This window comes from Paenibacillus agricola, from assembly GCF_011440305.1.
GTDB classification, from domain to species: Bacteria; Bacillota; Bacilli; order Paenibacillales; family NBRC-103111; genus Paenibacillus_S; species Paenibacillus_S agricola.
In genome coordinates this window covers 1-50,102 of record NZ_JAAOIW010000029.1, presented here as the reverse complement: position 1 = coordinate 50,102, position 50,102 = coordinate 1, and the positions used below count along the sequence as shown (strand labels likewise).

Here is a 50,102-nt window from a genome sequence, read left to right as displayed (position 1 = left end):
TTATTATAATCATCACAGATATCAGTGGGGACTAAAAAAGATGACTCCTGTTCAGTACAGGAATCATCTCTTATGTGTGGCCTAGCACTCTTTTTTTTAAGTGTCCTTGACTAAGGGTCTAGTTTAGTGGGAAATAACCCTGCCGCACTACTTTTTTTGTTTGTTCTTGGCAACAACAAAGTTTGGGCTAAAAGATAGACATTTGCACAAAAAAATATGTCAGAAGTCAACATCATTGTTACATTAAAAGTCGCCTAAAATGCGGCTTATTTAAGTTATGTAAGAAGGTTCTTGTCATATCTCCCATAAAGACGGTATCCTGATCGTAAAGATTAAAATAGGTCCAAACCGTACTTTTGACGAAGGGGGACTTTGGCAATGCTTCGCATTCAAGCGCAAAATCTGTGAGTTCTCCAACAATTGATCGCCGTGCCTTCACATCAAACGCTGCTTCAGGTGCGTGAACAATAATCTTTGGCATTGTATTTCCCCCTTTCCTAGGCATATTAAAAAGGCCGCCGCATTTCCACGCAGCGGCCACTGACAACTAGAAGGAAGGTCCTTGGCGGCCATTACTAGTGATCAGATGTTCTGACCACCCGATACCTCGATTCTCTGAGCATTAACCCAGCGATTGTCGGGACCGAGTAGGCTTGCGACTGCGGGACCAATGTCGTCGGGTACGCCGACACGACCAAGGGCAACCATCGCGGCAAATGCTTCATTGTAAGCAGGAGTGTCACGTACAGCACCACCTAGAAAATCGGTTTCGATTGCACCGGGCGCAATGGTATTAGCGGTAATACCGCGGTGACCCAGTTCTTTCGCCATATAGATGGTTAGAATCTCGATCGCACCCTTTGCCGCAGAGTAGGCGGAGAAGCCGGGATAAGAGACACGAGTGAGACCCGATGAAAAGTTCACAATACGACCTCCATCTGCAAGAAGCGGCAGAAGAGCCTGAGTCAAGAAAAATACGCCCTTGACGTGCACATTGAACAGGCTGTCGAACTGAGCTTCTGTAGTTTCGGTAAAATCTATCATTTCTCCGTGGCCGGCATTGTTTACCAGATGATTGAAAGTGGCGCTACCCCATGTAGATTGCAGAGTCGAACGGAGTCTCTCAGCAAAGGCTGCAAAATTGGCAATGTTTCCAACATCGAGTTGTAGAGCGACCGCTTTACGCCCCAGAGCTTCGATCTCAGCAACGACAGAATTTGCTTCTTGCACTTTACTACGATAGGTCAGGATGACATCGCCGCCATGACGTGCAATACTGATGGCAGTATTGCGACCAAGTCCGCGGCTGCCGCCAGTGACGAGTGAGATATTGTTCATTGTAGTAGCTCCATGTTCTAATGTTTCCATTTTCAACGGGAGTTCATCCTCTCTAAAATCATTTTTTGAATACATTTGTTAGTATAGATGATAAAGTTTACTTTAAGTCAAGGCTTTTGTTTTTTTGAAAAAAGTGTACAATTAAATGAAGGGAATCCTTGTAATGATCATGTTTTTAACCATTCAAGTTTAAAATTTGGATAAGATAATTAGCAAAGACGAAGATTTTGATTAAAGTAAACTTTAACAGAAAGATGGAGGTTTATTTATGTTGACCATAAAAGAAGTTACTGAAATAACAGGAATAGCAGCTTCCACACTTCGATATTACGAAAAGGAAGGGCTGCTTCCACATGTTGAGAGAAATGAAAATGGGAAGCGGTTATATGACAAAGAAGATTTAAGCTGGATACACTTTGTTACTGCGCTCCGAGCAACAGGAATGCCTATTGCTCAAATTCAGAATTATGTATACTTGTACAAAGAAGGAGACTCGACGATTTCGGAACGAAAATTGATGATGCTCAATCATAAAAAAGAAATTGAGAAAAGCATAAAGGAACTATATTTTAACTTGGATAAAATAAACTATAAACTTGCTCTATATGATGTATTAGAATCTCAGATTGAACGAACTAGCATTAAGATTTGACTTAATACCGTCATTTCAGTTCAATGTATTACATAATTAGAATATCATCTAACAAGAGAGGAGCATTATTTATGAATGCCCCCCTTAAAATGATTCTTCATTTATTTATTAATGGCTAATTCACTTAGCAGTTGTCTATAAATAAGTGAATTAGCCATTGAATCAAATAATTCATGAGAGGATTTACCGAACAATATGCCTCACATAGAGGATTTTGAGTGCTGGAAGATGCCTTTTAACGAAGCGGAACACCGCATTCACGCATCGGGGCATACGCCCCTCGGGTCAAAGCCCCAGTCGTAAAGGATAAGACTGGAAAGCAGTTCACCACATCCTTAATACCACCTAACCGCATCGCGGCCAGTCACTACGTTCCTTTAAGGTGGTAAGGCGTCATGAATGCCAGAACGTTATATGACATACCCGAAAACCCAATTTCACATTTTCCTATACTGTGACTTTTCTTTGTTATCATGAACTGTGACAAGGCGTTATTTGTTTGAAAAGAGGAATTTGAAGTTCTTGAATAGAATAATTTATGCGGTAATAAATTTGTACACATAAGGAGATAAAACTATGGCAAAAAACAAATTACTAAGAATGGACAATGTCGGCATCGTTGTAAAATCTCTTGATGATGCAATCTCTTTCTTCGAGGAGATTGGCTTGAAGCTCGAAGGGCGAGCCACTGTAGAAGGTGAATGGGCTGGTCGCGTAACCGGACTGGGTTCTCAGTGTGTAGAGATTGCTATGATGGTTACCCCAGATGGCCACAGCCGACTTGAACTTTCGAGATTTCTCACCCCACCTACTATATCAGATCACCGGACTGCTCCTGTAAACGCCCTCGGTTATCTACGCGTCATGTTCACCGTTGAAGACATTGACGAAATGGTATCCAGACTCACTAAGTATGGTGCTCAGCTCGTTGGCGAAGTGGTTCAGTACGAGGACTCGTATCGGCTCTGCTACATTCGTGGAACCGAAGGACTTTTAATCGGTTTGGCGGAACAACTCGGTAACAAATAAGTAACTGACGTTTTATAATTATAAAAAATCCGGTCAACCTCAGAATCAGTGCTTGACTATTTAGCACAAAAATCGTTTGCGGTTGCATTCGACTAAAATCCCTGGATCAGCGAATACTTTCCATCGGCCATCCGTATTGCTGACCACTTTCATGTCCATGGATATATCTCCATGACCACCACTTTGGGTTTTAAACTCAGGAAGTGTGGATGCTGCTGGGCATAAGCCCGTAATTCTTCTAGAAATGCTAACTGAACGAGGAACTATAGCTTCATGTAACTTAAAACGCGGCTGCCGGCACAATTCGACAGCCGCGTTGTGCTAACGAACAGTTATATGAATTATAAGAAGGGATTTACTGGGAAATATAGAATATTACCCATATATTATTCCAAAATGAACAGAGGAAAAGGTTAATGAATATTGAAAATTAGAATATTAGCAATCAAACTTCAATTTTTGTGGCCTTAGCGTAACGAAAATAAACAGAAATAATTCTATAACGCCTCAAGAAAAACGGAGGAAATTATAGGCTAATGAACATATCAGGTATCCGATACGAACACTTTAGTGAAAAAGATTATAATGCCGTGAGTGAATTATTAGGCTACGACGTCGACACGAGTGAAAACATCCTTCGGGTGCTTGCTGAAGAACCGGAACTGTTTGTTACCGCGTTTATTGAGGATAAGCTTGTCGCACTGGCCCAAGTGAACGAGCCTGCATCACAAACCTATTTAACTATATTCGTCGCTCCACAGTTTCGCAGGCAAGGAATCGGTTCTGCAATGGTAAAGTATGCTGAAAACGAATTGCGAGCTGGCGGAGCCCAAAAAGTCAGGAGTTCTTTTCGTGCCGGTCATCAATCATCTCTTGCGTTTGCGCATAAGCTCGGTTATAACAAATATTTTTCATCGGCTTATATGCAGCGAACCGACAATACCTTTCCATTGGAGAAACTTCCGGTGAGGCTGTATAAGGACGAAGACTATCTTGCCAGTCAGTCGCTGTATGCCGTAGCCTTTCATGAAATGCGCGTCGGTGTCGGGTGCTTTCCTGATTCTGCGATTGCCCAGCCCAGTGAAAAAGAACGAAGAGCATGGAAAAAGGATGCGGAAAACCGTTTTGTCTACGAGATAAATGGGGAAATCGTCGCTTATAGCCACCTTTGTGGTAATGAACTCAGCAGTATTTCCGTCCGTATAGACTTTCAGGGTCTTGGGATCGGAAGGAAGTTTGTTATGTATTTATGCAACGAGATCCATCGGCGTGGCAGCGCAACCGTCGATCTTTGGTGTGTCGTCGGGAATTATGCCAGAAGTCTGTATGATAGCCTTGGCTTTAAGGAAAAGTATATTATGGAGTTTATGCGGAAAACGCTGTAGTTTCTGCCGTATTCCTTGCCGGGAACGCGTTGCATGCAGCGTTACAACCAGAAAAAAAGCTCTGATCGGTATATCCGATTTATCGGGCGGTAGCATCCGTAGAGATAGGCTCGAATAAGGCTTAGAATTACGCTAACAAGGAACGATAGTTGAATGAGGCAGACCGCCGCTACGGTCTGTTTTCCGTTGAAGTAACGGGTAGGATAGCATGATGATACCACGTTAAATAACAATCCTTTTTATAGCTTATTCGGATCGTATATTGTAAAACGCCTCAGTGAGCGGGGTAAAGAAAGTATTGCGGGGAGCTGTTAAATGTGGAATCATTAATTTCACAAGCTCGTATATTTTTAGATAATCGTGGGTTTGATTGGTCTATATGTGGTGGAGGGGCAATCGATTTATTTCTTGGTATGAAAATTCATGTCGGGTGACAAGAAAATAGTCCGATTAGTTACCGCGTAAATAGCGGTTTTTTTATTTTATCGGATCATATTCTTGTCATTTCTCAGTGTCAAGAATATGATCCGATTGCCGAACTATGTCAAGAAAATAGTCCGATTGCTGATAAGGTCATATAATAAATTTAATGAAGGGGACTAAGCTAAACCAGCTAATAGTTGTCAAGGTTTTTCTCCAAAAAAATCCTAATTCACATACTATACTATAAATGAACATGCCAAATAAACGTTCCCATTTTTTTAATTTGAAAATTTATTGTTTATTTAGTTGGATGTAGTTTTTGATCCGTATCTTGAAAATCTGTTTGACTTTTAGTAGCGCATAAATCCAATGTAAAAGTTTGTTAACACAAGCGATGACCGCTACTCTAAAGGGTTTGCCTTGCCTTCATTGCCTCCATACCCGCTGAATCATCGATTCTTTACTACCATTTTCAGTGGAAGAAGCTTATGGAGCGAATTTCGTTGGATAATGACCAGAGCCTTTTTCCGGATCCGCCACTTAGAAGAATAACTTTTCTTCCCCCTCCTAGAGAAATGGGAGCAACACTCCTTATTTCTTCATCTTGATTGTCTTTTCTATAGCATGCTTTAATGCAATGCCCGCACGGTTCCAAGACAGTTTAAGCGCGTCACGTCTACCACGCTGCCCTTTCATCTTACACAGGAGAGGATTTTGATAGGCTTTTCTCATCTGCCCTCTCAAGCTATTCATGTCCACTTCTGCCCATAATTGACCCTTTTCCGCGAACAAATCGCGAAATGGACGTGAAATAGAGGATTTGCGATTCATGCCGATGATAGGGGGTTGCAATTTATATTGAACCAGGAACGAATTTTTTTTTGTTAAGAAGTCCATATGACCGCCCCAGCCGGTTGCAATGACGGGGGTGCCGCTGGCCAGTGACTCCAGATACGGTAAGCCGACTCCTTCCCCTCGCGTAGGAAGAACAAAGGCATGCCCCTTTGCATAAAGTTTTCTTAGAGATTTAGATTTTAGATATCGGGTAATGATTCGGAGGGATGCAGTACTCTTACGAAGGTTTAGTCTAGCCTTGTAAGCTTTAATTCGCTTTTTGATCCAGTGTTTATTCTCATAAGGCGCATTTCCATTTGTTTTGATAATCAGTCGAACATTATCCCTAGCTGAAAACTCTTTCCAGTAGCCCTTTAGTAAGGCTTCAGGATTCTTGCGGTGTTGAAATCCGAATATGGATATAAAGGTGAATTTCTTTTTCTTATTGTTATAAGACCATTTCTTCTTTGGAGTAAACATCTGAGAATGCACACCATGAGGAACGATAAATATCGGGATTTTGATTCCACTATTACGCAGGGCCTGCTTATTCTGAAGTGATGGGACGCACACAGCGTCGGCTTGATTAATTGGTTTGATCCATCGCCTAGGTATACGGGTCGTCTCCCAGACTGTGTTGATGATAATCGTTTTGTAATACTTTCTTTCCTTCTTAATATTAAGAGTATTGGGTGAGTGATGATAAACTAACACCCTATGCTTCTTTGAAATTTTGTTTTTTCGGCTCCTCTTTGCCCCAATTGCAATCTTTACCCCTTGCCGTTTCAAAGCCTTTACGTACTCACGGCTGGCTATTCCAAGACCAGTGGCTGTTTTGACTGGCCCTTTCCATACAACCTGATAGGATGATGTCATCGGCTTCTCACTCCTGGTTTTCTTACATAGACCTTTCGATTATGGAATGAGATCGACCGGTATTTTCTCGAGAGTGCCGATCCCTCCCATTTCTTAGTACGGTAGTGAATGTTTTTTTTCGTGATAGGAAGAACGGTATTTTCATCGACAAACTCACACTTTTTTTTTCTACAAAGCGCTAGTATTCTTCTTCGTTTCGGAGCAACGACCAAAATCTTTCCAATTGGGTGTTTTACGTGTTTTCTAACGTCATCAATGACGTAGGGAAGCGTATTTAAATCTTTCTCGATAACCGGTATCAGAATATCTATTTTTGTTCTGTTTAATCGCTCCTTGATCATTACAGTCATATCTTCAACTCCATTTCATGAACTATTGGATTAAGATATTCCGGTATTGAGCAAAAGGAACGGATTTCTGCATAGTTTCCCTTGAAAAATCAAGCTTTGAAATAAAGAAAACACCAAATGGATAATGCTACCCAAAATCCGCTTGCAAAGTAAGCACCCACCACGTCGCTTGGGTAATGCACCCCCAAATAAATTCTGCTGATGCCAATAAAAAGGATAGTAATGCTGCCCCCGATCACCAACCAAGTACGTCCGCTGCGGGTCGGAACATGTCTCCATAAAAGGAAGGCTAGTGTGGCGTACAGCGAAAATGCCGACATCGAATGCCCGCTTGGAAAGCTGTAGCCCGTTTCTTGAATAAGAAGATGCAGTGAAGGGCGCTCACGCTGAAATAACATTTTTAATAGTATGTTTAAGAGGGAAGAACCGATGATAACTCCAGTAAACAGCAACAGTTCCATTCGGTGATGCAGCCTTTTATATAGAAAATAAATGGCGCCTAGAGCAATTATGGTCATAACACGGAAAGATCCCATCGTTGTAAATGCCTTCATGATGCTAGTAAGGAAAGGGTGCTCCAAGCCCTGAATAAATGCAATCATCGCCATATCGAAAGCAATAAGCATACTATTACTCATGAGAAAAGCTACAATACAAAAAAAGAGGGAAAAAACTACGCTTACGCTTAGTGCAAGTACCCTTATACCTTCATTAGGTTCATTGTTCATTTAGACTAACCTCTGTTCATATTTGAAATCATCTTCATTATTTGTTAAATACATGAACTTATTCCAACCAATATCGAATTACTTTTTCAATACCATCTTCTTTGCATGGCAGGGCAAAACCTTTGTATACGGCGGCACCTTTTAAAGGTTGGTACATGGGCACGGAAATCGTAGCAAGAAATTTTGCGGCGCGCAACGCTATAATAACACCGAACTTTATTTATCAGGACAAACCCAATCATGAAAAAATCGATTAATCCAAATGGGAGATGCCGGTTACTTGGAAATCGTTCCGAAGTCAAACGATATGCTATAATAATCATAATCGAACCCAAAGGAGACGTAATCATGCAGATCGTTAAGGGCATTTATCAATTGGCAGGGCAGCCCTACGGCGTATCCTCAAATACATATGCCGTGCTCGGCCAGGATTCCATCGTGCTTGTCGATTGCGGTACCGGCAACGAGGAGTTGCAGCTTATTGAAAAAAATATGATCGAATGGGGATTGGAAGAGTTTCCCATCAGCCACCTGCTGCTTACCCATTCCCATTTTGACCACAGCGGAAACGCCCACGTTTTCAGAAAAAAGGGCACCAAAGTCATTGCGGGCGTGGGCGATGCGGAAGGGATAGAGCTCGGGGACGAAAGGGTGCTGTACTATTCTTACAAACAAAACTTTGTTCCTTGCCGGGTCGACCAAAAGGTGCAGGATGGAGACCGTCTGCAAATTGCCGGATTGGAATTCGAAGTGATTCACGTTCCCGGACATTCTCGCGGTTCCGTAGTATACAGCCTGATGTATAAAGGCAAAAAGATCATGTTTACCGGGGATACCGTGATGGCGGGGCCGAACGGCCAGCCCAAATTGGGAGTTACGGTTGCGGAAGATTTCAATGTGGACGTCTATTTGCAGTCTTTGAAAAAATTATCCAAATTGGAAGCCGATGCGGTATTGGGGGGCCACTTTCAGCCATGCTTGCAAAATGCGACGTTTTTGTTGAGAAGAGGATATCGGACTGGACTTATTGAGCTTCGTTCCCCGTCCATACCAACGCTGCAATCATAGGCGCCGATAGGAGTCATACCGATGAAACAGTTCGAACAGCTCGAAACAGGTTTTTGTCATCTGACAAGAAAGGCCTAATATCAGCCGCGATGATATTATTTGTAGGCGGAGTTGGTATTGGAATCGGAGCAGGTTTCTATGGGTTAATTATTTTTACAGTTTTTATTTCCATGATAATGGCTAGATTGGGTAATCATATCGAAACTAACAGACTGATTAAATTAAAAAATGACCAAGTAACAGGCGAAATCTCTTCGGGGTGCTTACCTCATTGCTAACTAAATAACCAACTACCAAATAATCAATTACTAATGCTTGAAAGGAGCCACTTGGCTCCTTTTTCTTTTACAAACCCACATAAATAGAAGTACAGCATAGCAGGCCTGTTGATTATCTAGAATATGTAACTTCATTTAATGTGCTCAATTCGCAGTACCATTCAACAGGTAATCGACAAAGAACAGGAAAGAGCTCAAGCGACTGGTTGGAGTAATTCCTGGTGTTTAAAGTGGAGACCTTGGATCTTACGAGCCCTGAGTCCATTGATGCTTTCGCGCAGCGATTCCCATTTGTGTCGTTTATGTAAGAACATTTGTGTAATATATTTATAAACAGAGTACGACAAATCTACTTATGGGTGATCTACGGCGCGTGATGGCACGCATGGTTGCCGCAGCTGACAAAGGAGAACGAAACAATGAAAAAGTACATACTCTTCGATCATGATGGTGTTCTGGTTGATACTGAATTCTGGTATTACAAAGCGGGAGAACGCGCTCTGGCTGACATTGGATTTACCTTGGATAAAGACCAATACCTCCGCGACATGACCCAGTCATTGGGCACTTGGTCCCAAGCTAGGGCGGCTGGTATTGATGAACAGACCATCAGCAAGCAGATTGAGGTCCGCAACGTCTATTATCAGGAATATCTAAGAACAGAAGCCATAGAGATTGAAGGCGTAGTTGAAACTCTAGCCGAACTGTCAAAGTACGTCCGCATGGCCATCGTGACGACTGCAAAACGTGCGGATTTTCAACTTATTCATGAAAAGCGCCAGATTAGACAATTCATGGAATTCGTCCTTGTTCGCGAAGACTACGAGCGCACCAAGCCGCACCCGGAACCCTACTTGACCGGCCTAAAGCGCTTCGGAGCTACCAAAGAAGAGACCCTAGTTGTAGAGGATTCAAACAGAGGGTTGAACTCAGCCGTGGCGGCTGGTATCGACTGTGCTATTGTCCATAACGACTTCACAAAAACACATGACTTCTCACAGGCCAGCTATCGAATCAAGACTCTAATTGAACTAAAGGACATTATCCTGAATGTAACCTGAGAGAGCATTCGCCAGCGTGTAGTCAGGTCAGTCAGGAGGTGTCAGAAGTCAACATCATTGTTACATTAAAAGTCGCCTAAAATGCGGCTTTTTTAAGTTTTGTAATAAGGTTCTTGTCATCAGTCGATGTCAAGAACCTTATTACATTCCCGACAGAGTGACCTAATATATTATGCAAACTTATGTTGTCGGTACTTGCTCAGCTAACGAGCAGATTACTTCAATAATCTTCGATGATAATTTGAATATGATTACATCACGGAATCACGGATGGCTTGTCTTGCTCCAACGATTTACATGGCCTTATCTTCGCGATGAAGGAGACCACGCTGTATTCGGCTTTCACACGACTGGCTACTGATATGAACAAGGATTGGCTCGCCATCCCAGAAGCTCATGCTCAAGCAGCTTCAATGTCTGCTTTCGGAAGAGTTGGCACCACTAAAGACATTGCTGATGTAGTTGCGTTTGTAGCATCTGAGGAAGCGAGATGGATCACGGGGCAATTTATTGATGCCACCGGAGGAACTAGGCTTTAAGAAAATATTACACTGTCCTCCCTGTTAGTAGAACGACGGTAGCCGATCATCTAGGTCGGCTATCGTCGTTTTTGCGAGTAAATTTAAATCGGGCTCAACTTCAAAATCAGTGCTTGACTGTTAGCTCAACATCCGATGGCGGTTGCATTCGATAAGAATGCCTGCTTTATGGAAAACATTCGCCGATCCAGGTATGGTAAGTCTGAGCTAAATCCATGACAACAGCTTTGGGGTTAAGCGGCCGTAAGTCCTGATGAGCTTTGGCGTATGTCCGCAGAACCTCTGGGGGAATTTGATCTACAAACGTTACAGCAAAAAGTACCATAATTGATTTCGCCTTAGAGATGATAGGGAGAACTGTATCATAAATAACGGCAAGATTTTTGTTTCGGGTGGGCATAATGGATTCATTGCGTACGAATGGAAGGAACTGCATGACACGGAATGGATCATCCATTTATAATTTTGCCCTAAGGAACAATCGCCCGGAGGTATAGAGCATTGTGAGTTTGTGAACTATCCAAGCAGCGGAATCGTGTCATCTGGGGTGAGGGAAAGTCCGCGAGCCTCGATTATGATGATTCTAGATTCGTTTTTATTCCAGTATTTAAAAATTAAAAACCAACGATGCTATGAAAACTCAAGAAAACAAGAGGAAACGAGAGCATTTTCTTTCATCATAGAGGGAGGATAACGTAATACAAGTGCAAGGAATTTGTGGTAAAATATTACCAAAAAAAGTATCAATCAGACCAGTGTTTTTAGTATTGATGTTTCTCATTTTTGGTTTTGAGGTGAGTAAAGATGCAGAGTAGTTTTGATAAGGTAAACCAGAAATTAAGAGGGGTAGGTATCACTAGTGAAAGTGGTATTCAATCTGATAATTTAGGGAAACCGACAGATACGAAGGTAAAAGGTGATGACACGATCTAAATTTATAAAGCTTCAGATGCTTTTTAGCTTAAATTTATTATTCCCAAATCAACCGGAAAAGTAGACCATATTTCTGTTTTGACGAAAAGGATTCTGTCAATAATATGATTAAATGAGTAAAGCAATCAAAGGGATTCTAGTCCCTTTGATTGCTTTTTTTAATTTTAAGAAAGAGAGAGGCGCTAAATGCGTTCTCTCTCTTCAATTTATGTTATTTATTATTCGGCAACGCTTTGATAGCTTCAACGGCATTTTTTGCAATTTCAGTTGCATCAACACGGGTAATTTCAGTTTTTGGATTGAACGTACCATCTGGATTTAATTTAACAATATGAAGAGCGATCGCTGTTTGGATGGAACCTGAATGTAAAATATCGATCTGGTCATTGTCTTTAATATCAACAGGAGCTACCTTAATCATGGGTAGTTTCCCGCTTGTTTGAAGCGTCTGAACGAGCAGATTTGTGAAAGATTCACGAGTCATTTTGGAGTTCGGGTCAATCTTAATGTTAATGTCTGTGCCAACAAGTCCAAGTGTTTCAGTAATCAGTTTAACGCCTTCCGTTGCGGTAAGGGCTTCGGCTGGAGCTGAAGGTACTTGGTGAGATTTCAAATATTCAACAACGTTAGTAGCAATTTCAGTTGCATCCGCACTGGTAATCTCAGCTTTAGGATCGAACGTACCATCTGGATTTAATTGAACTGCACCAATGGCAATCGCTGTTTGAATAGCACCTGAATTTAAGATGTCGATCTGGTCATTATCTTTAATATCAACAGGGTTTATCTTGATCATAGGCAGCTTCTCACTTGTTTGAAGCGTATGAATGAGCAAATAAGTGAATGACTCACGAGTCATTTTGGAGTTCGGGTCAATTTTAATTTTAATGTCTGTATTAACGAGCCCAAGTGTCTCAGTAATCAGCTTCATACCTTCCGTTGCGGTAAGGGCTTCAGCCGGAGCCGACGGTGCTTGGTGAGCTTTTAAGTATTCAATGGCGTTGTAAATTTCTTCTGCAGCATCAGCACGAGTGATTTCAGCTTTTGGATTCATTTTCCCATCTGCACTTAGTTTGATGACCCCGTAGTTAATTGCACGCTGGATAGAGCCTGAGTATTCAACATTCATCTGGTCCATGTCGCTAATATCAACAACAACTGGATTAATCAGAGGCAGTTTACCAAATGCTTCAATAGCACGAATAAGTTGATGCGTAAACTGTTCGCGAGTTAAGGATGCATTTGGGTCTAGATCTTTTGGAAGCTCAACATTGTTGACTGCAGCAGTGATTAGCGCATTAGCATACCAAGAATCATTATTTGCCTTAACGAAATAATCGGTTGCTTTTGGCTCTTTTACGAATCTCACCAAATCTAGATTGAGCTTGAATGCATTTACGATCAGTTGAACTCCTTGAGCTTCGGACATCGCTGCTTGAGGAGCAAACAACTCTGGAGTGATGCCAGATACAATACCACTTTGTTGAAGGGCAATGATTTTGTCCTTTGCTGCAACTTTATCCAAATCCGTAAAGCTTGACGTAGCTGCGAAGCTTTGTCCTACAAGAGTTAAAGAAAATACAGCAGTTGCTGCTGATAGAGTCATCATTTTGAATATTTTTTCCATAAAGTTCACCTCATATAGTTTGTTTATTGCTTTCACATGATCATAAACGGTTATCGAAAAGAAAAGGTTGCATCCTTTTTTAAAAATATTTTTAATATACCTCTAAGTAGAACCCAATTATACCTATCGCTAGGACCCATATAATGGACTAAGAAAACTAGACAGCAAAAAAGGAGATTCTTAGTTGTATGACAGATCCAAGAAGGAAGTTCACACCGGAAGACAAGGCACGGATTGTACTGGAAATTCTGAAGGAAGAAAAGTCGATTTCCCAGCTCTCATCCGAACAATGGGATCCATTCGAATGTCCTCCAACGGTGGAAAACGGAAGCTATTCAAAACTTGCATCAGCTATTTGTTGATGATCGCAAAGCCACAACAAAATGAATATGAGCAGCAGATTAATGAACTCTACGCCGAAGTCAGAAAATTGTCCACTCAACTGGCGTGGATTAAAAAAAATCTGGTTACGGATCAAACTCGTGAACAGTGTCTATCCTAGCTCGATTGGCAAAACGTAGAGGTTCCTCTGATCGCTCAGGCAGATATCCTCAGTCTCAACCGATCCAGTCTGTACTACAAGCCGGTACCTCCGTCCCCGGAGGAAATCCACCTCAAACACCGGATTGACGAGCTTTACACGAAGCATCCGTTTCTGGGCTCTCGGCGGATAGCGGCGATTCTGAGTCGAGAGGAAGTGAAGGTTCACCGCAACACCGTTCAAAAATACATGCAGGAGATGGGAATCGCAGCGATCTATCCCGGCCCTAACCTGAGCAAACGTAACTTGCAACATCGCATCTATCCCAATCTGCTACGCGGTTTGGCGATTACGAAGCCCGACCAGGTCTGGAGTGTTGACATCACCTACATCCGCATGAAGCAAGGCTGGATGTATCTCTACGCCGTCATGGACTGGTGCTCTCGTTACATCGTGGACTGGCAGCTCGATCAGAGCTTGGAGATCGGATTTGTTTTGGAGACGATGAAACGAGCGCTATCGAGTCGAAATCCCGAGATTATCAACATCAATAGCGATCAAGGTAGCCACTTCACCAGTCCACAGTACACGGATTTATTGAAGGAGCATGAGGTGCGAATAAGCATGGATGGCAAAGGACGGGCAATCGACAACATTGTTATTGAGCGGTTCTGGCGAAGCCTGAAGTACAACGAAGTCTACAAGTAATTCTGCTTAATTTACAATGCATATCAGGGTGCGGGTGCTGTTATATAATCATTATGAGTTGGTTGAGTTAAACTACGAGGCAGCAATCCCTGACAATAACAACCAAATTTTCTTGCTATTTGATGTAAATCTAAGAGAATTATATTAAAATGAATATAGCTCTTATCCAGAGTTCGGTGGAGGGACTGGCCCTATGAAACCGCGGCAACCGACTTTTTAAGCACGGTGCAAATTCCAGCAAGGATCTAATCCTTGCAAAGATGAGAAGGAGAAACAGTAATTATATCTGGCTGTAAACCCCCTTTATCGGGGGTTTTTGTTTTTTATAAAAAGAGAGGAACTAAACGACCGTTCCCCGGCAGAATATCGGGAAACGGTGGCAGCTCATGGTGTCTTTTTTTGTGTCTACTTGACGGGGTTATGACCAATTAAGCGGCTTTTTTTGTTTTATCGGTACAAGTTCTTGTCCTCCCGAGTCGAGGGTAGCTCAAGCTGATCGTGTAGGAAAGACTTTCAATTCGATCAACCGAATTCACAAAAAGTTCGACATTGCTCTCCTCTAACCTCTAACAACGTGGTCAAGATGGCGGAGCTTTATAAGACGCTAAGACCTTGTGTTTGTCCTTTCCGCCAGCTTAGTTATCAACTCAATATCTTGGTCCGTTAATTGTTCAAAAAAATGTTTGCGTATTGCCTTGGAGAGGGACGGACGGGCATCATCCAACATTGATTTTCCAGTGGAAGTGATACTGACTTGAACTCCGCGATCTTTGTCTAATGGTTTCCTCATCACTAGTCCACGTTTTTCCATACGCTTCAGATGATGAGATAAACGACTTTTATCCCAGTCCATAGAGTCGGCTAATTCCTGTTGGCGAAGGCTACCGTTCCCAAAAAGGACTAATCGATCCAATACTCCAAAATCACCCTCTGATAGTCCAGTGTGATCGGACATGTCTTTGACTACACGACCAAAGATGGTCTGAAAGGAACCTTTCCACATATGCCAAATTCGCATTTCTTCTTCGTTTAGTTCGTTATTATCCATAGGAGCATAATAACATGGTTGACGTGTCAACATCAATGTGCTAAATTTGACTCAGGTTGACACATCAACTTAAATTTTCAATTACCCACCAATCGCGAAAAAAGAGGAGATTATAACTATGCAAGATAAACCCGTCGCTCTGGTCACCGGGGCTAACAAAGGTATCGGCCTTCAAATTGCGAAGGATCTCGCGGAACACGGATTCACCGTACTCGTCGGATCACGCAGCCTCGAGAATGGAGAAACTGCCTCCAAAAGCATCGGTTCGAATGCTCACGCTCTCCAGCTCGACGTTACAGATCAGGACTCCGCCGTTGCTGCAGCAGACCGTATTCGGAACGAATTCGGTCGTCTCGATGTGCTTGTGAACAATGCGGGCATCTCACACGCAGGTAGAGCGGGTAATCCGTTTCCGAGCAGTGGTGCGGCGAGCGGTCTTCTAACCGTAGCTTCGCTCGAAGATATTCGTGCGGTTTATGAAACTAATGTTTTTGGTGTCATCGCTGTCACCCAGGCGATGTTGCCACTTTTGCGTGAGGCTCCAGCAGCACGCATCGTCAACATGGGCAGCACCGGCGGCTCCCTTAGCTGGAACTCTATTCCGGAAAACTCACATCGTGCAATGTTTGGTGCCTATTCGGCGTCAAAATCGGCTGTTCATGCGGTGACACTTGCCTTTGCCTTTGCGCTTGAATCGGCAAACATCAAGGTCAATGCGGCATGTCCTGGCTTTACTTCAACTGCGCTCAATAATTTTGCCGGTACTCGAAGTGTTGAACAAGGGGCGCGTGAAGCGGTCCGGCTTGCGATGATTGGAGCAGAAGGTCCAACAGGAACGTTCTCAGATGAGGATGGACCCATCGCGTGGTAATTATAGTTTATACAACAATGGTTAGCAGCTTAAGGGGGATTTCATAATGCGTATTTTCGTTACAGGAGCAACAGGTTACATCGGTTCCGCTGTCATTCGCGAACTCATTGATGCGGGTCATCAGGTCGTCGGTCTTGTGCGCTCAGACAATAGCGCTACGAAATTAAAAGAGGCTGGGGCCGAAGTGCATCGCGGCGACATCGACGATCTCGACAGCCTTCGTAGTGGTGCGGGTGCTGCGGATGGCGTCATTCATCTGGCATTTAATCACGACTTCTCGAACTTCGCCGGGGCACTCACATCTGATATGCACGCCGTCGAAGCGATGGGGGCAACGCTGGAAGGTTCCGGTAAGCCGTTTGTGATCACCACGCACGCTAATGGAGTGGCAGCGGAGAACATAGTGTTATCGCTGGCTGAGCGCGGGGTGCGGACATCGATTGTAGAGCTTTGTCCTTCGGTACACGGTGCGGGTGACACAGGATTTGTGCCGAGACTGATCAACATTGCCAAAACAAAGGGCTTCTCAGCTTATATAGAAGAGGGGACCAATCGGTGGCCAGCTGTGCACCGCCTTGACGCTGCACATTTATACCGACTTGCATTAGAAAAGGCACCCGCCGGTTCACGGCTAGATGGGGTCGCAGATGAAGGAGTGCCGTTTCGCGACATTGCGAGTGTTATTGGTAGGCATCTGAACGTACCTGTAGTCAGCATTTCACGTGAAGAGGCAGACGCCCACTTCGGCTTCCTGAGCACACTTGCAGCACTTGATATCCCGAGATCAAGCGTTGCAACTCAGGAACTTCTGGGATGGCAGCCTGTGCAACCTGCACTGATTGCCGACCTCGAACAAACGCACTACTTCAACAACTAATTGAAATGCTCCCGTACATTCTGAAAGGTACGGGAGCATTTTTCTTAAAAAAACAATAACCCCCATTATTGTACAGGAGGGAAAATGATCTCTGTAAAACTGGAAGAAGGTAATAAGATTCTTGTCATCGGTCGATGTCAAGAACCTTATTACATTTCCGATAAATACAAGAACCTTATTACATTCCCGACGGATTTACATAATAATTATTATATAAACTTTTGTTATGGTACTCGCTAAGCTAACGGGCTTTCGGAAGTTTTTGGGAAATACTTTAATGCGCGCGCCCCATTTGCCGAGACTGGCAACGGATAAGATCATTCCTTTGGTTACAGAATGGCAGTGCAGAGCGTTAGACCGGGTCTATCCGATCGTTCTTGGATGCGATCCACTTTAAAGTTCGTCAGGAAAACCGTATTATTAACAAGGCTGCTTACAGCGTATTAGGGATCAGCATGTCTGGTCAGAAAGAAATCTTGGGCATCTGGATTGGGGAACATGAGAGTGCCAGCTTCTGGTTAGGCGTATGCACAGACCTCAAAAGCCGTTGAGTAGAGGACATCCTCATCGCTTGCAAGGATGGGCTTTCCGGCTTTTCTGATGCCATTAACGCTGCTTTTCCACGGACACAGATCCAGTTGTGCGTGATTCATCAGATCCTTAACTCCATGAAATATGTGACCTACAAGGAAGAAAAAGCGGTCTGAGCTGATTTGAAAAAGGTGTACCAAGCCTTGACCTTAGAAGAGGCGGAGGCTGCTTTTACTTCCTTTAAAGAGAAGTGGGGCAAGAAACACCCCATCATTATTCGTTCTTGGGAAACGAACTGGATCGAGCTTACCACCTACTTCGGTTATCCAGCTGAGATTCGTAAAATGATCTATACCACGAATATTATCGAAGGCTACCACCGCCAGCTTCGAAAAGTTACCCAAACAAAAACGGCATACCCATCGGATGATGCCTTGCGGAAGATTATTTATCTCGCCACCATAGATGCATCCAGAAAGTGGACGATGCCGTTACGGAGTTGGTAAGAATGTATATCACAGCTTGCCATCCATTTTGGAGACCGGTTGCAAGCGGAACTATCTGCATGATGAGTTACTTGAGAGCCGGCTTGACATGGAGCCTCTATGGGCATGATTCCTTGCGATGGGGCGATACCTCGTAAACTCGTATCGCTAAGGCAGTCTAGCCTATCATGCCCACCCCTCCATGTAAAGCCTCTGGATGTAACGGTTTGTCGGTAAAAAACCCATTTACACAAAATAATTTACGCTCCCGAAAATTTTAATAATTAGATTTCCAGCTTGCTTTTGAAACTTCTTATTATCATCAAATTCCTTCCGATCCATTATTCGACACGATGTAGCAAGCTTATTGCGGAAGGATTGAGTTTTAAGGAAACCTACTGCCCTCATTTCTTGATTATAGCGCACCGTTCCCCGTTGGCGACTAACGTGACTGGGATGATCCAGTATCCAGTCTGCTCTATAATCTATTTTGAATTCAAAACGTTTTTAAATAGAATCCTGAATATGGTGGTATCGTTAGTATTCCGTTGAAAGCAGTACAACATCTGGCTATCTTTCGTCCATAACAGTTTGTCTACGAAATGATTTAGATCTTTATAAACCACTTCGTTGCTTGTTACCTGATTATGATCTAGGTAGGCTGCATGTACTTCAATTCCATACCAGCCCGTATCCATGTTCATGACACTATAAGCTATTTTCTTACCATCCTGCGATATACTGATATCCAACAATTTCTGGTTTGTTAAATCAATAAGCAGTTCTAGCGAATTGTTTGTTATATCATAAAGATAAATGCCATACCGGTTATTGAACTGTCCTACTACTGCAAGAGCTTTATTGTCTATGGGAAAAGCATAATGAAGTTGTCCATTTAAAGTCTGTTTCATTGGATTTTTAGTATTTATATCGACCTTTAGTACATGGGTAGTGCCAATGCTGTTGTAAAATATACCTGCCGTCTGGCCATCCTTTAATAGTTTCAAGTCAAAAAACAAGTTGGGAAGTTTCCCGGCATAGTCTGAAATTTTTAATATATTTTCTCTCATTCCGGTTTTTATATCCTGAATAAACAAGTAGTCGTCCATACCTACAAATCGAATGTTGTCAGGAAGCCATTCAGCCGCAAATACACCGTTAAAGATGCTCAGTTTTTTGTTTGTCGCAGCATCATACACATAAGTTTTACTTAGTCCACCTTCCTTACTTTCGTAAGTAGCCAATATCAATTTACCATCGTTAGAGATGCTGATTTTACTTTCCGTTATTTGGTTTTGTTTATCGAACTCATAGCTCAACAAGTTTGTAGACAAGTCGTATATGCCGGTTTGCACCAAATTTTTAGCTTCTGGATTAGAGCTTGTAAAAGCTAATGTATTCATATCCAGTAAATCGGAATCCACGATATGGAAGGGTGCGATGAATCTGACTATTTTACTTACTGCAAAAGGAGTTTCCCCCCGATTTGTCGCTTCTGCCTTAAAAAGTCCCTTATCTAATGTTGTTAGGTAGGTAGCCTCGCCTCTAAAGGGCAAGATGCTTAACAGATGAAATCCCGTTATAAATACACTCAGGATCAGAACGCATATCATAAAACTCCTAACTTTTTTTATAGAAATGGCAGGTTTCATATGACATCACTTCCAAACCGTAAAATGACCTCGGTTCCTTGATTCAAACGGCTAATAATCTCGATATTACCGTTGTGCCTTTCAACGATTTCTTTAACGATTGCCAATCCAAGACCGGCGCTGCCTGATTCTCTTGAAGATTGTTTAGAGATTCTGAAAAAGGGATCAAAAACTTTTTTAATAAACTCCTCAGGGATTCCTACTCCTTGATCCTTTACCGTTATAAAGACATCATTTTGCTGTTGATCGGCATAAATATGAATGACCGAATTTACATTTCCATATTTAATTGAATTGTCAATGAGGTTAATCATTACTTCCTTTAGCCGATCCTTGTCTCCAGTTAAATAGAGATTATCGGGTGTGTGGCACTTGATAGCGATGTTATACTTTCTCCCTTTGATCAGCATCTCTTCACAGGTTTCTTTGATCAACTCGCTCATATTGATATCGGCAAAATCATAGCTGAACTTTTTAGACGAAGCCTTGGATAGCTCTATCAGCTCGATAACCATGTTATTTAATCGATTGCTCTCGTTAATAATGCATGCAAGTCCTTTTCGGGTGAACTCATCATCTTTTATACCCAAATCCTCAATAGCTTGAGCATATCCAGTGATGGTGGTAAGCGGAGTTTTCAACTCGTGAGTCACATTATCAAAAAAAAATTTATTCTGCATCTGTACTTCCTTGAGCATATCTCTATCCTGTTTAATGATGTCGATTTGTTCACTGATTTTATAAACCATCATTTTAAATCTGGAGCTTAAATGCCCAATTTCATCCTGCAAAGAAATATCGATATCCACATTGAAATTCCCCTTCGAAACCTCTTCGGATGCTTCTGCAAGTTTGATAATTGGCTTTGTGATTTTTCCGGAAAAAATGTACGAGGTAACGAAGATAAAAACAAAAATTACACTGGCAAAAAGACTGGTCATGCGTTTGAATTTTTGATTATAGTTATACAACTCCGTATAGTCTTTATAGTATCGAACAATACCGACGATGGATTCCTTTATAGGATAGGAGAGACTCACAATCACGTTATCCCCTGTAAAATTGGTTGTAAACGAAATCCCGCCGTTCATAGCTTTTACCAGATCCTCTGAGTTGTTAATGGCCATATTTGGCGCTGAACCGTATGAAAGTCTTTGTCCTTTTTTATCATAGATATCCACCGTACTTCCTACTTGTGTGCTTAACTGCTTGGATATGTTTTCCGCTTCGGAAATAATGGAGGCTTCGTTGATGTCCATATTGTTAAATAACAAATATTGATTCAAACCAATATCAAGATTCCGCTTGATTTCGATCATATCCGCTTGTATGACACTCTTCGTATTTTGTTCCGTCGTATGATAGGCGGCGAAAGTAAGCACGGAAAAACCTAAAAATATAATAATGGAGAAATAAATTAAAATTTTTAACTGGATCGAATACCTCATGATGGTACCTTTTCAAAGACAAGCTTGTATCCTACACCAAATATGGTCTCGATGATGGATGTATGTTTATCTTCATTCAGCTTTTTTCTGACCCTTCGAACATGGATATCAACCGTTCTGCCATCGCCAATAAACTCATATCCCCAGACTTGATCCAAAAGCTCTTCCCGCGTTATGGCCCTGCCTTTGTGCTCAGCCAAATAGACCAATAGCTCATATTCCTTATTGGTGAATTCGATTTGTTTCCCATTTTTATAGATTTCATGTCTTTCTTTATAGATCTCGATCTCTTTGCCGATTTTTATAGCTTTATGCTCTTGATCGACCGCGGCTTCGGAAATTAAATCGATTCTTCTGAATATGCTTTTGATTCTTACACTGACTTCCCTTATATTAAAAGGCTTCGTAATATAGTCGTCCGCGCCAAGCTCCATCCCCAGTATTTTATCAATATCGTCTGATTTCGCGGTAATCATAATAATGGGAATGATATAATTGGCGGTAATCCTCTTACATACTTCAAATCCGTCTATATCCGGCATCATCAAGTCAAGTAATACAAGATCAGGAAGAAATTCTTGTACAAGCTGCAGTCCTTGATTTCCGCAATTCGCCACTTTGGTTTGAAAGCCTTCGTTCCTCAGGTAATGAGAGAGAATATCCGATATGTTCACTTCATCCTCGATAATAAGTATTTTTCTGTTTCCCAATTGGATTCCTCCTGTTCCCAGTGCATGTTTCATTCAATTATTATATCACTTACTAAGGTTTGACAGGATGGTATAGAGCGTGGAAAAAAGAGGGGGCGCCGCCCCTCTTTATATGTTTGGATCGAATGATGATTTGACTGCGAAGCTCATTTGCTTTCCTATTTGATTTCCTGTAAAGGGATACCTTTTGCATCGAACAAGCTTCCGTCGTTGCTGACATTTTTGAACTCATATACGTAAGTATACAATAAGTTTGCTGTGCCGTTCACTACCTCATAAATTTCACCCTGCACCGGCAATCCGCTGTCATCCAGGAAGACAGATTCCGTGTATGTGGTGCTGAATGCTGCCGACTTGTCAGTTCTAGACAGCTTTCTCAGAGATTGTCCATCTACAGTCTGGACAATTCCCTCGTCAGTCCAGCCAACTCTACGCGTTCCTTCTTTATATTCATTTATATAATCTTGTTTTTCGGCTACTAACGAATTTGACCAATTCTGATCGGGATTTTTCGCCGTCAATTCATACCCCACAAGATTTCCCTGAGCATCTGTAGCAACTTTGATATATGTGTTGCCATTGTCTAAAACGTAGGCACCACCGAGTCTTTGCATAGAATCCGTTCCTTTTACGGGCTCTTCATAATTTGATTTCTGATTACGGGTTGCCGCATCTGCCCATGTTTCGTTTACTGCTACTACACTGCCATCAGGGTTAAACAGTGTTTTCTTCGCGTACTCGATCGTTCCTGCATGGTCATTATTTACAGCAGCGGATACAGCTGCTACACTTGCAGGTTGAGTGATATTACTGGTTGTATCCACCGCCGCGAGGGCAGTAGCTGAAGCGATTACCAGAGAAGCGATAAATACAGTTGGAAGCAATACTTTTTTCATATTCCAAACACTCCTTTTCCATGAACGTAATTTTTTATGATGGTACCATCATGCTTTTATTATAAAAAATAGTTTTTTCCATCGTTAGAGAAGTTATTTCCAACTTGTAAACTCTTTGTTTCTATAATAATTGAATCTGAATCACATAGCCCGTCCGATAAATCCTACGTTTATACTTATACGGTGAATCCTACTAGAAGTAGTGATATTTAGGGTAGAGGGGTTACGAGAGGAATCACCGATTCAGCAATACGCAAGTTATCCTATCACAAGTCTGATCTGTTATAGGAATACGGCGTTGAACTGCAGTTGGACTCCGTAGAATACTAAGAACCATGCTTTCAAGGCTTTACATCAGTATTTACAACACGGTCAAATAATCCTTTGAAGAAAATGCAGTCCCTGATCGCAATATGTAGGGATATTCCCCATATGACAGGATTAACCGAAAGCGGATTAGTCAGTAAAGACGTTATAATACGGACAAAAGATCCTGTCGGGCGGCATAACTGACATCCACCTCATGGAAAGGTTAGACAAAGGAATTTAAGAGCGAAGACTCTGTGAGATTTGGGAGGGTTGACCTCCATGAGATATGTGGACATCCACCAGTGCGACCATAATTGCACCATATATCCATTTTTTGGATACGAGTGGTTAAGTGCATAAGGATCTTTTTTTCTCCGTCGCTCCAAAACTAGCCTCTAATGAAGACTTATTCCAGTATTTAAAAATTAAATACCAACGATGCTATGAAAACTTAAGAAAACAAGAGGAAACGTGAGCATTTGCTTTCTTCATAGAGGGAGATAATATGGTGGGTGGAGCTATTCGGCAAGGAACAAGAACAAATAATCCCGCCTACTGGCGGGATTATTTGTATTGCATATAAGATTGTAGCTGCAGACAACGCAGCTTTAAGGCTAACGACGGTCAAGTTAGCTGCCGCTCGGGATCCGACCTTCACCAACTAGGGAATAATTCCCATCAAAAATGTCCCATAGTTGTTGTGCCATAATTTGAGGAGAAAGGGGCATGTTATTTTTAATCCACCATTCCACGACTCCGACGAAAGCAGATGCCATATATTGAACGACAACCTCTTTATTATGCCCATGGTTAATTTCCCCGGTCTTCAATCGCTCGGTAATTCCATTTATGACCACTAAGTTCATTTGTTCCCGAAAACAAGTTATACCTTTATTACTTAGCATGGAGGAATAAAATAAAAAATGTTCTTCAAAATATTGAAACATCGGCAGTGGGGAATTACTAACATTTAATCTTTCCTCGCCAGGCTTCGATAACATGCAAAACTTTAACATATTACTTAAATGATCTTTTATACATTTGTCGAGCAAATCATATTTGTCCGAATAATGAAGATAAAGTGTCCCCCTGTTAAGATTGGCTCTTTCCGAGATATCGTTGATCGTAATGTTTTCGAAGTTTTTCTCAGACATTAACTCAATTAGAGCTTTATTGATTGCTTCCCTGGTTTTATTTATTCTTCTATCTACTTTACTTCTATCTACTTTAGACATGGTGTACGATCACCGTCCTTTGATGATTATAAACAAACTTAAATCATGTGTTGATTAGTCAACAAAAGTCAGTTTTTTAGCGATTGAGATTTTGCAGCGACTCTTTATAATATAAATCAATACATGTTAATTAATCAACCGTTGTTGATCGAGTAAATCGGTATATTCACACATGTGGAGTAACTTAGTTATACAAATCACAGGAAGGAAAGAGGCGGAGGAATTATGAAAATAGAAATCTGGTCAGATGTTATGTGCCCGTTGTGCTATATTGGCAAAACAAATTTGGAAACAGCCCTTGAACAATTTGACCATAAGGCTAAAGTAGAAATAGTCTACAGACCATTCCAACTATTCCCAAATGCTCCGAGCAATACCGGCAAAGATTATTATACTTGGTCAGCCGAAATTCATGGCGGAGGAATGTCCTCTGATTATGTGAGAGAAGGAAATAAACCGGTGATCAAGATGGGCAAAGAGGTTGGCCTCACCTATAATCTTGACACTTTGATTCCATCAAATACGTCAGATGCTCTTCGCGTGGCTGTTTATGCGCAAGAACAGGGCAAAACAGGAGAGTGGATGGCTCAAGCCCATAAAGCCTATTTTACCGATTCATTGGATATTGGCGATCACGAAACACTCGCTAAGCTTGCAGGCGAGATTGGTCTTCATGCAAAAGAAGTTCTTGATATTCTATCCAGTGATAAATACAAGGATACGGTAAAGAAAGAGCGGCAATATGGGTCCCAATTAGGGATTACAGGCGTACCGTACTATATTTTCAATGATAAGTACGCTGTATCCGGAATACGGTCTAGCAGCGCGTTCTTGGATCTACTTGAACAAGTGTGGAGAGAAGAACATCCTATCCGGATGATCGACACTGTTTCACATGACGATTTCGAAGGTGGTCTCTGTGGGGACGGAGTTTGTAAGATTTAATCCAACACCCACTCAAAATTAATTTTAACTACAAGGAGACAACAATAAATGAATCCTAACTATAAACCAATCGTTGAACCATTTACTCTCCCTTCAGGAGTACAACTAAAGAATCGAGTGTTAATGGCGCCGATGACAAACTCCTCCTCCCTTGAGGATGGAGGAGTGTCAGAGCAAGAACTAGCTTATTATCGTGAGCGTTCAGGCGGAGCCGGTGGAGTTATTACAGCGTGTAGCCATGTTTCGCCAGAAGGGAAAGCTTTTATTAACGAAATTGGTGTGGATGATGACTCATTAATTCCTGGACTGAAAAAACTATCAGGTACGATTCAAGAACAAGGGGCAAAAGCAATTTTACAAATTTACCATGCGGGGAGAATGGCTTCGCCTGAGCTAATGGATGGCAAGCAACCGGTAAGTGCTAGTGCTGTAGCCTCAGAGCGTCCGGGTTCAGTTGTTCCAAGAGAAATGACGGAAGAAAAAATCAATGATACGATTAAAGCCTTTGGCGAAGCAACTCGCAGAGCAATCGAAGCAGGTTTTGACGGCGTTGAGATTCACGGCGCAAATACGTATTTAATTCAGCAATTTTTTTCCCCACATTCCAATCGCCGATCCGATCAGTGGGGAGGCACGATTGAAAAAAGAATGGCATTTCCTCTTGCCATAATCGAAAGCGTAAAAAAAGCAGTTGCTGAACATGCAAAAGTCCCGTTCATTGTTGGATATAGAGTGTCACCTGAAGAAAGTGAAAATCCGGGTATAACGATAGAAGACACTCTTCAATTGGTTGACGTTTTGGCTGAACAGAAGCTAGACTACATTCATGTCTCCGTAAGAGGTTTTTGGGATGGATCAATGCGAGATGAGACTGATACGAAATCACGTGTTCTGCTCATACAAGAACGTGTCGGCAATCATGTACCCATAATCGGGGTTGGAGGACTTTCTTCACCGGAAGATGTTAATAAGGCGCTTGACGTCGGAGTACCTTTATTAGCTTTAGCACATGCCATCATTATGGAACCAAAATGGGTTGAAAAGGTCATAAACGATCAAGAAAACGAGATCAGAACGACTCTACCAAGAACGGCTCAAAAAGATCTGGTCATACCGGACGCATTATGGAACATGCTTATTAACGTACCAGGATGGTTCCCAGTTGTCTAAGGGTCCTGACTGGGCCGCCATGTAGGAGATCTTTGCAAACGACACGGTGGCCATAAATTCGAGCGGACTTATTTTTCAAGCATGATCTACAAAGACAAGGCCATCCTGCAAAGGATGGCCTTAATACTTGCCGTTACAGACAATGGTGATTCGCACCAAATTTATTGAACTACCATGGAAGAATGAATCTCATTCTGGTGGTGCGGCGCTGGTCTTGTGCTGCATGAATGACTAACGGAGAACAAGAGTTCAACATCTAACACTACAAGGCTGCCGCTGGAACGATTGGCAGCCGATTAAGCTATTGGGTACGCTAGCGCAAATGAAGGACTCTATACAGGAAATTGGGGAGAATCAGTTGGTTTTCGAAACATTAGCAGGTCAGCTAACCGTTGTGCTGATGATGAAGATGAGAAAGCTCATGTAGAGGTTATGACAGGTAAATGCTTGGTTATAATAAAAAACTGCACCTCCAATTGTTAGTGTGTCTAACAATTGGGTGCAGTTCACTCCCCGGATAATAGCTGGTTCGTTCATTTAAGTTGCGGTTGAATAGTGAAACACCTTTGCCTGAGTAGTATGTAAGGATCCGGACACCGTAGCTGTATAAAAAAAATATTATAGGAGATACCTATTAATGGAGGTGTTTCAAATATGACGACCATCTGGGACGCAATCAAAAGTATATATGGATCGTTAACAGATGAAGAACCCGTGCCACCTTTGCATGTTGGAGAAGTAATGTCATTATGGATGCTGCTTACCATTTACGAAGAAGGACAAATCATTTATAAAGTCGCTTTAAATACGACTACCGATCCTGAGTTAAAACATGCAGTTGAGAATGCCGTTAAAGAATCGATGGAAGACATAAAAATGATCAAAGATTTCATGATTAAGGAAGGTGTTCCTCTTCCATCTGTTTTGCAAGCAAAACCCGACTCGAAATCTGACGACATTCCTCAGGGAGCGAAATTTACAGACGAGGAACTGGCCAACCTCATAGTCGGCAAAGTTACAACCTGTATAGCCTTATGTGGACAAGCTGTTTCCCAAAGCCTTAGAACCGATGTTTCCCTAATTCTTTTGAAATCGATGGGGAGGTTGATACAATACAGCGCCCCTTATCGATCCATGATGAGGAAACGCGGATGGATAAAAACACCCCCATATTATTATCCTCCTGGTGGTCGAAGTACATAAGTTCAGTCTAGGATATTCTGCTCTTTAATAAGATTCGTGATTGGTACTATGGAAGAAAAGTGAAGCCCTCATCCTTCGGGATGGGGCTTTTTTGGGTAAGTAGACCAGAAAACTTCCCTTTCCCCGCCAGCATAGCCAGCGAGGATCGTCTCGGTGAAGCGTTAGAAGCCATCACTCAAATTTCACTTACTCCTGCTTGTCATCTTACCGCGGCAGAAATATGCCTCTTCGTGAATGAAATAAACCAAATAAAGCAGAAAATATCTGGATTTAGATAATTGTCGGGTGACAAGAACATAGTCCGATTAGCATCCTAACGGGCACTTACGAAAACCCCGAAGGGTTTTTCCTTCCTTGCACGTATAGGTATCGTTTGTTTTGTCATAGGTAAAGCCTGATTTTTTCAAATGATTTTCGTCAGAATCTATGGGTGCTATGTATCCCTCGATCTCAAGTTTTTCGAGCCCATGATGGACAGGGGAACGATCATAGCCTTTGTCGGCTCCAACCTCGACTCCACTAATCGTTGTATACCATCTCGCTTTAGTTCGACATTTCAGGATGCCTAAATCAATGAATATAGCGCTTAAATCGTAGATTTGATACATTTGAAAACGCTATCATTCATGATAACATTTAGCTTGCACACCAAGAAACAATAAAATTTATAAAGGGAGGATTGAAGAAGAAGAATGAGAAAAACCTTTTTAAGTATGATGGGCGTTATTTTGATAATTTCTGTAGCGTTACTTGGTTGCTCCCAACGTCCGAGCGGTGCCACTGAAACGGCTGCGGACAGCAAAACCGCCAAACCGGATGCCGCTGGAAATACGGCAAGTAGCGGAGGCGGGGAGAAGATCAAGCTATCTGTTTACAGCACGATTACCGCAACTGCAAGTCAAGATGTCATGAAGGGAATCGCTAACGACTTTATGAAAGAAAATCCCAATACACAGGTCGAATTCCAATTTCCGGGCACTGAATATGAGAATATTCTGAAGGTCAAAATGGCTGCAAATGATTTGCCAGACGTATTTGATACGCACGGTTGGGCGATTATCCGTTACGGCAAATATTTGGCTGATCTGAAGGACCAAGCCTGGGCTTCGCAGCAGACCGATACCATAAAGCCGGTTGTGACCGATAAGGATGGTAAAGTCCACGCACTTGTCATGAGTGAAGCTAAGGACGGGATCTCATACAATGTCGACCTCCTTCAAAAATATAACATTGAGCTTCCGAAAACATTTGAAGAGTTAATGGCTGCAGCTGAAAAAATCAAAACGCAAAGTAAAGGTGATGTAACGCCTTTATTCATGTCGGGTATCGATAATGGCATGATCGGTGGATTCCTTGATCTATATGCCACAGCACTCCTTATCAGCCCCAAAGTCAACGATATGCAAGCGCTGCTCGAAGGCAAGTTTGATTGGAACAAATGGACGCCGTTGGCGCAGAAGCTGCTTGACATGAAAACGAAAGGATACATCAATGTTGATGTGCTCACTGCCAAAAGAAGCGATGTCCCGCAGCGTTTTGCAGAAGGAAAAATTGCCTTTTTAACGGGTGCCCCTTCTTTCGCTGACGACGTGCATAAGATTAATCCCAATGTGAAAATTGGTTTAATGCCGTTAACTTCTATGGTGCCTGGCGATGAGCCAACCTTTACAGGCGGCGAACGTTATACAATGGGGGCATGGAAGGACGGTAAGCACCTGGCGGAATCTAAGAAACTAATCGCCTTCTATGCAAAAGCGGACAATATGGGGAAGATTGCCAATGTAAACAAGCTGCCTCCTGGACTGAAAGGTGTTAAATCCCAGCACGAGTTTTCCGAGTATTACGATAAATATGTGAATACCCGTGTATTCCCCTATTTTGACCGCGTTTACCTGCCAAACGGGATGTGGGACGTTATGTGTAAGACTGGTACCGCATTACTCGCCGAAAGTGTAACGCCGGCACAATTCTCCGAAAAAATGAAGCAAGAATTCGAGCGTCTTCGCAATAAATAATAACTGAACCGGAAGGGTCTCGATCCTTCCGGTTCCTTTACTCAAACAACAGGAGGGTGGAACTGTGGCGAAGATTAGCAGGATGTCCGTAACGGACACACAAGCGCGGCCAACTCGAAGCAGGTTTATCAAGCGATTCGTCCGCAGCGGCGCTATGCTCAATCTGCTTTATTTGCCGGCATTGATTTTGTTTGCCATGTTCATTGTCTATCCTTTTTTTAAAGGTATTCAAATTTCATTTACGAATTGGAATGGCTACGATCAGGAATATAAGTGGATTGGTTTGCAAAATTATAGTCGCATGTGGGATGACCCCGATATTTCCAGAATAATTAAAAATACGGTGATTTATGGTGTAGGAAGCTCCGTATTTCAGAATATCATCGGATTGCTTTATGCCCTTTATTTGAATATGAATATCCAATCAAGAGGGCTTGTAAGAACGGTTATTTACTTACCGGTAATTATAAGCTCGCTCATCATGGGTTACATCTGGTACTTTTTCTTTCAATATCAAGGCGGCGCTATCAATGATATCTTACTGTTATTTCAAGACAAACCGGCAAATTTATTGGGTGATCCGCAAATTAATGTATGGATTATTACCTTTGTGAATACTTATCAATACCTTGGCATTGCGATGGTGCTGTTTTTGGCAGGCTTGCAGACGATTCCCAAAGATTATTACGAAGCGGCGACCATTGACGGCGCTGGAGCATTATCGAGATTTTTCCATGTAACCTGGCCATTGCTCGCACCAGCCTTTACTGTCAGTATGGTTCTGAATTTAATTGGCGGATTAAAGTTGTTTGATGTCATTGCGGCTTTGACCAACAGCGGCCCTGGGTATGCTTCCGCATCCATGTCCACACTGATGTACTTACTCTACTTTGGCCGCGAGGATGCCGGTTACGCGGCAGCTATCGGCATACTCATGTTTATCATGATCTCTATTGTCAGTCTGACCTCACTCATTCTCTTAAGAAGAAGGGAGGTCAACGCATGAACAGTAAGCGGTTGTGGCTTAACTTTTTTTCGATGTTAATCTGCTTGCTTCATATCTTGCCTTTCTATATCTTGATTACGACTTCGTTCAAGGCGCTGGATGACTTTAGTTCCAAATGGATATTACCCGGTTATTTGTATTTGGACAATTTCATCAGTGCCTGGTCTAATGCAAAATTAGCGGTCGCCTTTCAAAATAATCTTATTGTTACTGTGTTCTCTATCACATTTATTGTCATTCTTGGCTCGATAGCTGCCTATCCTTTGGCCCGGCGGCAGACCAAATGGAATAAGTTCATCTATATGTTGTTTATATCTGCCTTGATCGTACCTCCCCTTACAAGTTTGGTCCCGCTATATAAATTTATGGTTGATCTAGGCGGGATGAACCAATACTGGGGGATCATCCTGCTCCATGTAACCTTCCATTTACCCATGACGATTTTCTTATATACAGGCTTCATAGGCACGATTCCGCGGGAATTGGATGAAGCCGCTATGATTGATGGGGCTGGACAGTTTGAATTATTTTATCGGATCGTACTGCCGTTGTTGAAGCCGATAACGGCGACAGTGATTATTTTACATGGCGTATCGGTGTGGAATGATTTTCAGTTTTCCTTGTTTTTCCTGCAAAAGCCTGAATTAAGGACCATTACGGTCGCCCTTTCAAGCTTCTTCGGGCAGGATAGCAATAAAATCGGTTGGGTAGCTGCTGGCTCATTTATGAGCGCTCTGCCTATGGTACTGGTGTATTTATTCCTGCAGCGTTATTTCATAACGGGTCTTTCCGCGGGAGCAATAAAAGGATGAAATTATTAATTATATAGGTGAATTAAGGATGTGGTGGTGTTAGGGAGGAAGGTTTTGATGAGATGCGGCAATCAATCCGGTTCAAGCTGATCCTGCTATTTTTAACAACGATTGTTTTTCCTGCTGTCGTCATAGTCATCGCCATTCCCTCATATTACCAGAATCTTCTAACTAGCCAAGAGTCCACGCAAATAGAACATACATTAACCACGTTTACTTATAATATCGAAACCTATTTGGATGATTTAGATCGTATGACGATAACGCCGTACCTGAATGATGATGTGATGATAGCGTTAAAGTTGAAATCGTCCAATCGGAAATTTTTAACACCTTACGAACAATATGAAGCAGAACAAGCATTGTCGAACACTTTACCCAAGTTTTTGAAAAATACACGTAAAGACATACTGGGGACAATCCTTCTTCCTATGGATAACTCCATCTATATTACGTCCCCGAGCGGTTATGTGAACAAGGTCGTTGAGGGATATCCCTTCGAGAAGCAAGATTGGTACATTCAGGCTCTAAAGGCAGATGGAAAGGTCGCTTTCGTCAGTTTTCACGTGCAAAATTATTTGGAAGGAGCGGGTGCTGAGGTGTTCTCCGTTGCCCGTTTGATCAAGGATCCCGATTCGCAGCGTCCGCTCGGTGTAATTATGGCTGATGCGGATACAGCGGCATTGGAAACAATGATGCGCGGGATACGGCTTAAAGACGGATCCATTGCGGTAATTCTCGATGATAAGGGGAAGTTGATCTACGCCAGTCAACCCTTAAGCGCCAAACTTCAAAGCCAATTGGCGACTGATACATCTATCGTGATAGACACGAACGAGAGCTATTCTGTTGTGAACGAAACGGTGAGCCGTTCTAACTGGAGCGTCGCGGTGCTCTTTCCTGAATCGATCATCAGAAAGCAGCTTCAAACCATTTATTGGATAGGCTTTTTGTTTGCGGCCTGCGGACTGATCATTGCGCTGCTGTTGTATTTTACTATTTCACACTGGATACTGACGCCGTTTAAGCAAATGATTAAGGTGATGAAAAAGGTTCAGCGCGGCAATCTGGATACTTTTTATTCCGTGCGCGGCAACGATGAGGTTGCTCAGTTGGGTAACAACTTAAATACTATGATATCTCAGCTTGGTGAGCTGATAGATCGTGAATTTCGCGCTGCGCTTGGGCAGCGGAACGCTGAATATCGGGCACTGCAATCACAAATACAACCGCATTTTTTATATAACACCTTAAATGGATTCATCGGATTGAATCGTACGGGTCAAAGTGGGCTGCTGGAAAGAGCTATCTTGTCATTAAGCGGGATGATGCGCTATACGTTGAATCATAATGATTGGGTGATTTTAAAAGAAGAAATGGATTTTGTAACCAAGTACTGCGAGCTGCAGCAAATTCGATTTGCCGATAAATTGGAGGTTAGAATAGATTACGGCCCAGATACAGTCCACATACCGGTTCCTAAATTGCTGCTGCAACCCTTTGTTGAAAACGCTATCTTACACGGTGTTGAACCAAGTGAACAGGGTTGTCAGCTAACGATAGAGGCGTCAAATATGACTATACCGGACGGCAGCGGAGAATGGTTGGAAATTCGTATAGCCGACAATGGAGTCGGTTACGATCTAGAGACAGAACAGGAAGGCGTGGGAATAACGAATGTTCGAGCGCGATTGCGTGCTGCTCACGAAGGATCGAAGATCATCATAGCTGCTGCGAAAGGCCAAGGTACACTCGTTGTGATTCAATTCCCATTGAAGGATGTGAAGAGACAGTGAAGATGATCATTGCTGATGACGAAAGCCTAATACGTGCCAGCTTATCCAGCATGATCAAAGATATGGAGGCGTCCTGGCAAATTGTTAGTGAAGCGACCAACGGCGAGGAACTGTTGGAAATGCTCGCTGAGCATAAGCCCAACATTGCTATTGTAGACATCCGCATGCCCAAGCTGCAAGGCATAGATGCGATTCGAATTGGCAAAATAATCTCACCTCAGACGAAATGGGTAATATTAAGCGGCTATTCCGACTTTGCTTATGCGCAGCAGGCAATGAAACTGGGCGTTTCCGAATATTTATTAAAGCCTGTTGATCCTATCGAATTGGAAAAGACACTGCAGCTTGTATATAAAGATAATAAAGAATATATTTGCTTGCTGAATCAACAATTTGAAAACAGCTTATTTGCCTTATGCAATGGACTCACCTCACTCAAACATGAAGCGCGGGACAGTTTATACTATCAAGGCAGGTTTATTGGTTGGACGTTTTATTTAGACACCGCTCAACCTGTCAGTTGGGTGGCTGATGTCCAACGAGAGTTTTATGCAGAGCTTCATGAATGCATGGAGAAGCACCTTGTTTTTGGTATGAACTTGGCTTTGTTGGCGCTGCCGAATGGAGAATTAGCTGCTGTAGGTGCTTGGGACACGAGCAATGGTCAGTCTGGGAAACAGCCTATTTACGATTGTTTCAGCGAAATGGAACAAATTATAAATGACAGATACAGAAGTGAGGAGATGCTGATATCCGTACTGCGAACAGGTGAATGCCAAGGCTTTGAGGAGGTAAACAGACGGCTCCAGCAGCTGCAGCAATGGGGAGATCTGCGATCTGTTTGTGGTATCGGTCAAAGTATCGAATATGTGGAGTTGATTAAAGAAGCGGTAACGCCTCAAAAGGTAGAAGCATCTCGATTGTTATGCGCCATCGGACATCACCTTCAGGACGGAATGTATTTAAGCTATCAGCATGGGGTTAATGAATTGGAAGTCCTGCTGCAAAAGTCGGATTGGTTCAATGCGAAAAAAGAACAATCTTCATTACGCATATTTATGGGTTGTACTCTGGGACTTGTTTTGCAGGAAATAACAACAGATGTGGAAATGATTAGAGAGCTTAGGCAATATGGGGAAAAGAGGCTGCAGGGCACGTGTTCAAAAGAAACCTCGGTCGATCTGGTGAAACAAGTGATCCAATATATCGAAAAGCATTATATGGACGAAATCGGTATCGGGCAAATTGCCGGGCAATTGAATGTCTCGGCAAATTATTTAAGCACGTTATTCCATAAGAAAACCGGCATGATGTTTGTGAAATATTTGACTCGTATTCGCATGTTGAAGGCGAAAGAACTGCTTATGAACACTAATCTTCAGGTGAAGCAGGTTGCGGAGCAGGTCGGTTATTACAGCACAAGGCATTTCACTAAATTGTTTATACAAGCATTTGGCAGTTACCCATCAGATTGTCGTAAAAACCAGCTGCTTTCCAATTCTTAAGTTTAAATAACAGCTATTCCATGAAAACGAACGAAGGGGTGATCCTTTGAGCTTGGATATATTCAAGTTGGATGGTCAAGTAGCACTGATCACTGGAGGAGCGCAAGGGCTGGGAATGGTGATGGCCAAAGCTCTTGCGGGGGCTGGCGCCACAATAGCGGTATCGAGCCGCAATCGAAACAAGGCGCTGGAAGCTGCAGAGGCAATCGCCGAATACAGCGGACACAAGGCATTAGGCTTAACGGCGGACGTTACGGATACCGTTCAAGTCAATTCTATGGTTCAATCGGTAATCGATGAATTTGGACGTATCGACATCCTGATTAATAACGCGGGAATTAATATTAGGAAGCCGATTGAGGAATTTGCGGACGATGAGTGGGATAAGGTTCAAAACACTAATTTAAAGGCTCCGTTCCTATGCACGAGGGCTGTGGCAAAACAGATGAAACAACAGAGATACGGGCGCATCATCAACGTTTCCTCTATGCTTGGAAGTGTTGCGCTCCCAGAGCGAAGCGCCTATTGCTCCAGTAAAGGAGGGCTTCTGCAGTTGACTAAAGTGCTTGCACTGGAATTTGCTCCTTATAACATAACGGTGAATGCCCTCTGTCCCGGTCCGATGGCAACGGAGTTAAATGCTGTTGTCATGAACAATACGGAGGTTAACAAAATCTTCTTGGATAACATCGCACTGGGGCGTTGGGGCAATCCGGAAGAAATAGCAGGGGCAGTTATTTATATGGCTTCAGGCGCCTCCAGCTTTATGACCGGTGCCTCCATGGTTATAGATGGAGGATGGACGGCAAAATAAGATCCTCAGGAAGGATGATCTAGATGAAAGTGGGGCTTTCTGTATTCGGTACGACCTATATGATGGGCATCCATCCTAAATCGGGACAGCCAATAATAACAGCTAAACGACTGATGTCGTATGCTGTAGAAGCTGGCCTGGAAGGAGTGGAGATGCCGCTTGCGGTATTGGAAGGAGAAGATATTCCATCGCTTGCACAATATGCAGCGAGTCATCAGCTTTACATCACGGTTGCGTCTGGCGGTTATGATCCCGATAAGCTGAAGATGGCCATGGATATGGCCGAAAGACTGGGGGCAGCTACCGTTCGCACAGTAGTAGGAGGCGCAGGTTATGGCGGTGATCGTCGACCGATGGTTGGGCGGTGGCAATCCTTCATGCAGGACGTACTGTCAGGCTTGGCGAAAGCGACTGTCGCTGCCGAGCAAAGGAGTCTCACGCTCGCGCTGGAAAATCATCAAGATGTGGCATCGGAGGAACTGCTCTGGCTGTGCGAACAAATCGACTCCCCTCATTTCGGAATTACACTGGACACCGGAAATCCCCTTGCGACAGCTGAGGAGCCCGTTGATTTCGCGAAAAGAATACTTCCCCACCTGAAGCATGTTCATTTAAAGGATTATTGGATATATCTGTCTGAAGAGGGTTATCGTCTTGTTAGATGTCCCATAGGTCAAGGGGTGGTAGATTTCCCCGCTCTGATGGAGATGTTCTCTCAAAGCTGTCCAGATATGACCCTATCCATCGAGGTAGGTGCGCTTGAAGCACGCCATACACGGGTGTTGGCTGATGACTTCTGGCCCGAGTATCCGACACGCTCTGCATCACATCTCGCAGCAATACTGCGGTTTGTTCAAGCGAATGCTAAACCGTCAGCGGATTGGCGAACTCCGCATGAGAAGAACGAACCTGAGAGCCTGATCATTGCTTACGAAAATCATCAATTATTAGCCAGCATTGCCTATATGCAGGGACTAATTCGAAATTATAATGCTAAAGTAATATAAATCTTTTAATCATAGGGGTTGATTTCATGCACATTGATTTAAAAGGTAAGGTAGCTTTGGTCACAGGAGCCGGTCGCGGCATCGGTCGGGAAATTGCGGTCATGTTGGCTTCAGAAGGCGTAATTATGGTAATCACGGATGTTAATGAAGCTGCGATTGAAGCTATTAGAAAAGAGTTTGATGAGTTGGGATTTCAAGGGTCGCAATATGTTTGCGATGTCCGTGACTTTACACGGATACAGGAAGTCGTTGAATCGGTAGTTCAAACCTATGGACGTTTGGATATATTGGTTAATAATGCCGGTGTTGCAGGAGGCGGACCGGTTGTTGATTTGCAGGAAGAGCTGTGGGACCTAAACATGGATATTAATTTGAAAGGCACCTATCTGATGTGTAAAGCAGTAAGTCCCGTTATGAAAAAGCAAAAATCAGGACGCATTATTAACGCAGCTTCATTCGCGGCGATTATCCCAAGTTACGGCGGTGCAGCCTATGCTGCTTCGAAGGCAGGGGTACGCCAGTTCACAAGAGTGTTGGCCGGCGAACTGGGGCCATGGAATATAACCGTAAATTGCTACGCCCCAGGCATGATTCCCACAGATATGAATCATTTTGCTGAAAAATCGGATGAAGACCAGGAACGATTATTGGATCTGCTCACTCTCAGAAGGTGGGGCTCCAAGGATCAAGTCGCACATTTGATTTGCTTTCTAGCCTCTGACTATGCGGACTACATAACCGGAACCATGATTGATGTGAGCGGGGGCAAGCTGGCAATCCAAATGCCCCAAGTTGCTTATGAAAAATCGGAGGCGATATCGAATGAATGAACCATTCCCCGGATTATATAATAATACGGTTATCGTTACAGGTGGCTCCAAAGGGATAGGCGCCTCCATCGTAGCAAGATTTGTGGCGTTTGGAGCCAAGGTTGCCATCGCTGACGTGGATATTCAAGGAGAAGCGCTGGCAGAGCAATGGAGAAAAGACGGCCATGAGGTAAGGCATTATACATGCGATGTTGCACGAGCGGATGATATCAAGCGAATGATTCAGTCTGTTAAAGAAGATTTTGGCAGTGTCGATGTGCTCGTAAATAATGCGGGAATTTTTCCCAGAGGGGACCTGCAAAGTACCAATGAGGCCTTGTGGGACCTTGTGATAGGGATTAACCTAAAGGGTGTTTATCTCATGTGTCAAGCTGTCGCTCCACTTATGATCGAACGGGAAAAAGGAATTATTATTAACATCGGATCGCTGCATTCCTCCAAAGGAGAAGATAATACACTGGCGTATGCCGTCTCCAAGGGAGGTTTGATAACGTTGACTCGCAACTTGGCCCATGCCCTATCCAAGCATCGTATCCGGGTAAACTGTATTCATCCCGGGTGGGTGGCATCGGAGGGAGAAACAGCTCGTTGGGAAACGCTTGGAACAGGCATCGAGAAAATGCAGGAATCGATCCGATCGATTCCATTAGGCAGAATGCAGAATGGAACGGATATAGCCAATACCGCGGTATTTCTCGCCTCCGACCTTGCTGATCAAATCACAGGTCAGATGCTTGCGGTAGATGGAGGACTAAGCATAAGGCGGCCTTTATAAACTTATATAATCTTGATTTAGGGATACGTATCGTATAAGGAGGATGATTGTTCTTATGTCGAAAATTACTTTTATAGGCGCGGGCAGTCTTGTGTTTACCAAAAATTTGGTGAGGGACCTGCTTACATTCCCGGCCTTTGAGGATTGTACTCTCACTTTATTGGACGTTGATGAAGAACGTCTTGGCTATGCAAAGCAGGCAGTGGAAAACATTATTGCAGCAGGCAGTTACCCTGCCAAGGTAGAAGCGACAATGGACAGGGCAAAAGCGTTAACCGATGCGAACGGCGTTGTCTGTACCATTCTTGTTGCCGATTTGCCTGTGTGGAGGACAGATATGGAAATTCCCAAAAAATATGGAGTCGACATTAACATTGGCGATACTCGGGGGCCAGCGGGCATTTTCCGGTTTCTGCGCACAGTACCCGTCATGCTGGATATTTGCCGGGATATCGAACGCTATTGTCCAGATGCCGTATTTCTGAACTACAGCAATCCAATGGCTATGCTGTGCAGGGCGATGCAGGGTGAAACGAAAGTCAATGTCACTGGCTTATGTCACAGCGTACAAGGGACTGCCGCCATGCTGGCCAAATGGATCGGAGCCCCTATGGGGGAGATTACTTATAAATGCGCTGGAATCAATCATCAGGCCTTCTATTTGGAATATAAGTGGAATGGCAAAGATGCCATACCCTTAATTCGCGATGCGATTTTAAATAAACCGGAAATATATAACGAGGAACAGGTCAGAAATGAAATGTTTCTTCATTTAGACTATTATGTAACTGAATCGAGCGGGCATAATTCTGAGTATAATGCCTGGTTCCGCAAACGTCCCGATCTGATCGAGAAATACTGTACCCATGGCACAGGCTGGAACCCGGGTGAACACGCGCTTCCCATCAAGAACGTGGAGAAGAGACGGAGTGATTGGAAAAATAGGTTGATCGAATGGCGCGATAGCCCGATCGATCTTGGTCGGGGTAATGAATACGCGTCCTACATCTTTAATGCAGTTTTTGGGGATGGCACTTTATTTCAATTTAATGGTAACGTTCGAAACTTAGGATTAATTGACAACGTTCCGCCAGGCGCTTGTGTGGAGGTGCCTGTGTTAGCCTCCAGACAAGGATTCAGTCCGATTCATATGGGCCCGCTGCCGGATCAGTTGGCTTTGCTCGTAAATATCAGCGCAAGATGCGAAGAGTTGGCTGTCGAAGGAGCTCTTACCGGGGATCCACGTAAAATATTCCATGCCATTTGTTTCGACCCGCTTACGTCTGCTGTGCTTAGCTTGGCGGAGATTAAATCTATGGTTGACGAAATGTTTGCGGCTAACAGGGATTGGCTTCCGCAATTTAAGCATTTTTCTTGATGCTCGGGCATCGAAATATTAAACGATATCCAGCGGCATTTTTCGTCAATTCAATTAATCCCGACATCGCATACTCAGCAAGTGTGAATGGGAGTCGTCTTTTGCTATGGCTAATTAATAAAAGGCTTACTCCTGTGTTCCGCCACTGGGTTCAATGCTCGCCCAGCGAATATCGCTTCCTCGGGTGATTTTGGTTGCTCACCGTCTATGTCTTTTTTCAGCACATATCCTTGTGTGCGATCCAAACCTATAGCACTGATGAATTCAGGTACCGTTTGCAATTTTAGGGGACTAAGCTAAACCAGCTAATAGTTCTCAAGATTTTTCTCTTGCCGGAAGTCAACATCGTTGTTACATTAAAAGTCGCTTAAATTGCGGCTTTTTTAGTTATGTAATAAGGTTCTTGTCATCGGTAGCTGTCAAGAACCTTATTACATTCCCGAAAGAGTGACCTAATATATATTATGCAAACTTATGTTGTCGGTACTCGCTCAGCTAACGGGCAGCATAATGGATTGTCTATATGTGATAAAATAGAGAGTATGAAAGGTTTGATATAACTTGGAAATTAGGATTATTGAGAAAGAACAAACTTGGCAATTGCGTCATAAGGTAATGTGGCCGGAGAAGGATTTCGATTTTATAAAGCTTAAAAATGACGACGAGGGTACTCACTATGGACTTTTTGAAGGGGAGGAGCTTATCTCAGTGGTGTCGATCTTCATTCAAGGAGTTCAAGCACAGTTTAGAAAACTTGCTACGCTATCCAGTCATCAAAATAAAGGCTATGGAAGTAAACTCCTGAATTATGTACTCAGCGAAGCAGAGCGCCTAAGCGTTAAGCGGATTTATTGCAATGCAAGAATCGAAAAAGTAACGTTTTATGAGAAATCCGGACTTTCTAAAACTGACGCTACCTTTAGTAAAAGCGGCAAAGATTATATTGTTATGGAACGTTTCTACTAAGACGTGTAAGTCTTACTGATTAAACAAACGAAAAACGATAATTGAACGTACCAAGGGAGCAGACCGTTGCGACAGCTGTTCCCTTTCTGCATTGAAGTAACGGGCAGTTTACGAATTCTCATTATCGGTTCTTTATATGATAAAATAGGAATAAAAAAGAACACGTAAAGGACAAGGATGTCATGCAATTAATAAAAATCATGTACAGACAATTTTTAAGGGAACCTCTCTGGTTTAAAGTTTTGGTTTCTCTAACTTTACTTACTTCTATTCTTTTTAGCAGTTCATTGTTTTCGAATCATGCATATTATCAAAGCATTGCCAAGTTAGCGGCCGCAATCTTCTTTTGTTCATACGGAATCAAAATGCGGAGGAACCGTCAAATCTCTGTTATCTTCTTTGTAGTTACTGTTTTATGTATTTTTCTAGTATGGCACTATTTCCAACTCGGACGACTAAACTAAAGGATACGAGATCTGAACACCAGAAGGGTTGCCGTGTGAGTGCTCCGCTAACGGGGCAGTTATGCTGAATATGGGTAGTACCAGCGAAGCTGACACCAACCGTATAGTAGATGGTCATATATGTAATATTTCAAAGAAGATGCCGCTCAATTTCCGTCTGTAACACGGATCTCTTCTCCCTTAACAAAACTATTGGCTGCCGACCCCAAGTAAACAATCGAATTGGCGGTATCAGATGGTATAATACTGTATTTGATTACGTCCGCCGTCTTTTATTTGGTGGAGAAAAGATACGTATTTATTATAGGTTTGGCTCCGCCAAACCTATGATATCCACGACAATATCCTTACATAGGCCGATAAGCCTTTCGTTTTGGCAATGTTGATCAGTCTCGGCACAAATCCAGTGTCACCCTCACCGTGTACGGAAGGACAAAGCTCTATGATCGATGTCCGCACCCGCGCTCAGCAAGCGATAACACTACGTTTTCCGCCGCCGCAACGGCTTACCTGAACCTTCCAGTTCAGCTCCCATCGCTTCGACGGCGTGCAGATCTGCTGTGAGAGACCCGGCGAAGTTTGAGATGTCGTGATTGAATGCCAGATGAATGACGCCATCCGCAGCAACCGCACCACTACGAAGACTGTCGAGATCGTCGATGTCGCCGCGGTGCACTTCGGCCCCGGCCTCTTTTAGTTTCGCAGCGCTATTGTCTGAGCGCACAAGACCGACGACCTGATGACCCCCATCAATGAGTTCGCGAACGACAGTGGAACCGATGTAACCTGTTGCTCCTGTTACGAAAACACACATTATGAAGTCCCCCTTAAGCTGTTAAATATATGTGTATCAACTATAATTACCACGCGATGGGTCCATCCTCATCCCTGTTGGACCGTGAGCACCAATCATCGCAAGCCGGACCGCTTCACGCGCTCCTTGTTCAACACTACGAGTACCAGCAAAATTATTGAGTGCAGTCGATGTTAAGCCTGGACATGCCGCATTAACCTTGATGTTTGTCGATTCAAGCGAAAAGGCAAAGGCAAGTGTCACTGTATGAACAGCCGATTTTGACGCCGAATAGGTCCCAAACATCGCACAGTTCCACAAAAAGGAAAATAAAGCGAGAATGACGAATGTTTCTTATGGAGCAAACGTCATTCTTTTTTTATTCGGTTGTAGGAAACACCTGGCTAAAATAATGTAAAAACACGTAGGTAATGAAAGCGGGGTTTTCAATAGAAACATTTGGGGTAATGTGCTGAGCAAGACGGAGGGGATGAACAATCCGTACCGTTATACAGGTGAGCCGCAGGATGATGAGAGCGGATTGATCTACCTTAGGGCGCGGTTATGACCCTACGGTGGGGCGGTTCATTTCACAGGATACTGTTGATTGTGTTTGGGGATGCTTGTATTGCTGAAACCTATATTGCGGTCGTAGGAGCGGTTGCAGTAGTCGGAGGAATGATAGCTATCGCAAATTCCCCTATTGCCGATCCGATTGTCATTCCACAGGAGCCAACGGTAGAGCCAGGACCTAATATTACGATTACGCCTATGCAGCCGCAGTCTTTAACAGTTACACAGAGGACATTTCAGGATAATACACCAACAGTAATTGCGAATCCTATGGTGACTCCAGAAATTACGGTGTCTCAACAACCTATGGTTCAAAATGGTGAAACTGTACAAAGTTCTTGGATACCAGGAACTCCGTTAACTGAGCAAGCTATTAGAGAAGCAATGCAGGGTGCACCTTTACATGCGCAGCAATCGGGTGTATCTTTACCAGTTGTCCAACGATATGCAGAAAGATTAGCGAATGGAGAGATTACACCTCCATCTATAAAAGATGATGGTAATGTATTAGTTGATGGATATCACAGATACATTGCAAGTAGGCTAGTTGGCATACAGTTGGCATACCCATTGGCACAGTTCCTTCAAATGGTGCCAGGCCAGTAGATTTTAGAGATTGGAATGATGTAAAGATTGATCCAGTAGATCGGTGTAAATGAAAATGGTGATTATTAGAACTCATGCAAACGGGGATGTAAAGATTAACTCGGAAACTTTTCAATTCGTAAACCTTAATGGTATGGATTTGCACAGGGCTATTCTCAGCCATGAAGATCTAAGTGGATCAACTTTAGTAGGTACTAATCTACGTGGAGCAGAAATTGAATATTTCTATACTTGACAAATCTGATTTATCTAATGAGTTGTTAATGGTGTCGCATTTACAAAAATCATTTACAAAACGCATTATTGGTTGATTCTAAACTAAATGGAGCAGACTTGACGGAAGCTGATTTATCATTTTCTGATCTAACAGGAGCTGATGTCTGGAATGCTGATTTTTCAGGTGCTAAGCACTATAATACTGTTATGCTTTGTGAGAGAATAGAGGAATCTATTTTACAAGGGTCTTTATAATGAATTTACAGTTTGGCCTGATGGTTTTGATCCTATAAAACACGGTGCAATCAAAGGATAACAGAACAGTTACCATAATGTGACTATCCCTCGTATTGGGGTTTTTTTGCCCTTTGCTTGGAAGACGGTACAGCAGTGACCTATAGACCTATTTCCAACTCTCCTGACAAGTGGCCTGCGGTTGATATTAACGGCGGCAGCACTTTTAAACAGCAAAAAATACACTTTACAGAATAACGAGGAGGCTAAAAGTGCAACACATTATTAAGAATCAAATAAGTGTAGAGCAAATTGATATGCTAAAAAGTTTAAGAGGTACTCTATTAATCAATATGTTAGTCGATGATGCTGGTGAATTTGTTTTAAGTGTTCTTATTGATAGTCCTGTCAGTAAGCTAATTATTAGAAACATACCTACTAATGAATCCGATGGTGATGAATACCCTAAGCTTAAAATCGAACAAGTTTCAACAGCTGTTTCCAATTACAAGGAAGCCTATACTGGGAAAAGTATAAAGGACATTATCATTCTTAGGGATATAGCAACTTGGCAGAATAATAGCGATAAATGGATGGTTGATTGTGATATCGGGCTTAAAATAATATTTGAGGATGACGAATTGTTACTAATTGCGTATGATTCGTTGGCTGGATTACTAAAATTGTTAAACCCAAAAGAAGAGCAACCTGTAAGTGAATTGCTAAAAGAATACTGGTCAATGAAAACTGACCGACTTGCGTCCCTAAAGAGAGAAGAAATATACTTGAAAGAAATTTAGGCTCCAAGCTCTTTGTTTACGATCCATTCGGATCCTGGAATTTCAATGAATCCAGTATTACCTTTTTAACTGATTACCTAACTATAATGGGAATCTATGTCTGTGGGACTCATTATGCTGTGAAATTTATACAGAAGCAAAAAACTCATGCTGTGACGGATAAAGAACTAAGGAATACATGATGAAATGTCATATATATGCTTCGCTATCGTATTTTCTGGATGTACAAAAGGAATCGATACGATACCAATGGAAGGTGGACTGTGAGATTATAGACTTTTCTGATATTATACCGATGGTGTGAAATACACAACTGTAAATCGTATCTAGACGCGTCCGGAAACGAAAAAGCGGTACAGAACGGCGAGCCGCTTCCATATTGCACGTGCCCGTCATGGTTCAAAACGAATCAAAATTTCCGATCCTAGCAGAGAACAAATAATAGACGGAGATTATAGCGATATCAATCTTGTTAAGAAGGCTCTTGAAGGGGTGGATGCTGTATATCTTAATGATGTAAATACCACATTAGGCGTTAAAACAGTTGTGGAAGCAATGGAGGATTGCAACGTAAACATTTTAATTGTGGCGTCTAATTTAGGGATTTATGGCGAGGTACCAGGAGCATTTGGTAAATGGAATGAACGTATGGTGGGCACTGGGAGCCCAAGTTACCAGAGAAGCTGTGGCACAACTAATCGTCGATGTCATCGAAAACCCTGCTGATTATGCAAAGACTAGTATCGGTGTCAGTGAGCCCAATACGAATTGGTCGAAACCATCGTTCTATTAAACATAATATTTTAATTTCTGATTCCAGGAGATTGTTATTTGGATAAACCATGATCACTATTGATAATTACAGGTTTACAGCGGATTAATAGGTTCGTGTTCCTCAATCTTGCCTGCTCAGCCCTGAGATTCATATTGCCGTAACCGTTCTCCACAAGCGGAATAGGAACAACACTTTTAAATGAGTACGGTGTAATGCATATTTATCGATGGCGTGAGTAGTTTTGAGAGGATTAGACAATAATTTGAGAGAAATAGGCTAAGGGTTTCTTATTTTTTTGTTGCATAATAAGAATGTCGAAATAATATGATGTGCAGGTATAACAATGCCGAAAAGGGCAGACATGGAGCTGGACAAGGGAATTAGAGGTGCGAGCGATGCGTGGCTATAAGTTGTTGCCAATTCTCTAAGTTTACAAAGCAACCAGACCCATTGTGTTTTGCTGGATGTAACCGTATTTGTCTAACTCAGAAGGTCTAAGTACTTTTGAGAAATAGCAAATAATATGGCAAATTGTATTCAGTGCAAAAAAGAATGTAATGTTGAGACGCTTGAAGACTTAACAGGTCCAATGACAAAATTTTATTCGTGATTAAGTAAAAAACAAATATTAATAAAGGAGAAATCGGTATGAAATACGTAGAATTAAACAATGGTGTGAAAATGCCAATTTTGGGATATGGGGTGTTCCAAATTCCAGATCATGAACAATGTGAAAGGTGTGTACTGGATGCAATAGAGGTAGGTTACCGCTTAATCGATACTGCTCAGGGCTACGGCAATGAAGCGGCTGTAGGAAAAGCTATTAGAAAATGCGGGGTTCCAAGAGAGGAATTATTCATTACTACAAAGATCTGGATTTCCACTTATGGATATGAAAATGCAAAAAAATCTATCGAAGGATCTTTAGAAAGACTTCAGCTTGATTATGTAGATTTATTATTAATTCATCAGCCGTTTAATGATTACTATGGAACTTATCGTGCAATGGAAGAACTAAATAAAGAAGGAAAATTGAGAGCAATAGGTGTAAGTAATTTCTATCCGGACAGATTAATCGACCTGATTAAATTCAATGAAGTTGTTCCAGCAGTAAATCAGGTTGAAACACATGTATTTAATCAACAAGAAAAGGCTCGAGAAATTATGAAGAAAAATGGAGTGCAAATTCAGGCCTGGGCACCTTTTGCGCAAGGAAAAAACAACTTATTTAGTAATGAAACATTAAACGCAATTGGAGATAAATACAATAAATCCAGTTCTCAAGTTGCTTTGAGATACTTGATTCAAATTGGTGTATCAGTGATTCCTAAAACGGTGAATAAGGAAAGAATGAAACAGAATATTGATGTATTTGATTTTGAATTAACAAATGAGGATATGGATGCCATTGCAGCTTTAGATAGTGGAGAAACTTTGTTCTTTTCACATTATGATCCTGAACAAGTTGAACGTTTAACCAGCATGGTAAGAAAGTTCTAATAAATAGTCCAACTCAAGATTTAACCAATGAATGTTTCAAAATCTGCAATCTTGAACCGGTTATCGGACAAGTCTTAGTTATACCCGTCACCGCATGTAGGGGTGACGGGTACGAAAGCTCAACCCGACATCTACTCTCACGTATTGACTTCATTATAAAGTAAGAAAAACCGTCCGAAGTGAACTGCACCCCAATTGTTAGACATCATCTAACAGTTGGAGGTGCAGTTCATGCTCTTCGGACGGTTTTTCTTAGCTCTTCTCAGCTAACGGGCAGTAGAGCTTGAATCTTCGCAATCTATGAGAAACCACAAAAGGTTACATATGGTAATATTAAAACGGTATACGTATGTAAATTCCCAAACATTAAAAGGTGGACAATTTGAGGGGGTATTTCATGAATCATCCTATCAGTTTTCAATTAGACATGGCGAGGGATTGGTGCCTCGATATCGCTGAATCGTGCCCCGTAGAACTTGCTGATGTTCAATTGGATGAGTTCAGTAACACGATCCGTTGGCATCTAGGGCATATCCTCACTGTGGCGGAGCGTATGTTGTTTCAAGTTCCTTTCCCCTCTGCGTCTCTTCCTTCAGCATTCACAGGGTGGTTCGATTCGGGATCGAAGCCAAGGGATTGGATTGACCAACCCCCTACTATAAACGAGCTAATTTCGCTGTTGAAAAGGCAGCAAGAACGCTTCCTTGTCATTCCACCGGAGAAATTCGACGTACTTCTGGATCCTCCGTACTTCGGTTTCGCAAGCTATGGCGAGTGTGCAGGGTTTGTTATTGTTCATGAATCATTCCACGCAGGGAAGATGGATGAGATGCTCCGTGTAGTTAAGCAGAAGTCCTGAGCAGTCAGTTTACAACGTAAGTATGGCCGATAACAAACTAAGTTCCGCAGGACTTAGTTGATTAAAGTAACGGTAAACGATAGTTGTACTGACACAACGAATAGACGGCAGCCGGCCACGTGTTCGGCTACCGTTGTTCGTTGAAGTGGCAGGTTAATACAAATTGTTCATTGACAGATACTGTAAATAAGTAGTATTATTTTTACAATTTAATTTATAACAGCTATTGACTGCCGACTGATATCGGTAGTCTTTGCTGCATTAATAGGAGGAAAGCTGGGTCCTGTGGAAGCCATTGAAACTGTACCCATTCTTGTGGAGGAAATGCGCTCTTGGAGCCGTGAGGTGCTGGGAAAGTGGGTGGAGGACGACTATGTAGTAGAGACATGGACGGATATCGCCTTAAACCTGGATTTGATCGGCGATTTTACGAGAGGGAACACTCGTTTGGAGTCCATCGTGGAGCGTATTCGGAACGGGCAGATAAGTCGTCGGTTATAGATAACAACGAACAAATCACGCCCCTCTCCGCGCGCGTGTATTCTACATATCGCAATGAGGTGGCAAGGAAAGGCTCGGTGCTTGCAACTTCAATCGCAGACACTTATGGCATAGGGATTGTGGCCGTACCGAAGCCGAACATTATGCCTTTTGTTAAAATATACCTAAAAAAGCGTGGGGATATAAACAAGCTGGTTATTGCTAGTACAATGAGAACTATTATGCAAGATGTAATCAAAACGCCTATCGAAGATGGACCTGTTAAGTTTTTTGAAATAAGCGAGGATAATTGGTTTATGCCTCCAGGTTGGTCTGAAAACAAGACATTTGTTGAAATATTAATGTTTCCAGGTCGAAAGCAAGAAACCAAAGAAAAATTGCTTTTAGAGGTCGTGATCCAGTTGTCCCAGTTATTAAATATAGATAAAAGCGATGTAGTCATTACTTTGCATGAACCTATAGGTGCTAAGATGCTTGTGTATTTAACAGAACAGCAACTGATTATGGGCATTAATACAGTTAAAGGAACTTGGAGAGACGGTGAAGCTTTTGAATCCAGACCGGGCTATTCAATTAAGTTACCTGTTGTTATGGACTATGAAGTTCCCAAAGAAGGACAAGGGCTTCATATGAAAGGATGTTAATAGTAATTTGTCAACCTCGATAACAGGCTTATCAAATAACTCGTCAGCCAAATCAATTCGTTCTGACTATCTCCTTCACAGATTTCACGCCATAAAGGGTTTCAAGAACTGACACCACTTCAACTGGTAAGTCCCTTGTCGCATGAACTAAAAATCACAATAGTATCGGGAATATGAATGGAGACAATGTGGAATTTTTCGGCTGGTCTCTGTTAGAAGGGAGACTTATTGATTCTCCTTTTTAATTTCCAACATTTACAACACCTAGTATAATGAAAGGAGGGACTTGATGGAGAAATGAAACATCACGATCCGTAAATATTTCCCTAGTCCTACAGAAAAACAACACAAATCGGGATATTCCCGAAGTTCGCAAATACTACTAAATATAGATTAAATTACGAAGTTCGCAAATAAGACGTTATAAGAAATCCCCGCAAAGCACAAACATTTAAAACCTGAATAAAGACGGAAGTGAATAATATGGAGATTACTAGTTTTGAACTTTCAGAAATTAATTGCGAAAAAATAAAATATGTAGTATTGCATGAAGTAAAAGTCGAGGAACCTTACGTTGTAGACTTTGATGCAGACGATAGTCCAGAGAGATGGTTAGATCAGTGGGATTTGAAAAATTGGTGCATTATTTCAGCTTATGAAAAGGATGAACGCATTGATGGCTGTCAGAAGTCAACATCATTGTTACATTAAAAGTCGCCTAAAATGCGGCTTTTTTAAGCTATGTAATAAGGTTCTTGTCATCAGTCGATGTCAAGAACCTTATTACATTTCCGATAAATGACTAGAACCTTATTACATTCCCGACAGAGTGACCTAATATATATTAGGCAAACTTATGTTGTCGGTACTCGCTCAGCTAACGGGAAGAATGTGAAAGAAGGATTTTCCCGAAATATATGGAATTAGGTGTTCACAAAGTAATTCTTTCACTAACGAGGGTTTTAATGAAAAAAAATAATACTTATAGGTTCTGGAGGCTCAGGAAAATCTTCACTGACTTCACTGAAGAAGATTATTTCATTAGTATTTTTAAAAGTAGCTATAACGGGTAACGATAGCTCCATAAGAACTACTTCACAAAATAATTGTTTTTGTACATATGTCTAACCAGAGTAACGATTGCAAAAAGAGAAGAAAAGGTGTAGATTTAATGAATAAGTGCATAGTCACGGGAGCTTGGTGAAGCCAGGCTGAGAGGATAGTCTATTACTATCGACCGTTAAACCTGATCTGGATAATGCCAGCGGAGGAACTCAAGATCTCTTTGTATACTCAGAGACCGCCTCTTTTATAGATGCGGTCTTTTCTTTGTATCAAGGACCCCTCCGGTTGATCAAAATCATCTTTAGGAGGAAATAACATGTCAATGGAAACCAAAAAAGAAATACTCCCATCTAAACTGGTACCCATACACTGGACACTTTAAAAAAAGTGTTTAGCGTATGGGTACCTTTTTGTATACTAGAGAGAATAGTGGGGGCGAGCATATGAGTAAAAAACACTTTAGTAAAAATGAGCAGGA

General features: G+C 42.3%; 51 protein-coding genes, 5 pseudogenes and 2 riboswitches. Of the genes and pseudogenes, 39 read left to right on the top strand and 17 right to left on the bottom strand.

All coding sequences use genetic code 11. The features are described from left to right. On the top strand, positions 1–85 hold an 85-nt coding region (locus tag G9U52_RS36770), incomplete at its 5' end, for an IS3 family transposase (protein WP_166146575.1). A 153-nt stretch (positions 86–238) separates the two neighbouring features. Here G9U52_RS36770 and G9U52_RS36765 read toward each other — a convergent pair. Both G9U52_RS36765 and G9U52_RS36760 read right to left on the bottom strand, forming a co-directional pair. Next, positions 239–481, bottom strand: a complete 243-nt coding sequence (locus tag G9U52_RS36765) for a hypothetical protein (protein ID WP_207953440.1) — start codon at positions 479–481, stop codon at positions 239–241. A 101-nt stretch (positions 482–582) separates the two neighbouring features. Continuing rightward, the gene (locus G9U52_RS36760) at positions 583–1,338 is read right to left on the bottom strand and encodes an SDR family NAD(P)-dependent oxidoreductase (RefSeq protein WP_166157802.1); all 756 of its coding nucleotides are present in this window, start codon (positions 1,336–1,338) and stop codon (positions 583–585) included. Positions 1,339–1,606: 268 nt separating this feature from the next. Here G9U52_RS36760 and G9U52_RS36755 point away from each other — a divergent pair, with 268 nt between their 5' ends. The 3 genes from G9U52_RS36755 to G9U52_RS36745 all read left to right on the top strand — a co-directional run bounded on the left by G9U52_RS36755 (position 1,607) and on the right by G9U52_RS36745 (position 4,404). Continuing rightward, entirely contained in the window at positions 1,607–1,990 is a 384-nt protein-coding gene (locus G9U52_RS36755; RefSeq protein WP_166157790.1) for a MerR family transcriptional regulator, read from the top strand. A gap of 576 nt (positions 1,991–2,566) precedes the next feature. Further along, positions 2,567–3,019, top strand: a complete 453-nt coding sequence (locus tag G9U52_RS36750; protein WP_166157788.1) for a VOC family protein — start codon at positions 2,567–2,569, stop codon at positions 3,017–3,019. Positions 3,020–3,555: 536 nt separating this feature from the next. Further along, complete coding sequence (locus tag G9U52_RS36745) at positions 3,556–4,404, top strand: GNAT family N-acetyltransferase (protein ID WP_166157785.1); 849 nt, start codon at positions 3,556–3,558, stop codon at positions 4,402–4,404. An 852-nt stretch (positions 4,405–5,256) separates the two neighbouring features. On the opposite strand, the pseudogene G9U52_RS40580 reads toward G9U52_RS36745, so the two are convergent. From G9U52_RS40580 to G9U52_RS36730, 4 genes and pseudogenes are all read right to left on the bottom strand, one after another. Then, positions 5,257–5,404, bottom strand: a pseudogene (locus tag G9U52_RS40580) (sugar phosphate nucleotidyltransferase); the annotation flags it as partial. A gap of 14 nt (positions 5,405–5,418) precedes the next feature. Beyond that, positions 5,419–6,537: a glycosyltransferase family 4 protein gene (locus G9U52_RS36740; RefSeq protein ID WP_166157783.1), complete on the bottom strand. Its 1,119-nt coding sequence runs from the start codon at positions 6,535–6,537 to the stop codon at positions 5,419–5,421. Continuing rightward, positions 6,534–6,887, bottom strand: coding sequence for a hypothetical protein (locus G9U52_RS36735; RefSeq protein ID WP_166157781.1), 354 nt, complete (start codon positions 6,885–6,887; stop codon positions 6,534–6,536). Before G9U52_RS36735 ends, G9U52_RS36740 begins: the two co-directional genes overlap by 4 nt. 89 nt (positions 6,888–6,976) lie before the next feature. Beyond that, positions 6,977–7,525: a phosphatase PAP2 family protein gene (locus tag G9U52_RS36730; protein WP_243767775.1), complete on the bottom strand. Its 549-nt coding sequence runs from the start codon at positions 7,523–7,525 to the stop codon at positions 6,977–6,979. A 191-nt stretch (positions 7,526–7,716) separates the two neighbouring features. Between G9U52_RS36730 and G9U52_RS42005 the strand changes: the two genes are divergently transcribed. From G9U52_RS42005 to G9U52_RS36710, 4 genes are all read left to right on the top strand, one after another. Continuing rightward, the gene (locus G9U52_RS42005; RefSeq protein WP_375790319.1) at positions 7,717–7,872 is read left to right on the top strand and encodes a nitric oxide synthase oxygenase; all 156 of its coding nucleotides are present in this window, start codon (positions 7,717–7,719) and stop codon (positions 7,870–7,872) included. Positions 7,873–7,963: 91 nt separating this feature from the next. Next, a complete protein-coding gene (locus G9U52_RS36720; RefSeq protein WP_166157774.1) occupies positions 7,964–8,683 on the top strand; it encodes an MBL fold metallo-hydrolase in 720 nt (239 codons plus the stop codon). A 697-nt stretch (positions 8,684–9,380) separates the two neighbouring features. Beyond that, a complete protein-coding gene (locus G9U52_RS36715) occupies positions 9,381–10,022 on the top strand; it encodes an HAD family hydrolase (protein ID WP_166157771.1) in 642 nt (213 codons plus the stop codon). Positions 10,023–10,336: 314 nt separating this feature from the next. Further along, positions 10,337–10,561 (top strand): SDR family oxidoreductase, encoded by a 225-nt coding sequence (locus G9U52_RS36710; protein WP_279538821.1) that lies wholly within the window; start codon positions 10,337–10,339, stop codon positions 10,559–10,561. Between the two features lie 169 nt (positions 10,562–10,730). On the opposite strand, the pseudogene G9U52_RS42150 reads toward G9U52_RS36710, so the two are convergent. Together G9U52_RS42150 and G9U52_RS36705 are read right to left on the bottom strand one after the other, a co-directional pair. Beyond that, positions 10,731–10,868 (bottom strand): annotated as a pseudogene (locus tag G9U52_RS42150) (ISL3 family transposase); the annotation flags it as partial. An 837-nt stretch (positions 10,869–11,705) separates the two neighbouring features. Then, entirely contained in the window at positions 11,706–13,121 is a 1,416-nt protein-coding gene (locus G9U52_RS36705) for an S-layer homology domain-containing protein (RefSeq protein ID WP_166157769.1), read from the bottom strand. A gap of 188 nt (positions 13,122–13,309) precedes the next feature. On the opposite strand from G9U52_RS36705, the gene G9U52_RS36700 reads away from it, so the two are divergent. Together G9U52_RS36700 and G9U52_RS36695 are read left to right on the top strand one after the other, a co-directional pair. Further along, the gene (locus G9U52_RS36700; RefSeq protein WP_207953439.1) at positions 13,310–13,483 is read left to right on the top strand and encodes a transposase; all 174 of its coding nucleotides are present in this window, start codon (positions 13,310–13,312) and stop codon (positions 13,481–13,483) included. Positions 13,484–13,650: 167 nt separating this feature from the next. Continuing rightward, positions 13,651–14,310, top strand: a complete 660-nt coding sequence (locus G9U52_RS36695) for an IS3 family transposase (RefSeq protein ID WP_166157799.1) — start codon at positions 13,651–13,653, stop codon at positions 14,308–14,310. 159 nt (positions 14,311–14,469) lie between these two features. After that, positions 14,470–14,577: riboswitch (SAM riboswitch) on the top strand. A gap of 337 nt (positions 14,578–14,914) precedes the next feature. On the opposite strand, the gene G9U52_RS36690 is transcribed toward G9U52_RS36695, so the two are convergent. After that, a complete protein-coding gene (locus G9U52_RS36690) occupies positions 14,915–15,358 on the bottom strand; it encodes a MarR family winged helix-turn-helix transcriptional regulator (RefSeq protein ID WP_166157766.1) in 444 nt (147 codons plus the stop codon). Positions 15,359–15,476: 118 nt separating this feature from the next. Here G9U52_RS36690 and G9U52_RS36685 point away from each other — a divergent pair, with 118 nt between their 5' ends. The 3 genes and pseudogenes from G9U52_RS36685 to G9U52_RS36675 form a co-directional block, all read left to right on the top strand. Beyond that, positions 15,477–16,229 (top strand): SDR family NAD(P)-dependent oxidoreductase, encoded by a 753-nt coding sequence (locus G9U52_RS36685; RefSeq protein ID WP_166157763.1) that lies wholly within the window; start codon positions 15,477–15,479, stop codon positions 16,227–16,229. A gap of 46 nt (positions 16,230–16,275) precedes the next feature. After that, positions 16,276–17,106 (top strand): SDR family oxidoreductase, encoded by an 831-nt coding sequence (locus tag G9U52_RS36680; protein WP_166157761.1) that lies wholly within the window; start codon positions 16,276–16,278, stop codon positions 17,104–17,106. 304 nt (positions 17,107–17,410) lie between these two features. Next, positions 17,411–18,206: pseudogene (locus G9U52_RS36675) on the top strand (IS256 family transposase); the annotation flags it as partial. 401 nt (positions 18,207–18,607) lie between these two features. Here G9U52_RS36675 and G9U52_RS36670 read toward each other — a convergent pair. From G9U52_RS36670 to G9U52_RS36655, 4 genes are all read right to left on the bottom strand, one after another. Further along, complete coding sequence (locus G9U52_RS36670) at positions 18,608–19,774, bottom strand: TolB family protein (protein ID WP_166157758.1); 1,167 nt, start codon at positions 19,772–19,774, stop codon at positions 18,608–18,610. After that, the gene (locus tag G9U52_RS36665; protein ID WP_166157755.1) at positions 19,771–21,033 is read right to left on the bottom strand and encodes a sensor histidine kinase; all 1,263 of its coding nucleotides are present in this window, start codon (positions 21,031–21,033) and stop codon (positions 19,771–19,773) included. The genes G9U52_RS36670 and G9U52_RS36665 overlap by 4 nt, the downstream gene beginning before the upstream one ends. 185 nt (positions 21,034–21,218) lie before the next feature. Continuing rightward, positions 21,219–21,932, bottom strand: a complete 714-nt coding sequence (locus G9U52_RS36660) for a response regulator transcription factor (RefSeq protein WP_207953438.1) — start codon at positions 21,930–21,932, stop codon at positions 21,219–21,221. A gap of 158 nt (positions 21,933–22,090) precedes the next feature. Continuing rightward, positions 22,091–22,828 (bottom strand): hypothetical protein, encoded by a 738-nt coding sequence (locus tag G9U52_RS36655; RefSeq protein WP_166157749.1) that lies wholly within the window; start codon positions 22,826–22,828, stop codon positions 22,091–22,093. A 328-nt stretch (positions 22,829–23,156) separates the two neighbouring features. Between G9U52_RS36655 and G9U52_RS42145 the strand changes: the two are divergent. Continuing rightward, positions 23,157–23,341: pseudogene (locus tag G9U52_RS42145) on the top strand (hypothetical protein); the annotation flags it as partial. 425 nt (positions 23,342–23,766) lie between these two features. Here G9U52_RS42145 and G9U52_RS36650 read toward each other — a convergent pair. Continuing rightward, on the bottom strand, positions 23,767–24,372 hold the full coding sequence (locus G9U52_RS36650; RefSeq protein ID WP_166157746.1) for a TetR/AcrR family transcriptional regulator: 606 nt from the start codon (positions 24,370–24,372) through the stop codon (positions 23,767–23,769). Positions 24,373–24,597: 225 nt separating this feature from the next. On the opposite strand from G9U52_RS36650, the gene G9U52_RS36645 reads away from it, so the two are divergent. The 3 genes from G9U52_RS36645 (at position 24,598) to G9U52_RS36635 (ending at position 27,690) form a co-directional block, all read left to right on the top strand. Continuing rightward, positions 24,598–25,317, top strand: a complete 720-nt coding sequence (locus G9U52_RS36645) for a DsbA family oxidoreductase (RefSeq protein WP_166157743.1) — start codon at positions 24,598–24,600, stop codon at positions 25,315–25,317. A 48-nt stretch (positions 25,318–25,365) separates the two neighbouring features. Next, positions 25,366–26,487 (top strand): NADH-dependent flavin oxidoreductase, encoded by a 1,122-nt coding sequence (locus G9U52_RS36640; RefSeq protein ID WP_166157740.1) that lies wholly within the window; start codon positions 25,366–25,368, stop codon positions 26,485–26,487. 654 nt (positions 26,488–27,141) lie between these two features. Continuing rightward, positions 27,142–27,690, top strand: coding sequence for a DUF3231 family protein (locus tag G9U52_RS36635; RefSeq protein WP_166157737.1), 549 nt, complete (start codon positions 27,142–27,144; stop codon positions 27,688–27,690). Between the two features lie 305 nt (positions 27,691–27,995). Here G9U52_RS36635 and G9U52_RS39580 read toward each other — a convergent pair whose 3' ends face one another. Then, positions 27,996–28,298: a hypothetical protein gene (locus G9U52_RS39580; protein ID WP_207953437.1), complete on the bottom strand. Its 303-nt coding sequence runs from the start codon at positions 28,296–28,298 to the stop codon at positions 27,996–27,998. Positions 28,299–28,382: 84 nt separating this feature from the next. On the opposite strand from G9U52_RS39580, the gene G9U52_RS36630 reads away from it, so the two are divergent. The 11 genes from G9U52_RS36630 to G9U52_RS36580 all read left to right on the top strand — a co-directional run bounded on the left by G9U52_RS36630 (position 28,383) and on the right by G9U52_RS36580 (position 40,594). Beyond that, the gene (locus G9U52_RS36630) at positions 28,383–29,705 is read left to right on the top strand and encodes an ABC transporter substrate-binding protein (protein WP_166157734.1); all 1,323 of its coding nucleotides are present in this window, start codon (positions 28,383–28,385) and stop codon (positions 29,703–29,705) included. 82 nt (positions 29,706–29,787) lie between these two features. Beyond that, positions 29,788–30,711: a carbohydrate ABC transporter permease gene (locus G9U52_RS36625; protein WP_166157796.1), complete on the top strand. Its 924-nt coding sequence runs from the start codon at positions 29,788–29,790 to the stop codon at positions 30,709–30,711. After that, a complete protein-coding gene (locus G9U52_RS36620) occupies positions 30,708–31,523 on the top strand; it encodes a carbohydrate ABC transporter permease (RefSeq protein ID WP_166157731.1) in 816 nt (271 codons plus the stop codon). The genes G9U52_RS36625 and G9U52_RS36620 overlap by 4 nt, the downstream gene beginning before the upstream one ends. Before the next feature lie 62 nt (positions 31,524–31,585). Beyond that, entirely contained in the window at positions 31,586–33,319 is a 1,734-nt protein-coding gene (locus tag G9U52_RS36615; RefSeq protein ID WP_166157728.1) for a cache domain-containing sensor histidine kinase, read from the top strand. Between the two features lie 2 nt (positions 33,320–33,321). Further along, positions 33,322–34,824 (top strand): response regulator transcription factor, encoded by a 1,503-nt coding sequence (locus tag G9U52_RS36610; protein WP_243767777.1) that lies wholly within the window; start codon positions 33,322–33,324, stop codon positions 34,822–34,824. A 52-nt stretch (positions 34,825–34,876) separates the two neighbouring features. Further along, a complete protein-coding gene (locus G9U52_RS36605; RefSeq protein ID WP_207953436.1) occupies positions 34,877–35,638 on the top strand; it encodes an SDR family NAD(P)-dependent oxidoreductase in 762 nt (253 codons plus the stop codon). A gap of 23 nt (positions 35,639–35,661) precedes the next feature. Then, positions 35,662–36,645: a sugar phosphate isomerase/epimerase family protein gene (locus G9U52_RS36600; protein WP_166157718.1), complete on the top strand. Its 984-nt coding sequence runs from the start codon at positions 35,662–35,664 to the stop codon at positions 36,643–36,645. A gap of 26 nt (positions 36,646–36,671) precedes the next feature. Beyond that, on the top strand, positions 36,672–37,475 hold the full coding sequence (locus G9U52_RS36595) for an SDR family NAD(P)-dependent oxidoreductase (RefSeq protein WP_166157715.1): 804 nt from the start codon (positions 36,672–36,674) through the stop codon (positions 37,473–37,475). Then, on the top strand, positions 37,468–38,250 hold the full coding sequence (locus G9U52_RS36590; RefSeq protein WP_166157712.1) for an SDR family NAD(P)-dependent oxidoreductase: 783 nt from the start codon (positions 37,468–37,470) through the stop codon (positions 38,248–38,250). Before G9U52_RS36595 ends, G9U52_RS36590 begins: the two co-directional genes overlap by 8 nt. Before the next feature lie 55 nt (positions 38,251–38,305). After that, on the top strand, positions 38,306–39,628 hold the full coding sequence (gene melA / locus G9U52_RS36585; protein WP_166157709.1) for an alpha-galactosidase: 1,323 nt from the start codon (positions 38,306–38,308) through the stop codon (positions 39,626–39,628). Between the two features lie 561 nt (positions 39,629–40,189). Next, positions 40,190–40,594 carry a GNAT family N-acetyltransferase gene (locus tag G9U52_RS36580; RefSeq protein WP_243767774.1) on the top strand — a complete coding sequence of 135 codons (405 nt, stop codon included), beginning with the start codon at positions 40,190–40,192 and terminating at the stop codon, positions 40,592–40,594. 945 nt (positions 40,595–41,539) lie between these two features. Here G9U52_RS36580 and G9U52_RS36575 read toward each other — a convergent pair. Together G9U52_RS36575 and G9U52_RS36570 are read right to left on the bottom strand one after the other, a co-directional pair. Next, positions 41,540–41,872, bottom strand: a complete 333-nt coding sequence (locus tag G9U52_RS36575) for an NAD-dependent epimerase/dehydratase family protein (RefSeq protein WP_243767773.1) — start codon at positions 41,870–41,872, stop codon at positions 41,540–41,542. Positions 41,873–41,908: 36 nt separating this feature from the next. After that, positions 41,909–42,157, bottom strand: coding sequence for an SDR family NAD(P)-dependent oxidoreductase (locus G9U52_RS36570; RefSeq protein WP_166157706.1), 249 nt, complete (start codon positions 42,155–42,157; stop codon positions 41,909–41,911). Between the two features lie 258 nt (positions 42,158–42,415). Here G9U52_RS36570 and G9U52_RS36565 point away from each other — a divergent pair, with 258 nt between their 5' ends. The 11 genes and pseudogenes from G9U52_RS36565 (at position 42,416) to G9U52_RS36520 (ending at position 49,270) form a co-directional block, all read left to right on the top strand. After that, positions 42,416–43,030: a hypothetical protein gene (locus tag G9U52_RS36565; protein ID WP_166157704.1), complete on the top strand. Its 615-nt coding sequence runs from the start codon at positions 42,416–42,418 to the stop codon at positions 43,028–43,030. A 49-nt stretch (positions 43,031–43,079) separates the two neighbouring features. Beyond that, the gene (locus G9U52_RS42000) at positions 43,080–43,265 is read left to right on the top strand and encodes a pentapeptide repeat-containing protein (RefSeq protein ID WP_166157701.1); all 186 of its coding nucleotides are present in this window, start codon (positions 43,080–43,082) and stop codon (positions 43,263–43,265) included. Positions 43,266–43,303: 38 nt separating this feature from the next. Next, a complete protein-coding gene (locus G9U52_RS40570) occupies positions 43,304–43,501 on the top strand; it encodes a pentapeptide repeat-containing protein (RefSeq protein WP_375790320.1) in 198 nt (65 codons plus the stop codon). 251 nt (positions 43,502–43,752) lie between these two features. Further along, entirely contained in the window at positions 43,753–44,280 is a 528-nt protein-coding gene (locus G9U52_RS36550; protein ID WP_166157695.1) for a hypothetical protein, read from the top strand. 378 nt (positions 44,281–44,658) lie between these two features. Next, positions 44,659–44,883: pseudogene (locus tag G9U52_RS41995) on the top strand (NAD(P)H-binding protein); the annotation flags it as partial. 37 nt (positions 44,884–44,920) lie between these two features. Continuing rightward, a complete protein-coding gene (locus G9U52_RS36545) occupies positions 44,921–45,073 on the top strand; it encodes a saccharopine dehydrogenase (RefSeq protein ID WP_166157692.1) in 153 nt (50 codons plus the stop codon). 630 nt (positions 45,074–45,703) lie between these two features. After that, positions 45,704–46,555, top strand: coding sequence for an aldo/keto reductase (locus tag G9U52_RS36540; protein WP_166157689.1), 852 nt, complete (start codon positions 45,704–45,706; stop codon positions 46,553–46,555). Between the two features lie 397 nt (positions 46,556–46,952). Next, positions 46,953–47,414 (top strand): DinB family protein, encoded by a 462-nt coding sequence (locus tag G9U52_RS36535; RefSeq protein WP_166157686.1) that lies wholly within the window; start codon positions 46,953–46,955, stop codon positions 47,412–47,414. A gap of 285 nt (positions 47,415–47,699) precedes the next feature. Then, positions 47,700–47,915: a hypothetical protein gene (locus G9U52_RS36530; protein WP_166157683.1), complete on the top strand. Its 216-nt coding sequence runs from the start codon at positions 47,700–47,702 to the stop codon at positions 47,913–47,915. 77 nt (positions 47,916–47,992) lie between these two features. Continuing rightward, on the top strand, positions 47,993–48,559 hold the full coding sequence (locus G9U52_RS40565) for a tautomerase family protein (protein WP_166157680.1): 567 nt from the start codon (positions 47,993–47,995) through the stop codon (positions 48,557–48,559). Positions 48,560–49,033: 474 nt separating this feature from the next. Further along, complete coding sequence (locus tag G9U52_RS36520) at positions 49,034–49,270, top strand: hypothetical protein (RefSeq protein ID WP_207953435.1); 237 nt, start codon at positions 49,034–49,036, stop codon at positions 49,268–49,270. A 468-nt stretch (positions 49,271–49,738) separates the two neighbouring features. Beyond that, positions 49,739–49,849: riboswitch (TPP riboswitch) on the top strand. The last annotated feature ends 253 nt before the right edge of the window (positions 49,850–50,102 follow it).

Bases quoted from the DNA above. Each gene is read 5' to 3' on its own strand.
- G9U52_RS36765 (WP_207953440.1), bottom strand. From the start codon at position 481: ATGCCAAAGATTATTGTTCACGCACCTGAAGCAGCGTTTGATGTGAAG.
- G9U52_RS36760 (WP_166157802.1), bottom strand. From the start codon at position 1,338: ATGAACAATATCTCACTCGTCACTGGCGGCAGCCGCGGACTTGGTCGC.
- G9U52_RS36755 (WP_166157790.1), top strand. From the start codon at position 1,607: ATGTTGACCATAAAAGAAGTTACTGAAATAACAGGAATAGCAGCTTCC.
- G9U52_RS36750 (WP_166157788.1), top strand. From the start codon at position 2,567: ATGGCAAAAAACAAATTACTAAGAATGGACAATGTCGGCATCGTTGTA.
- G9U52_RS36745 (WP_166157785.1), top strand. From the start codon at position 3,556: ATGAACATATCAGGTATCCGATACGAACACTTTAGTGAAAAAGATTAT.
- G9U52_RS36740 (WP_166157783.1), bottom strand. From the start codon at position 6,537: ATGACATCATCCTATCAGGTTGTATGGAAAGGGCCAGTCAAAACAGCC.
- G9U52_RS36735 (WP_166157781.1), bottom strand. From the start codon at position 6,887: ATGACTGTAATGATCAAGGAGCGATTAAACAGAACAAAAATAGATATT.
- G9U52_RS36730 (WP_243767775.1), bottom strand. From the start codon at position 7,525: ATGAGTAATAGTATGCTTATTGCTTTCGATATGGCGATGATTGCATTT.
- G9U52_RS36720 (WP_166157774.1), top strand. From the start codon at position 7,964: ATGCAGATCGTTAAGGGCATTTATCAATTGGCAGGGCAGCCCTACGGC.
- G9U52_RS36715 (WP_166157771.1), top strand. From the start codon at position 9,381: ATGAAAAAGTACATACTCTTCGATCATGATGGTGTTCTGGTTGATACT.
- G9U52_RS36710 (WP_279538821.1), top strand. From the start codon at position 10,337: ATGAAGGAGACCACGCTGTATTCGGCTTTCACACGACTGGCTACTGAT.
- G9U52_RS36705 (WP_166157769.1), bottom strand. From the start codon at position 13,121: ATGGAAAAAATATTCAAAATGATGACTCTATCAGCAGCAACTGCTGTA.
- G9U52_RS36700 (WP_207953439.1), top strand. From the start codon at position 13,310: ATGACAGATCCAAGAAGGAAGTTCACACCGGAAGACAAGGCACGGATT.
- G9U52_RS36690 (WP_166157766.1), bottom strand. From the start codon at position 15,358: ATGGATAATAACGAACTAAACGAAGAAGAAATGCGAATTTGGCATATG.
- G9U52_RS36685 (WP_166157763.1), top strand. From the start codon at position 15,477: ATGCAAGATAAACCCGTCGCTCTGGTCACCGGGGCTAACAAAGGTATC.
- G9U52_RS36680 (WP_166157761.1), top strand. From the start codon at position 16,276: ATGCGTATTTTCGTTACAGGAGCAACAGGTTACATCGGTTCCGCTGTC.
- G9U52_RS36670 (WP_166157758.1), bottom strand. From the start codon at position 19,774: ATGAAACCTGCCATTTCTATAAAAAAAGTTAGGAGTTTTATGATATGC.
- G9U52_RS36665 (WP_166157755.1), bottom strand. From the start codon at position 21,033: ATGGACATCAACGAAGCCTCCATTATTTCCGAAGCGGAAAACATATCC.
- G9U52_RS36655 (WP_166157749.1), bottom strand. From the start codon at position 22,828: ATGAAAAAAGTATTGCTTCCAACTGTATTTATCGCTTCTCTGGTAATC.
- G9U52_RS36650 (WP_166157746.1), bottom strand. From the start codon at position 24,372: ATGTCTAAAGTAGATAGAAGTAAAGTAGATAGAAGAATAAATAAAACC.
- G9U52_RS36645 (WP_166157743.1), top strand. From the start codon at position 24,598: ATGAAAATAGAAATCTGGTCAGATGTTATGTGCCCGTTGTGCTATATT.
- G9U52_RS36640 (WP_166157740.1), top strand. From the start codon at position 25,366: ATGAATCCTAACTATAAACCAATCGTTGAACCATTTACTCTCCCTTCA.
- G9U52_RS36635 (WP_166157737.1), top strand. From the start codon at position 27,142: ATGACGACCATCTGGGACGCAATCAAAAGTATATATGGATCGTTAACA.
- G9U52_RS39580 (WP_207953437.1), bottom strand. From the start codon at position 28,298: ATGTATCAAATCTACGATTTAAGCGCTATATTCATTGATTTAGGCATC.
- G9U52_RS36630 (WP_166157734.1), top strand. From the start codon at position 28,383: ATGAGAAAAACCTTTTTAAGTATGATGGGCGTTATTTTGATAATTTCT.
- G9U52_RS36625 (WP_166157796.1), top strand. From the start codon at position 29,788: ATGTCCGTAACGGACACACAAGCGCGGCCAACTCGAAGCAGGTTTATC.
- G9U52_RS36620 (WP_166157731.1), top strand. From the start codon at position 30,708: ATGAACAGTAAGCGGTTGTGGCTTAACTTTTTTTCGATGTTAATCTGC.
- G9U52_RS36615 (WP_166157728.1), top strand. From the start codon at position 31,586: ATGCGGCAATCAATCCGGTTCAAGCTGATCCTGCTATTTTTAACAACG.
- G9U52_RS36610 (WP_243767777.1), top strand. From the start codon at position 33,322: ATGATCATTGCTGATGACGAAAGCCTAATACGTGCCAGCTTATCCAGC.
- G9U52_RS36600 (WP_166157718.1), top strand. From the start codon at position 35,662: ATGAAAGTGGGGCTTTCTGTATTCGGTACGACCTATATGATGGGCATC.
- G9U52_RS36595 (WP_166157715.1), top strand. From the start codon at position 36,672: ATGCACATTGATTTAAAAGGTAAGGTAGCTTTGGTCACAGGAGCCGGT.
- G9U52_RS36590 (WP_166157712.1), top strand. From the start codon at position 37,468: ATGAATGAACCATTCCCCGGATTATATAATAATACGGTTATCGTTACA.
- melA (WP_166157709.1), top strand. From the start codon at position 38,306: ATGTCGAAAATTACTTTTATAGGCGCGGGCAGTCTTGTGTTTACCAAA.
- G9U52_RS36575 (WP_243767773.1), bottom strand. From the start codon at position 41,872: ATGTGTGTTTTCGTAACAGGAGCAACAGGTTACATCGGTTCCACTGTC.
- G9U52_RS36570 (WP_166157706.1), bottom strand. From the start codon at position 42,157: ATGTTTGGGACCTATTCGGCGTCAAAATCGGCTGTTCATACAGTGACA.
- G9U52_RS36565 (WP_166157704.1), top strand. From the start codon at position 42,416: ATGACCCTACGGTGGGGCGGTTCATTTCACAGGATACTGTTGATTGTG.
- G9U52_RS42000 (WP_166157701.1), top strand. From the start codon at position 43,080: ATGAAAATGGTGATTATTAGAACTCATGCAAACGGGGATGTAAAGATT.
- G9U52_RS36545 (WP_166157692.1), top strand. From the start codon at position 44,921: ATGAACGTATGGTGGGCACTGGGAGCCCAAGTTACCAGAGAAGCTGTG.
- G9U52_RS36540 (WP_166157689.1), top strand. From the start codon at position 45,704: ATGAAATACGTAGAATTAAACAATGGTGTGAAAATGCCAATTTTGGGA.
- G9U52_RS36535 (WP_166157686.1), top strand. From the start codon at position 46,953: ATGAATCATCCTATCAGTTTTCAATTAGACATGGCGAGGGATTGGTGC.